The organism is Occultella gossypii (assembly GCF_019947135.1).
GTDB lineage: Bacteria > Actinomycetota > Actinomycetes > Actinomycetales > Beutenbergiaceae > Occultella > Occultella gossypii.
Genome location: NZ_JAGSHT010000012.1, coordinates 169,963 through 227,384 on the forward strand (window position 1 = coordinate 169,963; position 57,422 = coordinate 227,384).

50 protein-coding genes and 2 tRNA genes (2 of these 52 only partly in view) are annotated in these 57,422 nt (G+C 69.4%); 22 read left to right on the forward strand and 30 right to left on the reverse strand.

The window, feature by feature from the left end:
* Positions 1-589, reverse strand: partial view of an FUSC family protein gene (locus tag KCQ71_RS27640; protein WP_223406355.1) — the 5' end (the start) only. It extends 1,052 nt beyond the left edge of the window; the window shows 589 of its 1,641 coding nt (coding positions 1-589); its start codon is at positions 587-589; its stop codon lies beyond the left edge, outside the window.
* Positions 590-958: 369 nt separating this feature from the next.
* Here KCQ71_RS27640 and KCQ71_RS12580 point away from each other — a divergent pair, with 369 nt between their 5' ends.
* Positions 959-1,402 (forward strand): NUDIX hydrolase, encoded by a 444-nt coding sequence (locus KCQ71_RS12580; RefSeq protein WP_223406357.1) that lies wholly within the window; start codon positions 959-961, stop codon positions 1,400-1,402.
* A 50-nt stretch (positions 1,403-1,452) separates the two neighbouring features.
* On the opposite strand, the gene KCQ71_RS12585 is transcribed toward KCQ71_RS12580, so the two are convergent.
* The 12 genes from KCQ71_RS12585 to dnaA all read right to left on the reverse strand — a co-directional run bounded on the left by KCQ71_RS12585 (position 1,453) and on the right by dnaA (position 13,728).
* On the reverse strand, positions 1,453-1,746 hold the full coding sequence (locus KCQ71_RS12585; protein WP_223406359.1) for a DUF2277 domain-containing protein: 294 nt from the start codon (positions 1,744-1,746) through the stop codon (positions 1,453-1,455).
* A gap of 66 nt (positions 1,747-1,812) precedes the next feature.
* Positions 1,813-1,888: transfer RNA gene (locus tag KCQ71_RS12590), tRNA-Ala, on the reverse strand.
* 40 nt (positions 1,889-1,928) lie between these two features.
* The gene (locus tag KCQ71_RS12595) at positions 1,929-2,048 is read right to left on the reverse strand and encodes a DLW-39 family protein (RefSeq protein WP_210769272.1); all 120 of its coding nucleotides are present in this window, start codon (positions 2,046-2,048) and stop codon (positions 1,929-1,931) included.
* A 32-nt stretch (positions 2,049-2,080) separates the two neighbouring features.
* A tRNA-Ile gene (locus KCQ71_RS12600) sits at positions 2,081-2,154 on the reverse strand.
* 75 nt (positions 2,155-2,229) lie between these two features.
* Entirely contained in the window at positions 2,230-2,844 is a 615-nt protein-coding gene (locus KCQ71_RS12605; RefSeq protein ID WP_223406361.1) for a DUF3566 domain-containing protein, read from the reverse strand.
* Complete coding sequence (gene gyrA, locus KCQ71_RS12610; protein ID WP_223406636.1) at positions 2,844-5,480, reverse strand: DNA gyrase subunit A; 2,637 nt, start codon at positions 5,478-5,480, stop codon at positions 2,844-2,846. Before gyrA ends, KCQ71_RS12605 begins: the two co-directional genes overlap by 1 nt.
* Before the next feature lie 34 nt (positions 5,481-5,514).
* Positions 5,515-7,557: a DNA topoisomerase (ATP-hydrolyzing) subunit B gene (gene gyrB, locus KCQ71_RS12615; RefSeq protein WP_223406363.1), complete on the reverse strand. Its 2,043-nt coding sequence runs from the start codon at positions 7,555-7,557 to the stop codon at positions 5,515-5,517.
* A gap of 231 nt (positions 7,558-7,788) precedes the next feature.
* On the reverse strand, positions 7,789-8,319 hold the full coding sequence (locus KCQ71_RS12620) for a DciA family protein (RefSeq protein ID WP_223406365.1): 531 nt from the start codon (positions 8,317-8,319) through the stop codon (positions 7,789-7,791).
* 91 nt (positions 8,320-8,410) lie between these two features.
* Complete coding sequence (gene recF / locus KCQ71_RS12625) at positions 8,411-9,598, reverse strand: DNA replication/repair protein RecF (RefSeq protein ID WP_223406367.1); 1,188 nt, start codon at positions 9,596-9,598, stop codon at positions 8,411-8,413.
* Positions 9,599-9,611: 13 nt separating this feature from the next.
* Positions 9,612-10,508, reverse strand: a complete 897-nt coding sequence (gene gnd / locus KCQ71_RS12630; protein ID WP_223406369.1) for a phosphogluconate dehydrogenase (NAD(+)-dependent, decarboxylating) — start codon at positions 10,506-10,508, stop codon at positions 9,612-9,614.
* 51 nt (positions 10,509-10,559) lie between these two features.
* Positions 10,560-11,687 carry a DNA polymerase III subunit beta gene (gene dnaN / locus KCQ71_RS12635; protein WP_223406371.1) on the reverse strand — a complete coding sequence of 376 codons (1,128 nt, stop codon included), beginning with the start codon at positions 11,685-11,687 and terminating at the stop codon, positions 10,560-10,562.
* Between the two features lie 598 nt (positions 11,688-12,285).
* Positions 12,286-13,728, reverse strand: a complete 1,443-nt coding sequence (gene dnaA / locus KCQ71_RS12640; RefSeq protein WP_372454017.1) for a chromosomal replication initiator protein DnaA — start codon at positions 13,726-13,728, stop codon at positions 12,286-12,288.
* 448 nt (positions 13,729-14,176) lie between these two features.
* Here dnaA and rpmH point away from each other — a divergent pair, with 448 nt between their 5' ends.
* The 8 genes from rpmH (at position 14,177) to KCQ71_RS12680 (ending at position 22,520) form a co-directional block, all read left to right on the forward strand.
* The gene (rpmH, locus tag KCQ71_RS12645; RefSeq protein WP_133105649.1) at positions 14,177-14,314 is read left to right on the forward strand and encodes a 50S ribosomal protein L34; all 138 of its coding nucleotides are present in this window, start codon (positions 14,177-14,179) and stop codon (positions 14,312-14,314) included.
* A 5-nt stretch (positions 14,315-14,319) separates the two neighbouring features.
* Positions 14,320-14,670: a ribonuclease P protein component gene (gene rnpA / locus KCQ71_RS12650; protein WP_223406373.1), complete on the forward strand. Its 351-nt coding sequence runs from the start codon at positions 14,320-14,322 to the stop codon at positions 14,668-14,670.
* A gap of 83 nt (positions 14,671-14,753) precedes the next feature.
* Positions 14,754-15,047: a membrane protein insertion efficiency factor YidD gene (yidD, locus tag KCQ71_RS12655; RefSeq protein WP_223406639.1), complete on the forward strand. Its 294-nt coding sequence runs from the start codon at positions 14,754-14,756 to the stop codon at positions 15,045-15,047.
* Between the two features lie 20 nt (positions 15,048-15,067).
* The gene (gene yidC, locus KCQ71_RS12660; RefSeq protein WP_223406375.1) at positions 15,068-16,165 is read left to right on the forward strand and encodes a membrane protein insertase YidC; all 1,098 of its coding nucleotides are present in this window, start codon (positions 15,068-15,070) and stop codon (positions 16,163-16,165) included.
* Positions 16,166-16,200: 35 nt separating this feature from the next.
* Complete coding sequence (locus tag KCQ71_RS12665) at positions 16,201-16,770, forward strand: Jag family protein (protein ID WP_223406377.1); 570 nt, start codon at positions 16,201-16,203, stop codon at positions 16,768-16,770.
* Between the two features lie 8 nt (positions 16,771-16,778).
* Positions 16,779-17,444, forward strand: coding sequence for a 16S rRNA (guanine(527)-N(7))-methyltransferase RsmG (gene rsmG, locus KCQ71_RS12670; RefSeq protein WP_223406379.1), 666 nt, complete (start codon positions 16,779-16,781; stop codon positions 17,442-17,444).
* A 2,797-nt stretch (positions 17,445-20,241) separates the two neighbouring features.
* On the forward strand, positions 20,242-21,261 hold the full coding sequence (locus KCQ71_RS12675) for a ParA family protein (RefSeq protein ID WP_223406381.1): 1,020 nt from the start codon (positions 20,242-20,244) through the stop codon (positions 21,259-21,261).
* On the forward strand, positions 21,258-22,520 hold the full coding sequence (locus tag KCQ71_RS12680; protein ID WP_223406383.1) for a ParB/RepB/Spo0J family partition protein: 1,263 nt from the start codon (positions 21,258-21,260) through the stop codon (positions 22,518-22,520). The genes KCQ71_RS12675 and KCQ71_RS12680 overlap by 4 nt, the downstream gene beginning before the upstream one ends.
* A gap of 26 nt (positions 22,521-22,546) precedes the next feature.
* On the opposite strand, the gene KCQ71_RS12685 is transcribed toward KCQ71_RS12680, so the two are convergent.
* From KCQ71_RS12685 to KCQ71_RS12715, 7 genes are all read right to left on the reverse strand, one after another.
* On the reverse strand, positions 22,547-23,524 hold the full coding sequence (locus KCQ71_RS12685) for a D-alanine--D-alanine ligase family protein (RefSeq protein WP_223406386.1): 978 nt from the start codon (positions 23,522-23,524) through the stop codon (positions 22,547-22,549).
* A gap of 12 nt (positions 23,525-23,536) precedes the next feature.
* Positions 23,537-24,958 carry an aminotransferase-like domain-containing protein gene (locus KCQ71_RS12690; RefSeq protein WP_308116636.1) on the reverse strand — a complete coding sequence of 474 codons (1,422 nt, stop codon included), beginning with the start codon at positions 24,956-24,958 and terminating at the stop codon, positions 23,537-23,539.
* A 118-nt stretch (positions 24,959-25,076) separates the two neighbouring features.
* A complete protein-coding gene (trxA, locus tag KCQ71_RS12695; protein WP_223406388.1) occupies positions 25,077-25,406 on the reverse strand; it encodes a thioredoxin in 330 nt (109 codons plus the stop codon).
* Between the two features lie 37 nt (positions 25,407-25,443).
* Positions 25,444-26,439, reverse strand: coding sequence for a thioredoxin-disulfide reductase (gene trxB / locus KCQ71_RS12700; protein WP_223406390.1), 996 nt, complete (start codon positions 26,437-26,439; stop codon positions 25,444-25,446).
* A gap of 74 nt (positions 26,440-26,513) precedes the next feature.
* Positions 26,514-30,770: a murein biosynthesis integral membrane protein MurJ gene (murJ, locus tag KCQ71_RS12705; protein ID WP_223406392.1), complete on the reverse strand. Its 4,257-nt coding sequence runs from the start codon at positions 30,768-30,770 to the stop codon at positions 26,514-26,516.
* Positions 30,767-33,046 carry a DUF6049 family protein gene (locus KCQ71_RS12710; protein ID WP_223406394.1) on the reverse strand — a complete coding sequence of 760 codons (2,280 nt, stop codon included), beginning with the start codon at positions 33,044-33,046 and terminating at the stop codon, positions 30,767-30,769. Before KCQ71_RS12710 ends, murJ begins: the two co-directional genes overlap by 4 nt.
* 52 nt (positions 33,047-33,098) lie before the next feature.
* Positions 33,099-33,623: an NUDIX hydrolase gene (locus KCQ71_RS12715; protein ID WP_223406396.1), complete on the reverse strand. Its 525-nt coding sequence runs from the start codon at positions 33,621-33,623 to the stop codon at positions 33,099-33,101.
* A 127-nt stretch (positions 33,624-33,750) separates the two neighbouring features.
* Here KCQ71_RS12715 and KCQ71_RS12720 point away from each other — a divergent pair, with 127 nt between their 5' ends.
* Positions 33,751-35,229: a CCA tRNA nucleotidyltransferase gene (locus KCQ71_RS12720; RefSeq protein ID WP_372454019.1), complete on the forward strand. Its 1,479-nt coding sequence runs from the start codon at positions 33,751-33,753 to the stop codon at positions 35,227-35,229.
* A 79-nt stretch (positions 35,230-35,308) separates the two neighbouring features.
* Here KCQ71_RS12720 and KCQ71_RS12725 read toward each other — a convergent pair whose 3' ends face one another.
* Both KCQ71_RS12725 and KCQ71_RS12730 read right to left on the reverse strand, forming a co-directional pair.
* Positions 35,309-35,977: a dihydrofolate reductase family protein gene (locus KCQ71_RS12725; protein ID WP_223406399.1), complete on the reverse strand. Its 669-nt coding sequence runs from the start codon at positions 35,975-35,977 to the stop codon at positions 35,309-35,311.
* A gap of 103 nt (positions 35,978-36,080) precedes the next feature.
* The gene (locus tag KCQ71_RS12730) at positions 36,081-37,412 is read right to left on the reverse strand and encodes an MFS transporter (RefSeq protein WP_223406401.1); all 1,332 of its coding nucleotides are present in this window, start codon (positions 37,410-37,412) and stop codon (positions 36,081-36,083) included.
* A 270-nt stretch (positions 37,413-37,682) separates the two neighbouring features.
* Here KCQ71_RS12730 and KCQ71_RS12735 point away from each other — a divergent pair, with 270 nt between their 5' ends.
* The 4 genes from KCQ71_RS12735 to KCQ71_RS12750 all read left to right on the forward strand — a co-directional run bounded on the left by KCQ71_RS12735 (position 37,683) and on the right by KCQ71_RS12750 (position 41,742).
* Entirely contained in the window at positions 37,683-38,615 is a 933-nt protein-coding gene (locus KCQ71_RS12735; RefSeq protein WP_223406402.1) for a carbohydrate ABC transporter permease, read from the forward strand.
* A complete protein-coding gene (locus KCQ71_RS12740; RefSeq protein WP_223406404.1) occupies positions 38,612-39,553 on the forward strand; it encodes a carbohydrate ABC transporter permease in 942 nt (313 codons plus the stop codon). Before KCQ71_RS12735 ends, KCQ71_RS12740 begins: the two co-directional genes overlap by 4 nt.
* Positions 39,554-39,619: 66 nt before the next feature.
* Complete coding sequence (locus KCQ71_RS12745) at positions 39,620-41,005, forward strand: extracellular solute-binding protein (RefSeq protein ID WP_223406406.1); 1,386 nt, start codon at positions 39,620-39,622, stop codon at positions 41,003-41,005.
* Positions 41,002-41,742, forward strand: a complete 741-nt coding sequence (locus KCQ71_RS12750; RefSeq protein WP_223406408.1) for a glycerophosphodiester phosphodiesterase — start codon at positions 41,002-41,004, stop codon at positions 41,740-41,742. Before KCQ71_RS12745 ends, KCQ71_RS12750 begins: the two co-directional genes overlap by 4 nt.
* Positions 41,743-41,817: 75 nt before the next feature.
* Here KCQ71_RS12750 and KCQ71_RS12755 read toward each other — a convergent pair whose 3' ends face one another.
* The 4 genes from KCQ71_RS12755 to KCQ71_RS12770 all read right to left on the reverse strand — a co-directional run bounded on the left by KCQ71_RS12755 (position 41,818) and on the right by KCQ71_RS12770 (position 45,958).
* On the reverse strand, positions 41,818-42,609 hold the full coding sequence (locus KCQ71_RS12755; protein ID WP_223406410.1) for a glycerophosphodiester phosphodiesterase: 792 nt from the start codon (positions 42,607-42,609) through the stop codon (positions 41,818-41,820).
* Between the two features lie 72 nt (positions 42,610-42,681).
* Positions 42,682-43,923 carry a low temperature requirement protein A gene (locus KCQ71_RS12760; protein ID WP_223406412.1) on the reverse strand — a complete coding sequence of 414 codons (1,242 nt, stop codon included), beginning with the start codon at positions 43,921-43,923 and terminating at the stop codon, positions 42,682-42,684.
* Between the two features lie 119 nt (positions 43,924-44,042).
* Positions 44,043-44,627, reverse strand: a complete 585-nt coding sequence (locus KCQ71_RS12765; RefSeq protein WP_223406414.1) for a hypothetical protein — start codon at positions 44,625-44,627, stop codon at positions 44,043-44,045.
* Positions 44,624-45,958: an Imm52 family immunity protein gene (locus KCQ71_RS12770; RefSeq protein WP_223406416.1), complete on the reverse strand. Its 1,335-nt coding sequence runs from the start codon at positions 45,956-45,958 to the stop codon at positions 44,624-44,626. The genes KCQ71_RS12765 and KCQ71_RS12770 overlap by 4 nt, the downstream gene beginning before the upstream one ends.
* Before the next feature lie 413 nt (positions 45,959-46,371).
* Here KCQ71_RS12770 and KCQ71_RS12775 point away from each other — a divergent pair, with 413 nt between their 5' ends.
* Complete coding sequence (locus KCQ71_RS12775) at positions 46,372-46,701, forward strand: TFIIB-type zinc ribbon-containing protein (protein ID WP_223406418.1); 330 nt, start codon at positions 46,372-46,374, stop codon at positions 46,699-46,701.
* A gap of 116 nt (positions 46,702-46,817) precedes the next feature.
* On the opposite strand, the gene KCQ71_RS12780 is transcribed toward KCQ71_RS12775, so the two are convergent.
* Both KCQ71_RS12780 and KCQ71_RS12785 read right to left on the reverse strand, forming a co-directional pair.
* On the reverse strand, positions 46,818-47,897 hold the full coding sequence (locus KCQ71_RS12780) for an inositol-3-phosphate synthase (RefSeq protein WP_223406421.1): 1,080 nt from the start codon (positions 47,895-47,897) through the stop codon (positions 46,818-46,820).
* A complete protein-coding gene (locus KCQ71_RS12785; RefSeq protein WP_223406423.1) occupies positions 47,894-48,556 on the reverse strand; it encodes a PadR family transcriptional regulator in 663 nt (220 codons plus the stop codon). Before KCQ71_RS12785 ends, KCQ71_RS12780 begins: the two co-directional genes overlap by 4 nt.
* A 247-nt stretch (positions 48,557-48,803) precedes the next feature.
* Here KCQ71_RS12785 and KCQ71_RS12790 point away from each other — a divergent pair, with 247 nt between their 5' ends.
* From KCQ71_RS12790 to rplI, 5 genes are all read left to right on the forward strand, one after another.
* Positions 48,804-51,278: a transglycosylase domain-containing protein gene (locus KCQ71_RS12790; RefSeq protein WP_223406425.1), complete on the forward strand. Its 2,475-nt coding sequence runs from the start codon at positions 48,804-48,806 to the stop codon at positions 51,276-51,278.
* Between the two features lie 203 nt (positions 51,279-51,481).
* Positions 51,482-51,772: a 30S ribosomal protein S6 gene (gene rpsF, locus KCQ71_RS12795; RefSeq protein WP_223406427.1), complete on the forward strand. Its 291-nt coding sequence runs from the start codon at positions 51,482-51,484 to the stop codon at positions 51,770-51,772.
* A 34-nt stretch (positions 51,773-51,806) separates the two neighbouring features.
* Entirely contained in the window at positions 51,807-52,355 is a 549-nt protein-coding gene (locus KCQ71_RS12800; protein ID WP_223406429.1) for a single-stranded DNA-binding protein, read from the forward strand.
* Positions 52,356-52,416: 61 nt separating this feature from the next.
* Complete coding sequence (rpsR, locus tag KCQ71_RS12805) at positions 52,417-52,662, forward strand: 30S ribosomal protein S18 (protein WP_133105668.1); 246 nt, start codon at positions 52,417-52,419, stop codon at positions 52,660-52,662.
* Positions 52,663-52,679: 17 nt separating this feature from the next.
* On the forward strand, positions 52,680-53,129 hold the full coding sequence (gene rplI / locus KCQ71_RS12810) for a 50S ribosomal protein L9 (RefSeq protein WP_223406431.1): 450 nt from the start codon (positions 52,680-52,682) through the stop codon (positions 53,127-53,129).
* Between the two features lie 121 nt (positions 53,130-53,250).
* On the opposite strand, the gene KCQ71_RS12815 is transcribed toward rplI, so the two are convergent.
* Complete coding sequence (locus KCQ71_RS12815; RefSeq protein WP_223406643.1) at positions 53,251-53,562, reverse strand: PAAR domain-containing protein; 312 nt, start codon at positions 53,560-53,562, stop codon at positions 53,251-53,253.
* A gap of 17 nt (positions 53,563-53,579) precedes the next feature.
* Positions 53,580-54,905, reverse strand: coding sequence for a COG1470 family protein (locus tag KCQ71_RS12820; protein WP_223406433.1), 1,326 nt, complete (start codon positions 54,903-54,905; stop codon positions 53,580-53,582).
* A 190-nt stretch (positions 54,906-55,095) separates the two neighbouring features.
* On the opposite strand from KCQ71_RS12820, the gene KCQ71_RS12825 reads away from it, so the two are divergent.
* Together KCQ71_RS12825 and KCQ71_RS12830 are read left to right on the forward strand one after the other, a co-directional pair.
* Positions 55,096-55,698, forward strand: coding sequence for a response regulator transcription factor (locus tag KCQ71_RS12825; protein WP_223406434.1), 603 nt, complete (start codon positions 55,096-55,098; stop codon positions 55,696-55,698).
* Positions 55,699-55,861: 163 nt separating this feature from the next.
* On the forward strand, positions 55,862-57,422 hold the beginning of the coding sequence (locus KCQ71_RS12830) for a DUF11 domain-containing protein (RefSeq protein WP_223406436.1). The gene runs 1,715 nt beyond the window's last position; 1,561 of the gene's 3,276 nt are visible here — the first part of the coding sequence; its start codon is at positions 55,862-55,864; its stop codon lies off the right edge, out of view.

Consider the following 57,422-nt stretch of genomic DNA (forward strand, 5'->3'; position numbering starts at 1 on the left):
CGGCCAGCGTGGTCCAGGCGTCGTGCAGGGCGTTCGTGGCCGCGGCGCTGCGCTGTTCGGCATCGGACGCCGCCGAGCCGGCCGCCACGAAGGTGCCCACGGCCGTCCGGGCCGCATCCACGGCATCCTCCTGCGGTCCTCGGGGACGCACGACCAGGTCGGACATGGCGACCGCGACGGCGACCGCCGCACCGATCGCCGTGGCGGCCACCAGGGTGCCGGGGTGCACCCCGTGAGCCGGTAGGTAGCCACCGACGCCGGCCAGGAGCACGAAGAAGAACGCTCCGGGGGCACCGAGCCGGAGCGCGTGGCAGATCTGGGTCGCAACCATTCCCACGGCGACCACGACGCCGATGGACGCGAGGGTGTTGCCGGTGGTGAGCGTTCCCACGAACACGGACGCGACCATCGCGAGCCCTACGGTCAGCAGCAGAACCAGCCGGGTCCGCAGCGGCCGACCGGCGCCGTAGAGCACCGTGAACACTCCCGTCCCGATGAGCAGACCGAAGGTCTGCTGCCCAAGGAGCGTGCTCACGGTGAGCGGGATCCCGAGTGCCAGCGCCGCTCTGGCCGCGACGGGCCACCGCACGGGGGGCCGGATGGTCCAACCAAGGCCGCCCAGCGGACGTGGGCGGCGTTCTCGATCGGGTTCCGGCACGGCTCCCGATGCTACCCGGGCGCGGACGTCCGCTCCTGTTCGGAAGGCCTGGGCCCATGCCACGAGGGGATGAACGCTAGCGTGTAGCGCGGACCACGTCAGGAGTGGTCCGGCGCCGCTGAAACCGGCGCGCACCGACCGCGAGAGCACCGGGAGACTTCCCTGACCACGATTCCCGCCCCCTATGCCCGTCTGCACGACGACGCCACGACCCTCCTGGAGGGTTGGACCGCCCCGGGTGCGCGCCAGGAGGAACTCCGCCGCGAGTTCCTGGCACTCCTGAGCGCCGAGCCGCGCGCCATGTGGCGGCACGGCACCCCGGCCCACCTGACCGCGAGCTGCCTCGTCCTCGACGCGGACCGGACCCACGTCCTGCTGACGCTGCACGCGAAGATCGGCCTCTGGCTCCCGTTCGGCGGGCACCTCGAACCTGGGGACACCTCGATCCGTGATGCCGCGGAGCGGGAGACCCGGGAGGAGTCCGGCCTGGCCGGTGTGCTGCTCGGCGAGCTGGTGGACCTGGACCGCCATGCGTTGCCGGCGAGCGCCTACTCCGCCTGCACGGAGCACCTCGATCTGCGGTTCGTCGGAGTCGACCCGTCGGGGCGCACCGAGCCCGTGGTCAGCGACGAGTCCGACGACGTGCGCTGGTGGCCACTGGATGCACTGCCCACGCCGATCGGCGAGGACGTCGGCAGGCTCGTGCGCGCCGGCATCGCCGGCGTGATCGCGCCGCGCGCGTAACTCGGGGGCGGCGGGCCCGCACCGAACGGTGTGGCTCGGCGAACACGGGACTAGGAAGCGACGGCGGCCGGCTCGGTCCGAGGGAACCGCTTCTCCGAGCGGGCCTTGGCCTTGGCCGCCTCCTCCTCGCGATTCTTCGGCGGGGCCGTGGTGACCAGGTCGTCGAGCAGGTGCTCGGTGATGTGGGTGATCTCGGCGACGGCTCGCTCGAACGCCTCGGCGTTCGCCTGGGACGGCTTGTTCATCCCGCTGATCTTGCGGACGAACTGCAACGCCGCGTCGTGGACCTCGCCGGACGTGGCGTGCGGCTCGAAGTTGTGCAGCGGGCGGATGTTTCGGCACATCCTTCGATGGTGCCACGCGGCCCCGGCACCGGTCCAGGGATCACCGGCCCCGATGGGACACCGGGATGGTGGAGCCAGCGGGACTCGAACCCGCAACCCCCTGCTTGCAAAGCAGGTGCGCTACCAATTGCGCCATGGCCCCGTGTGTAGTTTGTGCGCTGCTCGCCCGGGACCGGACCGGTTCAGGGCAGTGGGTCGGTGACCTCTGCCCACAAATCCCGCTCGTCGCGGTCTGCGGCGAACTTCCGCCAGACGAAATACCCGGCGGCGGCAACCGCGAGGAGTGTGAGGAGCTTCTTCATCGCTACCCGCCACCTTCCTGATCTGCGAGACGTGGGCCTAGCTGGACTCGAACCAGCGACCTCTTCCTTATCAGGGAAGCGCTCTAACCGACTGAGCTATAGGCCCGGATCCCCGCGTAATCGCGCGGGGGCGCCGGAGTGAGACTACCTCAGGCGCACGGCTGCGCCAAAACCGATTCGCTCAGTCGTCGGTGAGGGTGAGGTGCAGTCCGCCCACCATTGCCGCGACAATGTTGTACACGAAGGCACCGAGGGTGCTCAGCGCTGTGAGCAGAACCACATCGACGATCGCGACCACGGTCGCCACCGAGATCACCCGGGAGAACTCGACGTACTGGAGCAGCGGGCCGAACTGAGCCATGGCCTCGGCGTCCGCAATGATGCCCTGGATGCTGGCGAAGACGCCCATCTCGTTCAGCACACCCCACACGACGGCCGTGGCGACCACGATCGCGATGCCGATCGCGATCGAGAGCAGGAACGAGATCTTCATCGCCGACCAGGGGTCGATCCGGGAGATCGCGAGCCTGACCCGGCGCGGCCCCGGAGTGGCCTTGCCGGAGGACTGGCTCGCGCCGGAGGCCTTCGCGCCCGGCCGGGCCTGGGTGGCCGATGGTCGCTTGGCACCGGCCTCGGTGCCCTCTGTGCCGACCTCGAGCCTGACCGCGCCGGTCCTCGCATCGCCCGCGGGCTTGATGCTCGGTGGCCGCTGCCCTGGGGCTTGGCCACCCAGGGTGGTCCGGGTCGAGGTGCGCACCGGCGCACCCGTGGAGTTCCCCTGGGTGTTCTCGGTCATCAGTTGCCTTCCTGCTCGGCGTCGGCGTCCGCGGTGTCCGCGCCGCCGTGCTCACCCGAAGACGGTACGCCATCGGAGGACTCCGGCGCTGCTGCAGCCCCCTCGACCGCACCGGATTCGGCTTCCACCTCTTCGACCACGGCCTCGACGTTCCGGGCGATCGCGATGATCCGGTCGCCGGCGTCGGGCTTGGCGAACGTCACACCCTGGGTGTTCCGGCCGGTGAGATTCACCTCCGAGACCGACACCCGCACGATCTTGCCGCGCTCCATGATGACCAGCACCTCGTCCTCGGGACCGGTGATCAGGGCGCCGACCAGGTCTCCGCGAGCCTCTACGAGGTTCGCGACCTTGATGCCCAGGCCACCACGGCCCTGCACCCGGTACTCGTCGACGCGGGTCCGCTTGCCGAAGCCACCCTCGGTGACCACGAACAGGTCGTTGCCGGGCTGGACCACGTCCAGCGACAGCAGCGAGTCACCGTCGCGGAATTTCATCCCGGTGACGCCCGACGTCGCCCGACCGAGCGGGCGGAGCGCCTCGTCGCTGGCGGTGAACCGGAGCGACTGACCCTTGCGGGAGACCAGCAGCAGGTCGTCGTCGGGGTTCACCAGCCGGGCGGACACCACCTCGTCCGGGTTGCCCTCGTCGTCGGTGCGCAGGTTGATCGCGATCACGCCGCCGGTGCGGGTGGAGTCGTACTCGCTGAGCCGGGTCTTCTTGACCAGACCGCTGCGCGTGGCCAGCACGAGGTACTCGGCCTGCTCGTAGTCGCGGATCGCCAGGACCTGGGCGATTCGCTCGTCGGGCTGGAACGCCAGCAGGTTCGCGACGTGCTGGCCCTTCGCGTCGCGGCCACCCTCGGGCAGCTCGTAGGCCTTCGCGCGGTAGACCCGCCCGAAGTTCGTGAAGAACAACAACCACTGGTGCGTCGTCGTGACACCGAAGTGGTCGACGATGTCGTCACCGCGTAGCTGCGCCCCGCGCACACCCTTGCCGCCCCGGTGCTGCTGGCGGTAGTTGTCGGTGCGGGTGCGCTTCGCGTAACCACCGCGGGTGATCGTGACGACGACGTCCTCCTCGGGGATCAGATCCTCCATGGACATCTCGCCGTTGAACGGCAGGATCGTCGTGCGTCGCTCGTCACCGTAGCGGTCGACGATCTCGTCGAGCTCGTTGCCGACGATCTCCCGCTGGCGTTCCTCGGAGCCGATGATGTCCTTGTAGTCGGCGATCTCCGCCTCGATGGCGGCGAACTCGTCGAGGATCTTCTGCCGCTCGAGGGCAGCGAGCCGGCGCAGCTGCATCTCCAGGATGGCGTTCGACTGGATCTCGTCGATCTCCAGCATCTCCATCAGCCCGGTGCGGGCGACCTCGACGGTGCGCGAGGCGCGGATCAGCGCGATGACCTCGTCGAGGGCATCCAGTGCCTTGATGAGGCCGCGCAGGATGTGGATGCGGTCCTCGGCTCGGCGCAGCAGCCACTCGGTCCGACGTACGATCACGTCGACCTGGTGGTGCACCCAGTGCCGGATGAACGCGTCGAGGCTGAGGGTACGCGGCACCGCGTCCACCAGCGCGAGCATATTGGCGCCGAAGGTGTCCTGCAGCTGCGTGTGCTTGTACAGGTTGTTCAGCACGACCTTCGCGATCGCGTCCCGCTTGAGGACGATCACGAGGCGCTGCCCGGCCCGCCCGGAGGTCTCGTCGCGGATGTCGGCGATGCCCTGGATCCGACCGTCGCGGACCAGATCGGCGATCTTCGCGGCGAGATTGTCCGGGTTCACCTGGTACGGCAGCTCGGAGACCACGAGGCAGGTGCGGCCCTGGAGTTCCTCGACCTCGACGACCGCGCGCATCGTGATGGAGCCGCGGCCGGTCCGATAGGCGTCCTCGATGCCACGGTGGCCCAGGATCTGGGCGCCGGTCGGGAAGTCGGGACCCTTGATCCGCAGCAGCAGGGCCTCGAGGAGCTCCTCGGCGCTCGCGTCCGGGTTCGCAAGGAGCCACCGCACGCCGTCGGCGACCTCGCGGAGGTTGTGCGAGGGGATGTTCGTCGCCATCCCGACGGCGATCCCGGACGAGCCGTTGACCAGCAGGTTCGGGAAGCGCGCCGGGAGGACGAGCGGCTCGCGGGTGCGGCCGTCGTAGTTGTCCCCGAAGTCGACCGTGTTCTTCTCGATGTCGCGGACCATCTCCATGGCCAGCGGTGCCATCTTGCACTCGGTGTACCGCGGCGCGGCCGCCGGGTCGTTACCCGGGGAGCCGAAGTTGCCCTGCCCGTTGATCAGCGGGTAGCGCAATGACCACGGCTGCACGAGACGGACCATCGCGTCGTAGATGGCGGTGTCACCGTGCGGGTGGAACTGGCCCATGACGTCGCCGACCACACGCGAGCACTTCGAGAACGCTGAGTCCGGGCGGTAGCCGCCGTCGAACATCGCGTAGATGATGCGGCGGTGCACCGGCTTGAGGCCGTCGCGCACCTCCGGCAGGGCACGCCCGACGATCACGCTCATGGCGTAGTCGAGGTAGGACCTCTGCATCTCGAGCTGGAGGTCGACCTGCTCGATGCGGTCGTGGGTGACGACGGCGTCGATGGGCTGGTCGTCGTCGTTCGGGCCGGTCGGGGGCATGGGTGGTTGTTCGCTCACGTGTTCGATTCCTTACTCAGACGTCCAGGAAGCGCACGTCGCGGGCGTTGCGCTGGATGAAGGACCGGCGTGACTCGACGTCCTCGCCCATCAGGATCGAGAAGATCTCGTCGGCTCCCGCCGCTTCACCGATGGTCACCTGACGCAGGGTGCGGGTGGCCGGGTCCATCGTGGTCTCCCACAGTTCCCGGTAGTCCATCTCGCCGAGACCCTTGTACCGCTGGATGCCGCCGTCCTTCGGCAGTCGGTGGTTCTTCGCCAGCCCTTCGGCCACGAACGCGTCGCGCTCCCGGTCCGAGTACACGTACTGGTGCGGCGCGTTCGTCCACTTCAGCCGGTACAGCGGCGGCATCGCCAGATACACATGGCCGCGCTCGATGAGCGGGCGCATGTACCGGAACAGCAGCGTCAGGAGCAGCGTGGCGATGTGCTGGCCGTCGACGTCGGCGTCGGCCATCAGCACGATCTTGTGATAGCGCAACTTCGTGATGTCGAAGTCCTCACCGAATCCGGTGCCGAACGCCGTGATCAGCGCCTGGACCTCCATGTTCGCGAGGGCCTTGTCGATCCGCGCCTTCTCGACGTTCAGAATCTTCCCGCGGATCGGCAGGATCGCCTGGGTCTCGGGGTTGCGTCCCTGCACTGCGGAGCCACCGGCCGAGTCGCCCTCGACGATGAAGACCTCGGAGATCGAGGCATCGCGGCTGGAGCAGTCGCGAAGCTTGCCGGGCATCCCGCCACCCTCGAGCAGGCCCTTGCGGCGGGTCGCCTCACGGGCCTTGCGGGCCGCCATCCGAGCCGCAGAGGCCTGGATCGACTTGCGGATCACGTCCCGGGCCTCGGCCGGGTGGGACTCGAGCCAGCCGCCGAGCTGGTCGAACACGACCTTCTGGGTGAACGTGCGGGCCTCGGTGTTGCCGAGCTTGGTCTTCGTCTGACCCTCGAACTGCGGCTCGCCGAGCTTGATCGAGATGACGGCGGTGAGGCCCTCGCGGATGTCCTCACCCGTGAGGTTCTCGTCCTTCTCCTTGAGCAGGTTCTTCTCGCGGGCGTACCGGTTGATCAGCGTGGTCAACGCGGATCGGAAGCCCTCCTCGTGCGTGCCACCCTCGGAGGTGTTGATCGTGTTCGCGTAGGTGTGCACGCTCTCGGAGTACGCGCCGGTCCACTGCATCGCGATCTCCAGCGAGATCTTGCGCTCGGTGTCCTCGGACTCGAAGTCGATGATCTCCGGGTGGACCATCTCGGTGCGCTTGGCGGCGTTGAGGTGCTTCACGTAGTCGACCAGGCCACCGTCGTAGCGATAGGCGACCGACCTCGAGTGTTCCCCGATCGGCTCCGCCCGCTCGCCCTCGGGGCCGGCGACCTCGTCGCCGGTGTCCTCGGCGATGACCCGCTCGTCGGTCAGCGCGATACCCAGACCCTTGTTCAGGAACGCGTACTGCTGGAACCGGGCCCGGAGCGTCTCGTAGTCGAAGGTGGTCGTCTCGAAGATGTCGGCGTTCGGCCAGAACGTCACCGTCGTGCCGGTCTCGTCCGTGTCCTCGTCCCGGGAGAGGGGGGCCATCGGGACACCGTCGGCGTAGCTCTGCCGCCACACGCTGCCCTGAAGTCGCACCTCCACCTCAAGGCGCCGGGACAGCGCGTTCACCACGGAGACGCCGACTCCGTGGAGGCCACCTGAGACGGCGTACCCGCCGCCGCCGAACTTCCCGCCGGCGTGCAGGACCGTGAGCACGACCTCGACGGCCGGCTTGCCCTCGGACGCGACCACGTCCACCGGGATGCCGCGGCCGTTGTCCCGGACCCGGAGGCCACCGTCGGCCAGCAGGGTCACGTCGATCTGGTCGCAGTATCCGGCCAGCGCCTCGTCGACGGAGTTGTCGACCACCTCATAGACGAGGTGGTGCAGGCCTCGTTCACCGGTCGAGCCGATGTACATGCCAGGACGCTTACGAACCGCCTCAAGTCCCTCGAGGACCGTGATGTTGCTGGCGTCGTAGCTTGTGGGGCCCGAGGTCTGTGCTTCGGTTGCCGGCTCAGTCTTGTCGTCAGCCACGTTCTTCTGGCTCTCCTCATCGTCATCGAGGCACGCGCGCGGCACCGCTCGGATGAGTGAGGTGCCTGCGTGCCGGCCCAGGACCACAGGCAGATGAACCACTTGCCCCCGGACGGTCGCTCAATTCTACTCCGAAACCGCGCAAACTCCGAATATCCACAGAAGTTATCCACAGCGTGTCGCAGGCTGTGGACGAAGGCGGTCGAGACCCAGCGAAGCGGGGGCCGGATGTCAGCCGTAGGTGTCGCGCGGACCCCGGCCGCGCACCGACCGTGGCCCCTTGCGCCACGACGGTCCGCCCGGTCCGAGGACCTGGATCGACGTGACCACACCCTCGCCGACCTCCTCCACGAGCCGGCGTTCCAGCTGAGGCAGGAGCAGCCGGATCTGCGTGGCCCACGCGGTGGAGTCCGCGCGTACCACCAGCGCCCCCTCGTCGAACGTCTCCGGCGCGCAATGGTCGGCGATCTGGTCTCCGACCACCTCCCGCCAGCGACCCACCACGCCGCCGATGGACAGGGGCTGGTTCCAGCCGAGCTGCCCGCGCAGGGAGTCCATGGCCGCACTGATCGAGCGCGGATCGCGGCCCGTCCCGTGACCCGGCGCGGGTGCCGCGGCCTCGGACCCCGGCCCGGCCTTACGGCGCCCTGCCCGGCCGAGCCCACCGGGCGCCAGGCCCTTCGACCGAGCCGCGTCCCGCGCCCGCGCGAGCGCGTGCCGCGCCGCTGCGTCCACGTCCGGTTCAGCTGGCGCCGTCGGCACAGCCCGTTCCGTCGGCGCAGCCGACCGCACCGCTTTGGCCCCGGCCTTGGGGGAGCCGCCCCTGGGAACTGGACCTCCGCCGTCGGGCCGGTCAGCGGACACGGGTGACCGCACCGTCCATGACGTCGTACCGCGCGCCGTCCAGGCCGTCCGGAACGTCCTCGGCGACGGCCGAGGTGATCAGCACCTGTTCCGCGCCGGCGACCAGTTCGGCCAGGCGTGCCCGACGGCGGTTGTCCAGTTCCGCGAACACGTCGTCCAGGATGAGCACGGGCTCGCCGTCGCTCTCGAAGTCTGTGTCGGCTCGGAGGAGCTCGTAGGAAGCCAGCCGCAGCGCCAACGCCAGCGACCAGGACTCGCCGTGGCTGGCGTAGCCGCGCGCCGGAAGTCCACCAAGCTGCAACTCCAGGTCGTCACGGTGGGGGCCGACCAGGGAGACACCGCGCTCGATCTCCCGGGACCGCAGCCGAGACATCGCGTCCAGCAGCCGAGCCTGGACCAGATCGGCATTGGTGAGTGACTCCTCGGCCGCCAGAGCCGTACCGGCCGGCCGCTCGCCGTCGGACATCGCCTGCTCGAGGCTCGACCGGTACCCGATCTCGGCGGCGCTCTGCGCGGAACTGACCCGTTCATAGGCGCTCTCGACGTGCGGGCGTAGGTTGCGAACAGCGGTCACGCGCGCGGCGATGAGCTGGGCGCCGGCGGTGGCGACCTTCTCGTCCCAGACGTCCAGGGTGCGCAGGTCCGGACCGGAACCCGATCGGCGGCTCATGCCGGCCGACTTCAGCAGGGCGTTCCGCTGCTTGATCACGCGTTCGTACTCCGAGCGCACGCCGGCGAGCTTCGGGCTGAGCAGCACCAGCAGCTCGTCGAGGAACCGGCGCCGTCCGTCCGGGTCACCCTTGATCAGGGCGAGGTCCTCGGGGGCGAACAACACGGTCCGGAGCCGGCCGAGCAGATCCCGCGTCCGGGGCAGCGGGGACCGGTTGATCCTGGCGCGATTCGCCTTGCCTGCGACGAGTTCGAGTTCGAGCGTCGCGGGGCGCCCGGAGCGGACCACCTTCGCCTGGATCACCGCTCGGGCAGCGCCACGACGCACCAGCGCGGCATCGGAAGCCACCCGGTGTGAGGAGAACGTGGCCAGATAGCCGAGCGACTCCACAAGATTGGTCTTTCCCTGACCGTTCGGCCCGACCAGGGCGCTGATCCCCGGTTCGAAGGCGACGACGACCTGGGTGTAGGACCGGAAGTCGGTCAGGGCAAGATCGGTGACATGCATCGAGTGGTCGTGCTCAGCCGTCCGCCGCGGCCTTGGTGGCATGCCCGCCGAACTGCTGGCGCAGTGCCGCGACGGCCTTCATGGCCGGCGAGTCCTCCTGACGGGAGTCGAAACGTGCGAACAGCGCGGCGCTGATCACGGGCGCCGGAACCGCGCGTTCCACGGCCTCCTGCACGGTCCAGCGACCCTCGCCGGAGTCCGCGACGAAACCTCGGATCTCGTCCAGGTCCGGATCCTCGTTGAGCGCCTTGACCAGCAGCTCCAGCAGCCAGGAGCGGACCACGGTGCCGCGCTGCCAGGCCGTGAAGATGGCACCGACGTCATCGATCAGGTCATCACGGGCGGCGAGGATCTCGTAGCCCTCGGCGTAGGCCTGCATGACGCCGTACTCGATGCCGTTGTGCACCATCTTCGCGTAGTGGCCGGCACCGACCGGGCCGGCGTGGACGAAGCCCTCCTCGGCCGGCCCTTCCGGCCGGAGTGCGTCGAAGATCGGCATCAGCGTCGCGATCGTGTCGTCCGGGCCTCCGACCATCAGGCCGTACCCGTTCTCGCGGCCCCAGACACCGCCGGAGACCCCGGCGTCGACGTAACCGATCCCACGCTCGGCGAGGTCCGCGGCGCGGCGGGTGTCATCACTGAACTTGGAGTTGCCGCCGTCGATGATGATGTCGCCGGAGTGCATCTGCGCCGCCACCTGCGTCACCACGGAATCCGTGATCTCGCCGGCCGGGACCATCACCCAGACGATGCGCTGGGCTTCCGGAAGCGCTGCGACCAGGTCCGCAACTCCTTCGACGTCGGAGATCTCCTGGTTCTGGTCGTACCCGGTCACCTCGTGACCCGCATTGCGGATGCGGTCGCGCATGTTGCCGCCCATGCGACCGAGCCCGATCAATCCGATGTGCATGAGCGATCTCCCTTGCCTGCGGTGATGGTGACCAGTGTGGAGTCGGGCCGGTCAGCTCGCGAATCGAATCGGCATCAGCAGATACCGGAACTCCTCCGCGTGGTCCGCACCGTCGATGCTGTCCTGGCCGGTCATGACGGCCGGCTTGGAGGAGTGCGTGAAGGACAGCCGTACGAACGGGGTGTCCAGGGCGCCGAGGCCGTCGAGCAGGTACTGGGGATTGAATGCCGTCGAGATGTCCTCGCCCACGAGCGTGGACTCGAGAACCTCGGATGCCTGCGCGTCGTCGCCCTGACCCGCCTCGAGGACGACCTGACCCTCGCTGAAGGACAGTCGGATCGGGGTGTTCCGTTCGGCCACGAGCGCGACACGTTTGGCGGCCTCGACGAGCTCGGCGGTGCTCGTGACGGTGTGCGTGGTGGTCTGCTCCGGGAACAGTCGGCGGACCGGCGGGTATTCACCGTCGACCAAGAGCGAGGTGGTTCGACGCCCGCCGGCCTCGAATCCCACGATGTCCCCGTTCTCGACCAGAGCGACGTCGATCGATCCGGCGTTGCTGAGGTTCTTCGCGACGTCGGACAGTGTCCGGGCCCGGACCAGGGCCACCCGGCTGACCGACGGCGATGCCGGCGTCCAGGAGACCTCGCGCATGGCGAGGCGGTAGCGGTCCGTGGCCAGGAGCGTGACCTTGTCGCCCTCGATCTCCACGCGTACCCCGGTGAGCAGCGGCAGCGTCTCGTCGCGGCCCGCCGCGATCGTGACCTGGGAGATGGCCTGGGCGAACGCGTCTCCGGAGATGGAGCCGGTGGTGTCCGGCAGATCGGGCAGCGCGGGGTAGTCCTCGACCGGCATCGTCAGCAGGGTGAACCGGGACGCGCCACAGACCACAACAACCTTCGAGCCGTCGACGCTGACCTCGACCGGCTTGTTCGGCAGGGCTCGGGAGATCTCGGCGAGCAGCCGTCCGGAGACCAGTGCCGAGCCCGGCTCGTCCACCTCGGCTACGACACTGGAACGGGCCGACACCTCGTAGTCGAAGGTCGAGAGCACGAGCGTGCCGTCGGAGTTGGCCTCGAGGAGGACACCCGCGAGCACCGGCACCGACGGGCGGCTGGGCAGCGTGCGTGCCGTCCAGGTCACGGCTTCCGCCAGCACATCTCGCTCAACCCTGAACTTCACGATGTCGGCCTCTCTCCTGATCTGGTGGTACTCGGCGGTGCTGCTCGGCTCTCGGCGCGGCCCGGCGTCGGAGTTCCCGTGGGTCCTCAGAGCATAGTGACAACGTTCGAGCGCTCGAACCACGATCGAGCCGGTGGCTGCCCCATCGGTCTGCTCGTGCGAGCCGCCCTGCCGAGACTAGTCGAGGGTGGACCTGCCGGGCAGGTCCAGTGGCCTCGATGGTCTGATCGGGAAGCAGAAGTTGTCGTTCGGGCAGATGTTGGTTGTTCACACCCGGATCCCATAGAGATAGGTAGTCATCGTCATAGGAGCTGTGGATGTTGTGGACAACCGACGTCCGTGCAGGTCAGCGCGGCGACGGCGATGTGGACCGGCAGTGCGACCGCCGTGCACAGGGCCCCATGGAAGCTGTGTAATCACAAAGTCCCCAGCAGGTCCGTCCACGGATCTCAGGGTCTGTGTCCACGGGAACGTGTCGTGTGTCCACGGGTGTCCACAGGTTCATCCACAACTGTGAATTGGTTGAAATGAGTGAACGTTTCGTGGCGAGGAGCTGCTGGTCCACGGTCCAGGTGCTGGACGCGGGCCGAGGCGGCGGTCAGCCGCGTTGCTGCTGCTTGATCCGGTTCGTCAACTCGGTGACCTGGTTGAACGTGGACCGACGTTCGGCCATCTGCTGACGGATCTTGCGGTTCGCGTGCATGACGGTGGTGTGGTCGCGGCCGCCGAACAGCTGCCCGATCTTCGGCAGCGACAGGTCGGTCAGTTCCCGGCACAGGTACATCGCGATCTGACGGGCGTTCACGAGCACCCGTGAGCGGTCGGCGCTGCAGAGCGCCTCGATCGTCACGCCGAAGTAGGTGGCGGTCTGCGCCATGATCGACGACGGCGTGATCTCGGCTCCGTCGTTGTCGGTGATCAGGTCCTTGAGCACCATTTCGGCGAGCGAGAGGTCCACGGACTGTCGGTTGAGGTTCGCGAATGCCGTGACCCGGATGAGCGCGCCCTCCAGCTCACGGATGTTGGAGGAGATCTTCGACGCGATGTACTCCAGCACGTCGTTCGGGGCCTGGAGGCTCTCGCTGCCGGCCTTCTTGCGGAGGATCGCGATGCGCGTCTCGAGGTCGGGCGGCTGGACGTCGGTGATCAGACCCCACTCGAACCGCGACCGCATCCGGTCCTCGAAGCCGTTGAGGAGCTTCGGGGGCAGGTCAGAGGTGATGACGACCTGCTTGTTGTCGTTGTGCAGGGTGTTGAACGTATGGAAGAACTCCTCCATCGTCTGTTCCTTGCCCTGCAGGAACTGGATGTCGTCGATGAGGAGGACCTCGACCTCGCGGTACCGACGTTGGAACGCCTCGGCCTTGTCGTCGCGGATCGAGTTGATGAAGTCGTTGGTGAACTCCTCGGAGTTCACGTACCGCACCCGGATCCCGGGGTAGAGACTCTTCGCGTAGTGCCCGATCGCGTGGAGCAGGTGGGTCTTGCCGAGCCCTGACTGTCCGTAGATGAAGAGCGGGTTGTACGCCTTGGCGGGTGCTTCGGCGACGGCGGTCGCCGCGGCATGCGCGAATCGGTTGCTGGATCCGATCACGAACGTGTCGAACGAATAGTTCGGGTTGAGGCGGGCATTCGGGTCGACGCCGGTCGCGTAGTGGTCCGGCTGTGGCGCGGACCGGGGCGCCGGTCGCGTCGCCGGCCGTTGCTCGCGGTCCGAAACCGGTTCGGCTCGGCGCGGAGGTTCGTCGATCGTCAGGGTCTCCTCAAGGGACGGGTCGACCGTGACCGCAACCTTGACGTTGTGCGTGAGGGCCGCCGACAGTGCGGCCGTGATCGACTCGCGGGCGCGGGTCTCGATGAACTCCTTGGCGAATTCGTTCGAGACCGCGAGCAGGATGGTGTCGTCGATGACGCCGAGTGGCTTGGTGAGCCGGATGAAACCCAGGTGCGGTCCGCTGAGCTCGCCGCGGTCGGTGAGGATCTCGATGGCCCGGGTCCATGCAGGACCGAGCGCTGCGGCATCGACTGGTGACTCGGACACATGACCCCCTGCAGCAAGATGGTGACAGCATCGACGGTGGTGTCGTCCACAACTCTATCCACAGTCTGTGTGCAACCGGTCTCGGTTCGAGAACGCGCGAGATCCTGCGGACAGTGAGGCGTGGATGTCACCGTCGGGAGGTGCGAGCGTAACCCCGCTGAGCGGCGGGTGCCACCGGTCGTCCACAGGATTGTGGATCGAGTTCGGTCCGGTTCCGGCGTGTGTGCGGCGGGACCGCGCGGATCGCGCCCGGTCGGCCGGCGAGGCAGAATGCGGGGAGTGTGGGGAAGGCCTCTACCGCGGGTTTGACCGGGTAACCCAGCCTCGCGTACCGTGGATCAGTCGTATGGACGCGCGTGTCCTCCTGCCCGGAGGCCCGCGTTCGGACGGTTCTGCGCCTTGCTTCCCCGGTGATGGCGCCCTTCCCAACATCTTTTGGAGCATTCCCGTGAGCAAGCGGACCTTCCAGCCGAACAACCGGCGCCGAGCCAAGGTGCACGGCTTCCGACTGCGCATGCGCACCCGCGCTGGTCGCTCGATCCTGGCGGCTCGTCGCCGCAAGGGCCGCAGCGCGCTGTCTGCCTGAGCACGGTGCTGCCGGCACAGCACCGGATGCGTCGTGGTGACGAGTTCGCCGACGCGATCCGGTTCGGTGCCCGCAGTGGCACGCCACGAGTCGTGGTGCACTACCGAGGATCCACCCGAGCCGATCCGGCTCGGGTGGGTTTTGTTGTGTCCAAGGCGGTCGGCGGCGCGGTTCAGCGGAACCTGGTGAAGCGTCGGCTGCGTGCGATCAGCGCGGCCCGGGTGCAGGCTCTTCCGGCCGGGAGTTCGGTCGTGGTGCGGGCGCTGGCGCCCGCTGCAGCCGCGACCTACCCGGAACTGGAACGCGACATGGTGCGTTGTCTGGACAGGAGCGCACGCGCGGAGGTGAAGCGATGACGCAGCCGATCGGTGAGTCCTCGGGGTCCTCCGGGGCCGAGAGCGCGCGTGGACGGGTCCGGAATCCGGTGACGTGGTTGTTGATGGGCCTCGTCCGCGGCTATCAGTTGATCGTCTCTCCGTGGTTCGCACCCACGTGCCGCTACTACCCGAGCTGCTCCGCCTACGCGATCGATGCGCTGAGGAAGCGTGGCCCGGTAGTGGGGATCGGGCTCGCGATCTGGCGAGTGCTCCGTTGCAATCCCTGGTCGGCCGGCGGTGTCGACCACGTACCAGCCCGGCGATCCCGGCATGATCGCATCCGCCGCAGCCCCCTCCGACGAACACGTACGCTCTTCGGTAGACCTGCCAGCCTGGGTCCGCAGCCGCGGTCCTGACATTGGAGAACTGCTAGTCCATGGATTTCTTCGACAGTTTGCTGTGGCCGATCAAGGTTGCGGTCGCGTGGATCATGGTGCGCGCGCACGACGTTCTGACCTGGCTCGGGATGGATCCAGCCGGGGGCTGGACCTGGTTGCTCTCGATCGTCGCGCTCGTCGTGGTGATTCGGATCCTGCTGATTCCGCTGTTCGTCCGCCAGATCAAGGCGTCCCGTGGGATGCAGTTGGTGCAGCCGGAGATCCAGAAGCTGCAGAAGAAGTACAAGGGCAAGACCGACCCGGCGTCTCGGCAGGCCATGCAGCAGGAGATGATGGCCATCTACAAGGAGGCCGGGACGTCGCCGTTCGCCTCCTGTCTGCCGATCCTGGCGCAGATGCCGATCTTCTTCGCGTTGTTCAGGGTGCTCTCGTCCCTTGAGGCCGTTGCTACGGGCACCTACGCGCGCGGCGACAGCATCGGACCCTTGACGCAGGAACTCGCGGCGCAGGCGGAGTCGTCGGAGATCTTCGGGGCCTCGTTGTCCTCCACGTTCCTTGGTTCTGATGACCTCGCAGTCAAGTTCGTGACCGCAGCGCTGATCATCATCATGTCGGCCACGACGCTGTTCACCCAGCGTCAGCTGACCATGAAGAACATGCCGCAGTCGGCACTCGACAACCCGATGGCGCGGCAGCAGCGGATGCTGATGTACATCCTTCCGTTGGTGTTCGCGTTCTCCGGCGTGAACTTCCCGATCGGTGTGCTGGTCTACTGGTCCACCTCGAACCTCTGGTCGATGGGCCAGCAGTGGTTCGTGATCCGGAATTCGCCGGCGCCCGGCTCTGAGGCCGAGGCGAAGTACAAGGAGCGTCAGGCTCGCAAGGCCAAGCGCCGCGGCAGGACGCTCGAGGACGATGGCGCCCACACCCCTGACACGACGGATACGGACACGCTGACGACCGGCGCAAGCGGCCAGCGGCAGCAGCCGAAGCGCAACAGTCCGAGGTCCAAGCGCGCTGGCGGCCGACCGGCCGCGGTGTCGGCGGGTGGGGCGGTTGAGCAGGAAAGCGAGCCGGAGGCCATCGCCGAGCCAGCTCCCGCGCCGTCGTCGAAGTCCACGAAGCCCAAGAAGTAGCGCTGAGAGCGCCCCACAGCCCGAGAGGTCCGATGATGACGAACGACACCAACCAGGTCGAGACAGCGGTCACTCCCGCTGACGCGGTCGCCGACGCCAAGCCCGCTACCGACGAGGTGGCCCCCAGCAACCGGCTCGAGGAGGAGGGTGAGATCGCGGCCGACTACCTCGAGGAACTGCTCGATATTGCGGATCTGGACGGCGACATCGACATTGACGTCGACCACGGTCGCGCGGCTGTCGAGATCGTGACCGATTCGGATGATGCGAATTCGCTCAAGCGGCTCATCGGCGACGAGGGTGAGGTCCTCGACGCACTGCAGGAGTTGACTCGGTTGGCGGTTCAGGCGAAGACGGGTGAGCGGAGCCGGCTGATGCTGGATGTCGCTGGTCACCGACAGGCACGCAAGGTTGAGCTCACGGCGATCGCCCAGGAGGCGATCGACCGTGCGCGAGCCGAAGGCGCCGACGTTTCGCTCCCCGCGATGAACCCGTTCGAGCGCAAGGTCATTCATGACGCGGTTGCGACGGCGTCCCTCATCAGTGATTCCGAGGGTGTGGAGCCGAAGCGTCACGTTGTGGTTCGCGCTCCCGCTGCGGATTGAGAGGGGACGTGTCCGGTCCGGCGGCGGACGGCGGGGAGTCGACCGAGGATGCGGATGTGGTCGTCGACGATGCCGCGAGTCGCGCCGTTCTCGGTCTTGCGTGGTCCGGAGCGGCACGGTTCGCAGAGATGCTTGCGGACGAGGGTGAGCTGCGAGGGCTGATCGGTCCGCGCGAGGTGCCGCGGCTCTGGACTCGCCACGTCGTCAACTCTGCGGCGGTGGCGCGATTCCTTCCGGCTTCCGGGTCGCTGGCCGACGTCGGATCTGGTGCCGGCCTGCCGGGTGTGGTGCTCGCGTTGATGCGACCCGACCTTGACGTGCACCTGATCGAGCCGATGGAGCGTCGGATCGCGTGGTTGGCGGAGGTCGTCGAAGAACTTGACCTGGACAACGTGACGCTCCACCAGGTTCGGGCCGAGGAGTTGCACGGTCGCCTGCGGGTCACTGCTGTGACAGCGCGCGCCGTTGCTGCGCTCGGAAAGCTTGCTCGGCTTACGTTGCCTCTGGTGGAACGTGGAGGTGTCCTGCTCGCTCAGAAGGGTCGCCGTGCGGAGGAGGAACTCGCTGAGGCGGCTCCCGTTCTACGGAAGCTGGGCGTGAAGTCCTTCTCGGTGCATGAGGTCGATCTCCTTGGAGACGGCGAGACGACCAAGGTGGTCGAGGTCCGCAAGTAGAACCTAGAACGTATGTTCTAGGTTCTTTGTGGCGTCTTGGAGTCCTGAGTTCACTTGCTTATCGGCGCAATGCGCGAGCGGTGTCCCGGTGTGGTCGCGGCCGGCCGGCCCGGCTCTGTGCGCATCGCAAGGGCCGGTCCCGTCGTCCCAGGTGCTCTCGGCCGGTGCAGTTTGGCGATGAGTGTTGTGGTTGCGAATGGGTGCCAGCGGCGTGCTCGTCGGGGTGATGGTTTCACGTGGAACGGCTCCGAGCGCAAGGCAGAGCCGGCGGAGTCCGGCCCTCAGCGCCAAGCCGGTGAGCCTGGGGCGACGCGGACCAGTCCGGCAGAGGCCTGCCCCGACGTCACCAGGTCGCTCCTGTCGGACCCGACTCGATGTGGTGCGGCGATCCGGGTCGTCCGGCCCTGCTGACTTGCGGGACTCTCGACTGCTATCTTGCGGTCGTTTCACGTGGAACTGAGTCGCCGTGCGATCGGCGTTCCGAGTAGGTTCCGGTCGAGTCCAGACCTCACCCGCGGTGAAGCGGTCCGCTGAGGGATCTGCGAGTTCGTCAGATGTGGCCGACGGCGTACTGTTGTGTCATTGAGGTGCGGGCGTCTGTCCTCCCGGAGGCGGTTGTCACGTTGACCCGCACATGGTTCGGGAACGTGTGGTGTGACCGTGTCGCATTCCGTTTGACGTGAATCGTCACTGGTCTGCACCGTGCGTAGCTCCACGGGAATCAGCACCCGTTTCACGTGAAACGTCGCGGGTGTGCGGTTGCGGTTCTCCAGAAGTCGGGCACCGCTTCGGGTGAGAGTTCCACGGTCTGTACTCGCGGTGCTCCGCTTGTCGGAACTGCCCCACGCGGCGTATCAGCCTGTTCTCCATCGTCAGTGCCGCCTGCGTTTGTCGGCTCTGTTTCACGTGGAACGTTGCCCGGCGATGGTGGGACGCCTGGCAAGTGTCCCTTTGGTGATGCGGTCCGACGTGGAGCGGTATCCGCCGTTGGTGGATTGACGGGTCTCATCTTGTAGCCGGCCCAGATCGACATGGAACATGACGAGAGGGTCGTTGGTGAACCCTCCTCGCTCCGGATCTGTTTCACGTGAATCCTCCCCGTTCCATCGCGCGCCGAGAGCGCGCGAAGGGTTCGATCTGGTCGACTTGCGGAGGGCCGGTCCAGCGGGCGCCTCAGCGACCTGCTCGAGGAGGCGGCGCCGCACCCGGGCCCGTGGGAGGGTCCGTCCGCTGGGACGAAATGTTCGAGAGGCTGTGGTGTGTTGTGGCGGCCGGTCCTACCTGCCTCCATGGGGTGGCACTGACGACCGCGGCGTATCGCGCAGGCTCTGGATGTCTGCGCCCGGTGCGGTTGCTGCCATACGCTTCTGGTAGTTGCGTCGCTCGCGTTGCTCCCGAGGTGCCACGGAGGCTATGAAGAGGGTGTTGATGGGGTCCGTGTTTCACGTGAAACGGGGCGACGGTTCATTGCCCGCCCTGTCCTGGATCTTCAACTGCGTTCCTCAGCGACCTAGGAATGAGCCGATCACGTCGGTGAATGGATACGCAGCATTGCCACGGGTGTGATCCGTGACAAGCAGCGGGTTCGGTTTCACGTGGAACTCCGGCACGTATGGTTCGCTCGGAACGGTGGTTGGCGTGCGAGCTGGCGCTCTAGTCGGAGCGTGCGCAGCGCCGATGGCCTGGCGCATGACTGCGACTGCGGCGCAGGCCGATGCGCGCATGCTGGTCGTGGCTGGGTCCAACGAGCACTGGTCGAGGTGGTTTCACGTGAAACCCCTCGCCGCGTCGGGAGAGGTCGGCAGACGTCCGCGAGACTCATCTACCTGGCCTGCATGGGTGTCCGCTTGACGGTGAACTCCTATCGCCAGCGCTGAGCGGTACTGGCTGCGGTGAACGCGGCGCGGCGGCATGGCGAGGTCGGAGGGCTCGGGCGCATTGCTGCCGGCTGCCGGCTACCTGCTGCTGACTCCCGGCTGCCGATCGCACGCTGGCGGCCGGTCGCGGGGCTTGGGGGTCCGGGGTGCCAAACGGCGGCCGCGTGCGTTAAGCCGAGGCAATGATCCTGTTCCACGTGAAACGGGGCTACCCCACGCACGTCTACCGGGCCGCACAGCTCCGCGCCACGTGGTCCAACTCGACTGGATGCACCTCGTGCTCGCTACGGCTTCATGTGCGTTCATGCACACGGCGACACGTCGCCGACGGCCTCGCCCGCGTCGTGCGGCGACCGTGCTGATCGTCTCTCGCATGGACCCGGGTGTGACCGGCTGGTCGTGTGGACGTAGCCGACGGCCGGGTTCGCGAGTTCAGTTTCCCTTGACGGCGTGCGGGTCCGCCACCTGGATCGGAGTGGCCAACGTTTCACGTGGAACACCATGGTTGCTCGATATTGCCAGAGCGGTTCGAGCCGGCGTGAAGGCGGGAGACGCCAGCGCGCTCCCCAGCGGTGCACCTGTCGACGTATCGCTATGTACCCGAGTCGCGGCGCTGTTCAAGGCGAACGCGGCACATCTCCCGGCTGCGCCGTCGTGCACATCGCGTTCGTTTGGTTCCTACGGCCGGTTCCACGTGAAACGAGGCGTCGTTCCACGTGAAACAACACATGACGACACGTACACGACGCGCGGGTGCGGATGGTCTGAGCGGCACCGGAACACGCTTAGGCTGTGGTGGTACGCCAATCCCCCTCGAATGGACGCTCCACGTGGATCAGGAAGACACCGGTGTCGTCGGTCAGACACCCACGGATGTCACATCACCGCTCTCATCCGAGGAGGAGCGCCGACTCGAGCTGATGTCGGCCATCCCGCTGATGGACGAGACGACGCCTCTCGCAGCCGAACTCGCCGTCGATGCCCGCCGCAGGATCGAGCTCGCGGGCCGGAGGTTCCCTCCGCCGTGGCAGACCCGGGTCTTCACCGTCGCGAACCAGAAGGGCGGTGTTGGCAAGACCACGACAACCGTGAACCTGGCTGCTGCGCTCGCGAAGGCCGGCCTGAAGGTCCTCGTTATTGATAATGATCCTCAAGGAAACGCCTCCACAGCGCTTGGGATCGAACACCATAGTGGCGTCCCGTCGACATACGACATCCTGATCAACGACGTTCCGATCTCCGAGGTGATCCAGGAGAGCGACGTGATCCCGGGCCTGTACTGCGTCCCGGCGACGATCGATCTCTCCGGCGCGGAGATCGAACTGGTGTCGGTCGTGGCAAGGGAGAACCGGCTGCGCAATGCACTGGCCGCCTATCTCAAGGAACGGTCACGAGATGGTCAACCGCGGATCGACTACGTCTTTGTGGATTGCCCGCCGAGTCTCGGACTGCTCACGGTGAACGCATTCGTCACCGCACGCGAGGTGCTGATCCCGATCCAGTGCGAGTACTACGCCCTTGAGGGCCTCAGCCAACTCCTGAACAACATCAACCTCATTCGGGCCCACCTGAATCCCGCGCTGCACGTATCCACGATCCTGCTGACGATGTTCGACGGTCGCACGAACCTTGCCCACCAGGTCGCCGAAGAGGTGCGCGAGCACTTCCCGGACCAGACCCTCCACACCTCCATCCCGCGGTCCGTCCGTATCTCGGAGGCGCCGAGCTACGGACAGACCGTCCTGACCTATGACGCAGGGTCCTCCGGGGCGCTCGCCTACCTCGAGGCAGCACGCGAGATCGCGAAGAGAGGGGCGCTGCCCCCCGAGACGTCGGTCGATCAGGCAGTCGATGAGTCGTCCACCCAGGAGCAGTCCGTAGACCAGGAACTCGGCGAAGCGTCCACCGAGGCGCCCGAGGTTGAGGGAGCGAACCGATGAGCGAGCGTCGACGAGGACTTGGCCGAGGGCTCGGCGCGCTGATTCCGACCACACCGCCGTCGGGCGGCGGCGGGGCAGGGCGGCCGGTCGACGTGTTCTTCCCGGACTCCCGTGGCGCGGCGACGGCAGTGGCGACACCACCGGACCCGGTTGCTGAGTCGGCGTCGCAGAGTCCGCAGTCCCCGACGGTCCCGAGCGCGAACGAGCCGGCGACGGCCTTGGTCGCAGGCGCGGTCGATTCCGAGACCGCGGTGAGCGAATCGAGCCTCGCGCCGTCCGACGACTCGACCGAGGGCCCCGAGGACTCCGTCGATGCGATCACCGGCCCGGCGGCTACGGTCTTCGAGGTCACGGACCGTGCGCCAGCGGCAGGCGAGCGACAGCCTGGATTCGATGACGGCGAGCTTCGGCCGGTGCCCGGGGCAAGGTTCGCCGAACTCCCACTGGATGCGATCCGCCCGAACGCGAGCCAGCCCCGTCAGGTGTTCGACGAGGACGACCTCGAGGAGCTCGCGGGCTCGATCCGTGAGGTCGGCGTCCTGCAGCCGGTCGTCGTGCGCCCCTCGGGCACCGACGTCGAGGGACGTCCCACCTACGAACTGATCATGGGTGAGCGCCGGTGGCGCGCATCCCGGCTCGCCGGGAATGACACGGTACCCGCGATCATCCGGGACACCGCCCAGGACGACATGCTCCGGGACGCGCTCCTGGAGAACCTGCACCGGGCGCAACTGAACCCGCTCGAGGAAGCGGCCGCATACCAGCAGCTACTGGACGACTTCGGGTGCACCCACGATCAGCTGGCAACCAAGATTGCCCGGTCCCGGCCACAGATCTCGAACACTCTCCGACTGCTCAAGCTGCCACCCCTGGTCCAGCGCCGGGTCGCGGCCGGAGTCCTGTCCGCGGGCCACGCCCGTGCGCTGCTCGGACTGCCCGACGGCGGCGCGATGGAGCGGCTCGCGCAACGGATCGTCGCCGAGGGGCTGAGCGTTCGCGCGACCGAGGAGATCGTCACCCTCGGTGACGACCCCACCCAACCTGAGATGCGGCGGCGCCCGCGAGCCGGCGAGCACAGCGAAGCACTCGACAACCTCGCCAGCCGGCTCTCGGACCGACTCGACACGAAGGTCAAGGTAAACCTAGGTCAGCGTAAAGGCCGCATCAATATTGAGTTTGCAAGCGTGCAAGACCTCAATCGCATCCTGAACGCCCTCACTCCCGACGATCCGGGCGTGCTCCAGCCGACCGCCGAGTGAGGCCGCGAGGCTGACCCGCCTCGCGCTCAGTCCCGCTGGGTGAGGCGGGCCGCGGCCACGATGCTCCGGTACAGGTCACCGAGCGGCTGTGCGCCGGCCTGGGCCGCTTGCGGGAGCAACGAGGTCTCGGTCATGCCCGGGGCGACGTTCACCTCGAGGAACCAGGGCACGTCGTCGGCGTCCACGATCATGTCCGTGCGGGAGAGATGGCTCAGACCCAACGTGCGATGGGCGAGGACCGCGAGGTCGGCCGCCGCGCGCTCGGCCTGCGGGGTCAGCCGAGCCGGCGCGAAGTACTCGGTGCGGCCCGGGTTGTAGCGGGCGTCATAGTCGTAGGCGCCGTCGGTGGAGATCTCCACGGCGGGCAACGCCACAGGACCCTCGCCCACGTCGACGACGGACACTGCCAGCTCGGTCCCGACGATCACTCGCTCGAGCAGGGCGTTCTCCCCGTAGGAGAAGCAGGTGACCATCGCCCGGGGCAGTTCCTTGGCGTCGGTCACCACGGACACTCCGAGCGCGGAGCCCCCCTTGGCCGGCTTGACCACCAGCGGCAGGGCGAGCCGCTCGAGCACGATGTCGAGGACCGCCTGTGCGCCGACCTCCCGGAACAGCGACTGGGGCAAACTCGCGAACTCCGGGGTGTACGCACCGGCCCGGGCCATCAGTGTCTTGGAGACCGGCTTGCTCCAGGCGATCCGGGAGCCGGCCGAGTCGGTGCCCACGTAGGGCACGCCGACGAGCTCGAGCAGGTCACGGATCGAGCCGTCCTCACCCGTGGCACCGTGCAGGATCGGCCACACGACGTCCGGGCGTGCCGACTCCAGGTAGCTCAGCAGGCCCGCGTCGACGTCGCGGACGCTGACGGACATCCCGAGCGCCCGGAGCGCCTCCGCGACCCGTCGCCCGGACCGGAGCGAGACGTCCCGTTCGTGCGACAGCCCTCCCGCGAGGATCAGCAGTTCGAGGGGTGCTCCGGCAGCGTCGGGTGCGGCGGCGTCCATGGTGTTGAGTCCTCAGGCCTGGTTCGGGGAGGGGGCTTGGGTCCCGCGGACCACCTGGGTGGCGGCACCGGTCCCGAACATGCGCACCAGCTCGTACTCGTCGTTGACGACGGTCGCAAGCCGGCGGACGCCCTCCTGGATTCGTTCGGGTGTGGGATAGCAGAACGAGAGCCGCATGTGGTCCTGACCCTGACCGTCGGCGTAGAAGGCCGTGCCCGGGACGTAGGCGACGAGGCCGGTGACCGCGCGCGGGAGCATCGCCTGCGCATCGAGGCCGGCGGGCAGCGTGACCCAGGTGTAGAACCCGCCGGCGGGCACCGTCCAGGTGGCGGCCGGCATGTGCTCGGCCAGGGCGGCGAGCATGGCGTCCCGACGCTCCCGGTAGACCTCCCGGAAGGATTTGACCTGGCCCCGCCAGTCGCAGGTGCTCAGGTAGGTGGAGACCGAGAGCTGGCTCATCATCGACGGGCACAGGATCGCCGACTCGCTGGCCAGGACGAGTCGCTCGCGGACGGCGTGTGGGGCAACGGCCCAGCCCACCCGGTACCCGGGCGCGAACGTCTTCGAGAACGAGCCCAGGTACACGACCGCTTCGGGGTCGTAGGAGTGCAGTGCGGGCAACGGGTCGCCGTCGAAGCCGAGGAGCCCGTACGGGTTGTCCTCTAGCACCAGGACGCCGTGGCGCTTGGCGATCTCGACGATCCGCGGGCGTCGCTCGAGGGAGAGCGTGACCCCGGCCGGATTGTGGAAGTTCGGGACCGTGTACAGCAGCTTGACCCGGCGCCCCTCCGCGCTGAGCCGGGTGAGGGTCTCCTCCAGGGCCTCGGGGATGAGCCCGGCGTCGTCCATGTCCACGTGCACGACATCCGCCTGGTACGCACGGAACACGCCGAGGGCGCCCACGTAGCTGGGGGCCTCCGCGACGACCACGTCGCCCGGGTCGATGAAGATCCGCGTGACCAGATCCAGCGCCTGCTGCGAGCCGGTGGTCACCACGACGTCGTCCGAGTGGGCCTGGATGCCCTCGAGGGACATCACCTCGAGAATCTGCTCGCGCAGCGCCTCCTCACCCTGACCGGAGCCGTACTGCAGCGCGACGGCGCCCCGTTCGGTGAGGAGCCGCTGGGTCAGGTCGGCGATGTTGTCCAGCGGGAGCCCGGCCAGGAACGGCATGCCGCCAGCCAGGGAGACGACCTCAGGACGGTTGGCGACAGCGAAGAGCGCTCGGATCTCGGAGGCCTTCATCCCGTGGGTCCGGTCGGCATAGTTCCCGAGCCACGGGTCCAGGCGAGTGCCGCGGGCGGGTGTGGTGCCGCCGGCGGTGGTCGGTGCCGCGGCTGCGGACGGGGCTGCAGGAGCGAAGGCAGCAGCAGCGGCGGCGGCGGCGACGGTGGGCGTCGGCTCGACGGGTGCCTGCTGGCTGCGTTCGTTCATTGCGATTGCCTTCCGGAAAATGGGTCGTCGACCTGGAAACGACCGACCCCCCGAGTGTTTCATGTCTCGGGGGGTCGGAGCGCTAACGGCTCGGCGGGCACTACCGCCCGTGGGCCGGTCAGGCGATGTACTCGGAGATCTCGTCGAGGAACTTCTTCTTCGGGCGCGAGCCCACCAGGGACTTGGACAGCTCGCCGCCGGTGTAGACGTTGATCGTGGGGATCGAGACCACGTTGTAGTCCCGGGCCACATCGGGGTTGGCGTCCACGTCCACCTTGACGACCTTGATCTTGCCGGCGTACTCGTCCGCGATCTCCTCGAGGATCGGGGCGAACTGGAGGCAGGGCTGGCACCAGCTGGCCCAGAAGTCGACGATGACCGGCTGATCGGCCTCCAGGACGTCCTGACCGAACGAGTCGTCGGTGGCGTGGGTGACGTTGTTGCTCATGCGTGTCCTCGGATCTCGAGTGCGGGAATGGGAGTGGTCATTCGGCGAGGGCCGCGGCTAACGCGCCGACGGGGTCCCCGGAGTTCGTCGCATCCAGCGCCGCCAGGTAGCGCTCGGCGTCCAGAGCGGCCGCGCAGCCGGTGCCGGCGGCCGTGATGGCCTGGCGGTAGTGGTGGTCGACGACGTCGCCCGCGGCGAACACGCCGGGCAGGTTCGTGCGGGTGCTCGGGTGCTCGACGTCGACGTAGCCCTCGCTGTTGAGGTCGATCTGCCCGGCGAGCAGCTCCGTGCGGGGCAGGTGCCCGATCGCCACGAAGATGCCGCTGGCACCCACCTCACGCGTCTGCCCGGTCACCGTGTCGCGAAGGGTGGCGCCACTGACCTTGGCATCGCCGTGGATGGCCACGATCTCGCTGTTCCACGCGAAGCTGATCTTCGGGTCGTTCAGAGCACGCTCCGCCATGATCTTCGAGGCGCGGAGCTCGTCACGGCGGTGGACCACCGTGACCGTCTTTCCGAACCGGGTCAGGAACAGGGCCTCCTCCATCGCGGAGTCGCCGCCGCCGACCACCAGGATGTCCTGGTCCTTGAAGAAGAAGCCGTCGCAGGTGGCACACCAGGAGACGCCGCGACCGGAGAACTGCTTCTCCTCGGGCAGGCCCATCTCCTTGTACGCCGAGCCGGTGGCCAGGATGACCGCGCGGGCCGAGATCTCCTCGCCGTCCTCGGTGGTGACGGTCTTGATGTCGCCGGCGAGCCGGACCGAGGTCACGTCCTCGTACCGGACGTCGGCGCCGAACCGCTCCGCCTGCTCCTGCATCTTCTCCATGAGCTCGGGGCCGAGCACACCGGAGGGGAATCCGGGGAAGTTCTCGACGTCCGTGGTGTTCATCAGGGCACCGCCCGCCGTCACCGACCCGGCGAACACGATCGGGGCCAGGCCGGCACGGGCTGCGTAGACGGCGGCCGTGTAGCCGGACGGCCCCGAGCCGATGATGACGACGTCGTGGACTGTGGGGGTGGCTTCGGTCATGCTCGGTCCTTCGCTGGATGGTGGGTGCTGTTCAGGTGAACCATGGCCGACCCGGCATTGTTCCTGGGAGCGGCTCAGCCGACCGTGATCTCCGCGAGCTCGATCCGGTTCCGGCCGTCGGATTCCGCGACCGGGAGTTCAGGGAACCACAGGACGATCGAGCTGAGCTCGGTGGGTGTGGACAGGGTGTAGGTCGTGCTCGGTCCCATCGGACCCTCGGCGAGGACCTCGCCGCCGTCGGGTGCGGTGGGGTCGGTGTTGCGGATCTGCACGATGCCGCCGCTGCCATGCACGTCGAGGGTGACCGTCGTGATCAGCGTGGGCTCTTCGAGCCCGACGGCGAACCCCAGGCCGTCCTTGATCCCGTAGTTCGGGTTGTTGTACCGGAGCGAGTTCCAGGTGGTCTCCGGGTTGCCGTCGATCGCCCGGCCGGCCGTGTCCTCGTTGTCGCCGACGCCGGAGGCCGGGTCGAGCGACTGCGCCGAGACGAACGTGGCCACGACGGGCGGCGGTGGTGTGGTCGGCTCCTGGGTCGGCTCGGTCGTCGTCGCGGGCTCCGTGCCGTCCGTCGGCACCGTCGCCGTCGGGTCGGTCGTGGGTGCGTAGGACGTGCGTGCGTCGTTGAGGGACTTGAAGGCCAGGAAGCCCGCGAGCAGGACGAGGGCGATCATCAGCAGGATGACGATCGGCGTCGGGTTGAACCGCGGACGGGGCTCGCTCTGCTCGGCGTCGGTGGCCTCGTCGGTCTCGGGGCGTCGGAACCGGTCCCCAACGGCTCGGGCGTTCTCCTTCAGGGCACCGAAGGCGCGCTGTGAACCGGCGACGGCGGCCGCGGCCCCCGCGCCGACCGCGGAGCGGGACCGGTCCGTGTCCGAGAACCCGTCGAGGCCCTCGTCGGCACCCTCGTGCGGCAGGTCCCAGCCTGCCAATGGCGCTCCGGGCGTCGGGAGTGGACCGGCGCCGATCGCGGGGGCGGGTGGTGCGCCGTCGATCTCGGCCGCTGCCGCATCGGCACCGACGCTGCCGTCCGGACCGCTCCCGGGTTCGGCGGGCAGGTCCCAGCCCGCCTGCGCGGGGGCTGGTGCGGGACGCGGTCCGGCCCCGATGGCCGGTGCGCCGTCGATGGCGGCCGGCCCTCCGTCGAACGACGTCGTGGCGCCCGCGATCCCGGACGATCCGGCCGCGGTGGCGCCGGTCTCGGCCGCGCGGGTGCCAGCTCCGGCGCCGGCTCCGGCGAGCGCGCCTGTGACCGCTCCGACGAGGGCCCGGCCCTTGGCGCCGAGGCGCTGCCACAGCGATTCCTGCGACTCCGGAGCCGTCGAGGCGGCTCCCGCATGCTCGTGACGGGCGTGATAGCTGTCGATGATCTGGATGCGGTCGGGAGCCTGCTCGTCCATGCGCACCAGATCGTCGAAGGGTCGCTGTTGGCCCGGGTCCGGCGGGGGCTTCAGGGTCCAGTTGCTCGGGTCCACGGGTCCGCGCACCGGGGAGAGCTGGGTGGTCGCGTCCGGAGCGCCGAGGGCTGCCGGGTCCGCGTCCGGCCCCGGGAGGTCGGCCTCGGTCGACCCGACATCGGCCCCGGTGGTTGCGTAGCGTGCGGCGGTCCCGGATTCGACCGTTGCCTCCGCGCCGGCCGCGCCAGTTGCAGCGGCGCCGGCAGCAGCCGCGCCCCCGGCACCGGCCTCTGCGGCGGCGCCGGCCCCGGAAGACGAAGGCCGATCCGGTCCGGCGCCCTGCGGCGCGGCACCCAGACCGGCAGCCGACGGCGGGACGGAAGTTCCGCCGTCGTCCGCGGTTCGTGCCGACGCGAGCACGCTCGGGTCGAGGTCGTCCCACGGTGCGAGGTCACGGACCAGCTCGCCCGGGGTGTACGGACCGTCCTCGTGCGGACCGAACGTCACGGAGCAGAGCGTGTCGAGGTCGTGGGGGATGCCCTCGACCACGTCGCCGGGCGGCACCGGTGCGCCGCTGTGGCGCGCAGCGACGGGCAGCCCGCCGGCGCGTGCGGGTTCGCCGGGCCAGGTGCCGGTCAGTGCCGTGTACAGCAGGGCGACGAGGTCGACGCTGTCCGTACGTGCCGCGGACCGTGCATCACCGCCGTCGATACCGAGCTGGGCAGCGTCCACGGCGAGGCCGGTGAGCACCACGCCGCGCTCGCTGACCAGCAGCGAGGCCGGTCGCAGGTACAGGTGGTGGACGCCGCGCTTACGGGCGGCTTCCACGGCACCGGCAGCCTCCCCGACGATGGCGCGCGCCGCGGCCGCGGGCAGCGGACCGGACCGCACGAGATCGGCGAGGGAGGGGGTGTCTGCGGTCTCGATGACGAGGTAGCCCAAGCCGTCGGAGGTCCCCACGCGCAGAATCCGGGCCAGGCGTTCGTCCCCGACCAGGGCGGCGCGGCGGGCGGCGTCGAGCGCCTCCTCGCGGTGCGACCCGTCCAGGGTGACGATCCGGACGTCGCGCTGCAGGATCTCGTCCCTGGCGGTCCAGTGGGTGGTCTGCGCCAAGGGGGCCGCAAGCCGCGCGAGCAGGACGTACCGGTCCGCGATGGTTGATCCGACCACCAGGTCCGTGGCGGTGCCTCGATTCACGGGGGCGCCTCCGATACGCTGTGGAACTCCGCTGATCTTTCCCCACATGGTACGCAACGGCGCGGGCATCGGGACGCGCGCGGCCAGAGCGGCGAGTGGCCGGGTCGCGGGGGCCGCCATCGTGGAGACCCGGCGCATGAGTGCGTCGAGTTCTCCCACCCGCAACCGGCGCAGCAGGATCAGGTAGATCGCCAGCATCAGCGCACCGAGGACGAGCACCCGCAGCAGCGCCCCGGCGAACCCCGTCTCGACGCCCCACAGGTGCAGCAGGCCCCACCCGATCAGGGCGGCGGGCACGGCCGCCATGAACACCCGCAGGTGGGTCAGGAAGACTCGGCTGCCGTCAAGGCTCGGCAGCCTGCGGCGCAGCGCCAGGTACGCGACGAGCGCGCCGACCGTATTCGCGACCGTGGTGGCCACCCCGGCGCCGGCAACCCACCACTGCACGTCCAGCAGGAAGTAGCTGAGCACGCTGCCGACGATGAGGATGACCGCCATCGGCACCTGGATCAGGAACAGGGACTTCGTGTCCTCGAAGGCGAAGTAGACCCGCTGGGCCATCGTCCAGATCGCGATCGCAGGCAGGCCGGCGAGCATCGCGACGAGCACGCCGCCGACGGCTCGGTAGGCCGGGAACGAGGCGGCGTCGAACTGGATCACCTGCGTGACCGGGATGGCCAGCACCATGAGCGCCGCCGCCGCGAAGACCGTGAACACGGCCAGGGTCCGCAGCCCGAAGGACAGGCTGTCCCGGACCGCGCGGGTGTCGGCGGAGGCGGCCTGCTCCGACAGCCGGGTGAACATCGCCGTCACCAGGGACACGGTGATCAGCGACTGCGGCAGCATGAAGATGAGGAACGCGTTGTCGTAGGCGGCGTTGCCGGCGACACCGAAGTCGCCGTCGGCGGTCGAACTTGCCGCGGCCGCGACATTCGAGACCGCCAGATATCCGACCTGACCCGCGGCGAGCGCGGCGAACGCCCAGGTGGCCACCCGCCCCGCGCTGGCCAGGCCGGTGTTGCGCAGGCCCCAGATGGGTCGGAACCGGAAGCCGCTGCGGACCAGCGGGATGATCAGGACCAGGGCCTGCACCGCAACGCCGAGGGTGGCGGTCCCGGCCAGGAGCGCGATCCGGCCGGCGTCCCATGCCTCGACGGTCGGTGGGCTCGTCTCGTCGAAGCCCCCGAAGATGACCAGGTAGACGATCAGCCCGGTGATCGCGATGACATTGTTCGCGGCCGGGGCCCACATGTACGGGCCGAAGATGGACCGCGCGTTGAGGACCTGCCCGAGCAGCGCGTAGATCCCGTAGAAGAACAGTTGCGGGATGCACCAGAACGCGAACGAGACCGCCAGTGCTCCCCAGGGGCCGTCCTGGAACCGGGCGGCGTAGAGCGTGACCAGCAGGCTCGACGCGAGCGTGAGCACCACGGTCACGAGCAGCAGGAACGCCCCGGCCAGGGTGAGCAGCCGGTTCACGTACTCCTGGCCACCGTCCTTGCGGCGCATCGCCCGCACGATCTGCGGGACCAGGACGGCGTTCAGGATCCCGCCGGCGAGGAGCATGTAGATGATGTTCGGGAGCTTGTTCGCCACCGAGAACGCGTCCGCGGCACCACCGATGGAGAAGATGGCGGCCACCAGCAGGGCGTTGCGGACCAGGCCGAGCACCCGGGACACGAGGGTCCCGGAGAACATCAGCGCCGCCGAACCGGCCAGGCCTCCGCGCGGTTCACTCATCGGGAGTCCTTGGTGTCGGCGGGAGGTGGTGGGGTGTCGGCCTCGGCGGGCGTCGCAGCGGCCTCCGGTGGATACCGGCGCCCACCCCGGCGAATGGTGCGGAACAGGCCGAACACGAACGCCACCCCAAGCACCACGACGGCCGCCGTCAGCCCCGTGCTCTCCCAGTCCGCGCGGACCCGGACGTCGAACGACGACGGCTCGGCCACGGGCGTGCCACCCGCCTCGGGCAGCACCAGGACCACCACGGTGACGTCGCCGTTCGCGACCGCGGTCACCGGGATCCGCACCGTGGTGGTGCCGTTCGCCGGGATGGTCGCGGGCACCACCTCGTCGGCCTGCAGGCGCGGGTCGTTCGGGTCGAGCTGGATCACGACCTCGGCGTCCGCGTCGAGTGCGTTGTCGATCGTGATCGGCACTTCGCTCGCGTCCGAGATGAGCAGCACGCTGCTCCCGGCCTGCACGGTGATCATCGAGCGCAGCTCGGCGACGGCATCCGTGGCACCGTCGGTGAGCGTGCCGCGGGCCCGCGGGACCTCGAGCAGGGCCGCCGAGGGTGCGCTCAGCAGCGCGACGGCCGGCGCGTTCGTGAGGGTGCCCGGCTCGGCGAGCACGTGGTTGAAGGCGTCGAGTTCCGTCCAGGTCTCGCCGAGCCTGGCGAGCTCCGCAGTGGTCAGGCGATCACCAGCGGGGGTGGCCAGCTCGAGCGACCGGCCCTCCGTACCCACGGAGCGACCGAGCAGGCTGCGCAGGCTGGTGACCTCGAGCCAGGGTGCCTCCGCGAGCGAGTCGAGGATGGTGCGCAGTCGCTCGATCTCGGACGGGTCGGTGCCGAGATCCCGCGGGAGCGCGGCCATGAGCCCTCGCGGGTCGTTCGGACGTTCCCGGGTGATCACGGCGGTCTGCGCAAGGAACGACTGCTGTGCCTCCGCCGTGGTCAGGTCCGGGGCGGTGAGGGTGTCGGAGAGCGATCCGTCCCAGAGCACCGCCTCGACGTTCCCGCCCGCGGTGGTGATCTCGGTCCGGCCGGACGGCGTGTAGGTCAGGTCCCCGGTGGTGGGTACCTGGTCGGCGGGGAGCACGACCGTCTCCGGCCCGGACCGCGCGATCGCGGCGAGCGTCGGCGCATCCGTGGCGGCCGGCCAGATCACGTCGTCGAGGACGGCCACCTCCCGCTCGGCCAGCAGGCCGGCGGTCCGGTCCGCGGCCGCATCGATGAGCGTGCGCTCGTCCGCTCGGGCCATGGTGATGGCGTCCGCGTCCGCGTAGGCGAGGGCGACGACGTCCCGCCGGGCGCTGGCCTCCACGAGCATCTCCACGAACGTGGGCAGTTCGGCGGCGATCAGGATCGGGTCGTCGTCGTCACCTTCCGCGGCGTCGTCGTCGGGCGCGGTGCCCGACGGCGGGGGGTCGGTCGTGGGATCCGTGGCACCTGGGGCGTCGGTCGTCTGAGCGTCGGCCGTCGGAGCGTCGGTCGCCGCACCGTCGTCCGGGGTGCCGGTCGGCGCGTCGCTTACCTCGTCCGTCGGGGTGGGGTCCTGGGTCGGATCCTGCCCGTCGGGACCCTCGTCGGTCGGTGCCGCACCCGTCGGCAACTCGAGGAGGACCGGGTCGAGGCCCCACGCCACCGGCAGGTTCCGGGTCGCCTCGATCAGGGCGGTGATCCGCGTCGCGGCCACCTGCCCGACGAGGACCCCCTCCTCGATGGCCGTGCTCCACTCCTGCGCCGTGGGGGTCAGCGGGAGCAGCACGGTCAGCTCGGTGGGTCCGGAGGACTCGATCGCCTCCGGGTACCAGAGCAGGACGGATCTGGCCCGGCCGGTGACGCCGCCGTCGGACACCACGATCTCGTAGCCGCGGGGACCCCAGGCCGGGGTGCCCCCGAAGGGTGAGGACTCGGCCGGGATCGAGACCGTGAACGGTGCGGTGGCGCCGGGCGCCACGTCCTGGCCGAGGTTCGCCAGGGTCAGCGTCTCCACCCGGCCGGAGGTGGTTTCACCGCTCAGCCACCGGGCCAGGCCGTTCCGGGAGTCCGGGACCCGGGTCTGCATCCGCAGGCGCACGTACGGATCCGCGAGGACCTCATCCGTCTCGTTCGTGATCGTGCCGGTGACGACGAGATCCAGGCCGGGTCGGAGCACGGCCGGGGTCGTGCCGGTGATCTCGACGGTGACGTCCCCGGGCGCGGCATGGGCAGCAGGCACGGTCTCGGCGGGGGCGAGCGGGCCGATCGCGGCGAGGATCCCGAGCAGGCACGCCACGAGCGCAGCCCGCACGCGGAATGTGCGGGGTCCTCGGCGCGTCATCCCAGGCTCACGCGGCGGGTCGTCATGAGCGCCCGGTGAGCATGTCCCGGGCGGTTGCCACGACCCGGCGCTCGTTCGGGTAGGCCAGCCGGGCCGCGACATCCGTCAGCGCCACCCAGGCCACGGCCTCGGCCTCGTGGTCGGGGTCGTTCTCGGTGGTGAGGTCACCGCCGAGCGCCTCGAGCAGGTAGTGGTGGACAACCTTGTGCACGCGCCGGTCCGAGCCGGCGAACCAGTAGTCGATGGTGGCGAGGTGACGGAGCACCTGTCCCTCGATCCCGGTCTCCTCCGCGATCTCCCGGACAGCGGCCTCCTCGGCGGTCTCGGTGCCCTCCAGGTGACCCTTCGGCAGGCACCATTCCAGCCGGCCCGCGCGGTTGCGCCGCGCGATCACCGCGGTGTACGCCTCACCGCCCACGACCCGCACCACCAGGCCACCGGCGGAGGTCTCATCGACCACCGGTAGCGAGTGCGCGTGGGTGCGCCGCAGGCGCGTGACCGGGGGCCGTGGCGCCCGCGGTCGAGGGGTCGGAGCTGCGGCGGACATAACGACACTGTAATCAAGGCCACGCGCAGGTGGGGCACCCGGCACGCGTCTTCAGGGCCCTCGGGCACCGATCGGCAGGCGGATCGGTCGACGCCGGCTGGCAGCGCCCCGCCCGCACGTGGCACGCTTGACGGTTGTGCCCCCCACGTCACCCACACCGCCCCGAGAGTCTCCCGCGGAACTGCTGCGCGTCGCCCTCGGCGTGCTCGCCGAGTACGCACCCGACGCGATCGAACTCGGGAAGGCGTTCGCGGACGCCGGGCACGAGCTGGCGTTGGTCGGCGGACCGGTGCGCGACGCCTTCCTGGGCCGGGCCGGCGTGGACCTGGACTTCGCGACCTCCGCGCGCCCGGACGACACGGAGCGGATCCTGGCCACGTGGGGTGACGCCCATTGGGACATGGGCCGGGAGTTCGGCACCATCGGAGCCCGGCGCGGGGACGTGATCGTCGAGGTCACCACGTACCGCACCGAGGCCTACGACCCGACGTCCCGCAAGCCGCAGGTGGCGTACGGCGACTCGCTCGACGGCGACCTGTCCCGTCGGGACTTCACCGTCAACTCGATGGCGGTCCGGCTGCCCGACCTGACGTTCGTGGACCCCTTCGACGGGCTCACCGACCTCGCGAACGGGCTGCTGCGCACCCCGGTCACGGCGGAGCAGTCGTTCGACGACGACCCGCTGCGGATGATGCGCGCCGCCCGGTTCAGCGCCCAGCTCGGGTTCGACGTCGATGAGTCCGTGCTGAAGGCGATGACGGCGATGGCGGAGCGGATCACGATCGTCTCGGCCGAGCGGGTCCAGTCGGAGCTCGTCCGGCTGCTCATGTCGACCGCCCCTCGGCGCGGCCTGGAGCTGATGGTCTACACCGGCCTCGCCGAGTACGTTCTGCCCGAACTGCCCGGTATGCAACTGACCATCGACGAGCATCACCGGCACAAGGACGTCTACGAGCACTCGCTGACCGTGCTCGACCAGGCCATCGACCTGGAGTCCGGTCCCGACGGCCCCGTGCCGGGGCCGGACCTGGTGCTCCGCCTCGCGGCGCTGCTCCATGATGTCGGCAAGCCCGCGACCCGGCGGCTCGAGCCGGGCGGCGGCGTGAGCTTCCACCACCATGAGATCGTCGGCGCGAAGATGGCCACGAAGCGGCTCCGGGAGCTGCGCTTCGACAAGGCCACCATCAAGGCCGTCTCCCATCTGGTGGCGCTACACCTGCGCTTCCACGGATACGGGGAAGCCGCGTGGACGGACTCCGCGGTGCGCCGCTACGTCACCGACGCCGGTGACCAGCTCGAGCGGTTGCACCGACTGACCCGCGCCGACTGCACCACCCGGAACCAGCGCAAGGCGGCCCGGCTCTCACACGCCTACGACGACCTCGAGCGCCGGATCACGGCGCTCTCCGCCGAGGAGGAGCTCAAGGCCATCCGCCCGGACCTGGACGGCACTCAGATCATGGAGATCCTCCAGATCCCGGCCGGCCGGGACGTCGGCGCCGCGTACAAGCACCTGCTCGCACTCCGGATGGAGCACGGCCCGCTCGGCCCCGAGCGCGCCGAGGCCGAGCTGCGCTCCTGGTGGGCGGCCCGCCGGGCCGGCTGACCGTGTCGCCGCGCGCTCGACCGCGAGGTTGTTGTGCTGCCCACGTTCGTAGGCGCCAACAACCTCGCGGTGGGCCGCCTCACTCCCAGCGGACGGACTCCTTGCCGTCCTCGCCGACGACGTACTCCGCACGCGCCGGCGCGGCCGTGCTGCGCTCGAGCACCTGGTAGACCCCACCGGTGGAGGTGATCCGGGTCTCGAGCACGGTGAATGCCGCCGGGTCGTCGCCCGGCTCGAACAGGCGCTTGCCAGCGCCGACCAGGACCGGGAAACTAATCAGCCGGTAGGTGTCGACGAGCCCGGCGACGTGCAGGGTTCGAGCGAGCCGGTGACTGCCGTGCACCTGGAGCTCGCCCCTACCCGGTCCGGCCTTGAGCGCGCGGACGGCCTCGACGACGGCGGCGTCGCTGCCGGCCGGGATCACGTCGGTGTTCGCCCACCGGGCCGTGGTGCCGGCCGAGGTGACCACGTGCTTGCGCAGCGTGTTCAGGGCGACGGCGACGGCGTTGCCCGGGTCGGTGATCCTCGACCAGTACTCCTGCATCATGTCGTAGGTGGTCCGGCCGAGCAGGAAGGCGCCGGTCGCGGCGAACCACGTGTCCACGATCGAGCCGAAGTCCTCGTCACCGAACGGCACCATCCAGCCGCCCTGGGCGAACCCGCCCGAGGTGTCCTCGTCGGGGCCGCCCGGTCCCTGCATCACGCCATCCATGGTCACGAACTCGTGCACGGTCAGCCTCATGGTCATCCCACGTCCTCCCTCTCGGAACTCCTGTTGCTGGGAACAGACCGTCCGGACGGCCCGAACTCATCGCGAGCGATGCTCGAAGCAGCCCCGCCAGGGTGCCGCGTCAGACCGGGGTGCGCTCGCCGTCGAGCACCGGCACCGGACGGTCGTGCACCCGGCGTACCCCACGCCGGTAGGCCACGGCGATCACCACGTAGGCCACCGCGAGGGCCGCGAACACCGGCCTCGACCAGCCGGTGTCCGGCAGCGCCGCCGCCGCCAGCGCCGCGGCTCCGGCGAACGCGGCGTTGTAGAGCATGTCGTAGAGGGAGAACGCGCGGCCGCGGAACGAGTCGTGGGTGTCCCGCTGCACGATCGTGTCGACGGCGATCTTCGCGCCCTGAACGGCCAGGCCCATCAGCACGGCCGCCGCCGCGATGACGGCGAACTCCGGTGCCGCCGCCATGAGGATCTGGCTGACGGCGCCCAGGCCCAGGCACACGACGATCCACGTCGAGGGTGACATCCGCTCGTGCGCGATCGGGGTGGCCACGATCGCGAGGCCGTTCCCGGCGAACGAGATCGAGGTGAGCACCGCGAACATCGCCAGGCCGGCGCCGGCGTCCGTCGGCTCGGAGAGCAGGTTCCGGGAGATCAGGATCAGCGCGATGAAGTTCAGCCCGTACAGGAATCGGTGCAGCGCCATCACCGCCAGCGCCATGCCCGGGGTGCGCCGCCGGATCAGGTAGCCGGCGCCGTCGACCAGGTCTCGGAGGGTGGCGCGCACATCCGCCGAGAACGCCTCGAACCCGCCGCGGGTGCGTGCCGCGCGCGTGGGGCCGAGCAGATCCGGGCCCATCCGCAGCGCGAGCAGTGCCGCACAGCCGAACAACACCGCCGCGGTGGCGAGCACCAGGCCGTCCTTGCCCGGGCCGGCCGGGACGAGCCAGCCGATCCCGAAGCCGAGCCCGGCTCCCGCCACAGCCGAGACCGCCCCGAGGGTCGGCGTGAGGGTGTTCGCCATCAGCAGTTGTTCGCGTGGCACCACCCGCGGCAGCCCGGCCGAGAGCGCCGCGAGCAGGAACCGGTTCACGCCGAGCGTGAGCAGCGCGAGGACGTACACCGCCGGGCCGACGCCCTGGGTGGCCATCAGGACCGCGAGGGTGAGGCCGAGCACCACCCGGATCGCGTTCCCGACAGCGAGCACCTGACGCCGACGCCAACGGTCGAGCAACGGACCGGCGAACGGACCGACGATCGTGAACGGGAGCAGCAGCACCGCGAAGGCAGCGGCGACCGCCCCCGCCGTCGCCAGGTTCTGCGGCGAGAAGAAGAACAGCGTGGCCAGGCCGGCCTGGAACATGCCGTCCCCGCATTGCGAGACAAGTCGGACCGAGAACAGCTTGCGGAAGTCCCGGTGGACGAGGACGGTGCGGAGGTCCGCGATCACACTCACCAACGCAGGCTATCGCGGTCGAGGGCGCGCGCCCCGGACAGCACAACAGCGCGCCGACCCACCGGGCCGGTCCGGATCGTGGGACGACCTCAACGGCACGGTGTCCGATGCGTGACGGCAGGTGAACGTTAACGGAACAAGCCGTCGTGAGGGCCGCGGATGGTCGACCACGCCTGAGCGCCGGGGGTAGCGTCCTCACTGGAATTGCAGCGCGCCTTCTGATTGCCGCGCCATCAAGAAACATCACCGTCACGATCGGAATGCATCTCCATGAGTTCGCATGCCCTCTCCAGTGCTGCCCCGCCGGGGCGGCGGACGGCCCGAAGAAAGAAACTGTGGCGCAATATCGGCGTCTTCGCGCTGCTCGCGGGACCGAACCTGGCGCTGCTCCTGATATTCACTTATCGCCCGATGTTCCTGAGCTTCTACTATTCGATGCTCAATTGGAACATCGGCTCCGACTTCGCGCAATTCATCGGGTTCGGGAACTACGTCGAATGGTTCAACGACCCCGAGTCCGCCCGGATCGTCGCCACGACCCTGCTCTACACGGTCGCCACCGTCGCCGGCGGGATGGCGATCGGTCTGGCCCTGGCGCTCGCGCTGAACCGCAAGCTGTTCGGGCGCGGCATCGTCCGCACGGTCACCTTCGCGCCGTACGTCCTGTCCGGGATCGCGGTCGGGTTCCTGTGGATGTACATCTTCAACCCGAACATCGGACTGCTCCGCACGGTGCTCGGCTGGCTCGGGCTCTCCTCGCCGCCGTGGTTCACCCAGCAGCCGTGGCCGCTGATCATGATCATCATCGTCACGCTGTGGAAGCACATCGGGTACGTCGCGCTGATCTACCTGGCGGGCCTGCAGGCGGTGCCACAGGACCTGCGTGACGCCGCCGCACTCGACGGTGCCGGCACCTGGCGGGTGTTCCGGGCGATCGTGCTCCCGCTGCTCGGGCCGATCACGTTCTTCCTGCTGATCACCCTCACGCTGAGCGCGCTGCAGTCCTTCGACCTGATCCGCTCGATGACGAACGGTGGCCCGCTCGGCTCCACCAAGACCCTCATGTACCAGGTCTACGTCGAGGGCTTCCAGATCGGCCGCGGCGGGTACGGGTCCGCGGTCGCCACGATCCTCTTCGTGATCCTGCTCGTGGTCACGGCCATCCAGATGAAGTTCGTCGAGAGGCGGGTGCACTACCAGTGAGCACCATCACCACGGACAGCCCGGCCACTCCGGCCACCGGCCGCGACCAGCGCAGCACCGCGGGGGCGCCGGAAGCGCCCAAGCCGCCCGAGCGCCGTCGACGTCGGCGCAGCGCCGGTGCGGTCGTCTTGGACGGCGGCCTCTACGTGACGCTCGTGCTGGCCGCGCTCGTCATGGCGTTCCCGCTGATCTGGATGCTGCTGGCCAGCTTCAAGTCGAACCCGGAGATCTCCACCTGGCCGATCCAGTGGCTGCCCCAGGAGTGGAACTTCGACAACTTCATCGCGGTCGCGAACTCGATCCCGATCGGCCGGATGATCTTCAACAGCGTGTTCATCACGGTGGTGAGCACGTTCCTCAAGGTGGTCCTCGGCCTGGCCTGCGCCTACGCCCTCGTCTTCGTGGACGTCCCCTTCAAGAAGCTCGCGTTCATGCTCGTGCTGTTCACGCTGCTGATCCCGGGCCAGATCACGATCATCCCGAACTACGTGCTGGTGGCCGGCCTGGACTGGACGAACACCTACCTGGGCATCATCCTGCCCGGCCTGGCCAGCGCGTTCGGGACGTTCCTGTTCCGGCAGCAGTTCATGCAGCTGCCCAGGTCGCTGCTCGAGGCCGCGGAGCTGGACGGCGCCGGGCACCTGCGCCGGCTGTTCCGGGTGGTCGTCCCGATCTCGGTCCCCACCATCGCAGCGGTCACCCTCGTGACCCTGGTCGGCGAGTGGAACGAGTACCTCTGGCCCTCCCTGGTGGCCAAGAGCCCGGACCTGATGACCCTGCCGGTGGGCCTGACCCACCTGCAGGACCTCGAGGGCATCCAGAACTGGGGCGTGCTGCTGGCCGCCACCACGCTGCTGACGCTCCCGATGCTGGCCGTGTTCCTGGTCCTGCAGCGCCGGCTGGTGGCCGGCCTCACCGCCGGGGCGGTCACCGGCTGAGCCGGCCCGAACCCCCGCAAGCCCCTCCCAACCCCAAGCAGAAACCCCCACAAGGAGTACTCCCCCATGCGTTCTCGTAGCGGCCTCATCCTGCCCGAGTCCCTCCGCCAGCCGTCCCGCCGAAGCCTCCTGCAGCTGGGTGGGCTCGGCCTCGGGGCCGGGTTCCTCGCAGCCTGCTCCGGCCCGTCCGTCGGCTCCAGCGACGGTGGCGGCAACGCCGAGACAGCTGCCGGGACCGACTGGTCCACCATCGAGCCGGCCGAGCAGATCACGTTCATGTCCCTGCAGCAGGGCACCGAGCTCGAGCAGGAACTGGTCGCGGAGTTCACCGCCGAGACCGGCATCGCCATCAACCACGTCTCGGGCGGCGGCTCGTACGAGGAGCTGGCGCAGAACTTCCGCGCCTCGGCCGGGACGTCCGAGCAGCCGGACGTCGCACAGGCCTCGGACGTGTTCTGGTTCCAGTACCTGACCTCCGGCAACACGATTCCGGTCGACGGGCTGCTGGAGCACCTCGAGGTCGAGGTGGACGACTTCCAGGAGGCGCTCTACGGCGACTACGAGTTCGACGGCCAGCACTGGGCTGTGCCGTACGGTCGCTCGACGCCGATGTTCTACTACAACAAGACCGTGTGGGAGTCCGCGGGCCTGCCGGACCGGGGTCCCGACACCTGGACCGAGTTCCAGGAGTGGTCGCCGCAGATCCAGTCCGTGCTGCCGGCCGACGGGGCCGCGATGGGCTGGAGTGCGCCCGGGCCCTCGAACACCGCCTGGTTCGGCCAGAGCATCCTGTGGGCCCACGACGCCGCGTTCTCCCACGAGTGGGAGTGGTCCCTGGACACCGAGGAAGCGCTCTGGGTCGGCAACTTCTACCGCGACGCGTTCAACGGCCCGGATGCCTGGTCCAAGGTGGCCGTGGACCAGGCCGCCGAGTTCGCCGCCGGCCTGTACGGGGCGATCATGGGCTCGACCGGCGGCATCGTCTCCTACCGCGAGATGCTCCCGACGCTTGGCGTCGCCTTCATGCCCGGCGGCACCATCCCGGCTGACGCCCCCCGGGTCCCGACCGGTGGGAACGGGCTCACGATCTCCGGGCCGACCCCGGAGAAGCAGCTCGCCGGCGGCATGCTCCTGCGCCACCTCACCACGCCCGAGAACTCGGCCCGGTGGGCCGTGTCCACCGGCTACATGCCGACCCGCAAGGCCGCGATCGAGACCGAGACCATGCAGGCCGCCATCGCCGAGGTCCCGGACCGCCAGATCCCGATCGACCAGCTCGAGATCACGAAGGTCCAGGACTACGCCCGCGCCCTCCTGCCCGGCGGCGACCTGCTGATCTCCGAGCACTTCGAGCGGATCATCCTCAGCGGCGAGGACGCCGAGCCCGTCTTCGCCGACCTCACGAACGAGCTCCAGCGCGCCTTCGAGCAGAACGTCGAACCGCACCTGTGACACCGCTCGTCGTCGCCCACCGCGGGAACTCGTCGGTGGCGCCGGAGAACACCGTGGCGGCGCTGGTCAGCGCCGCCCGGGCCGGCGCCCACCTGGTCGAGATCGACCTGCAGATGACGGTCGACGGCGTCGGGGTGGTCTTCCATGACCATCCACTGGGGCGGACCGCAGCCGGGTCCGGGCTGCTCCGGGACCTCGACCTCGACGGCGTCGCTCGCCTCGAGGTCGGGTCCTGGTTCGACCCGGTCCACTCGGGCACGCGGGTCCCGCTGCTCGCGGACGTGCTGGGCGTGCTCGCCCGGTACGACGACCTCGGCCTGCTGCTCGAGGTGAGCGGGCCGTGGACGGCGCACGCGTTGGGGCACGAGCTGGCGTCGATCGCCGACGCGGGCCTGGCCGGCCGGGTGATCGTGCAGAGCTTCAGCGCCGAGTCGTTGAGCCTTGCGCGCGACCTCGCACCGGAGCTGCCGCGCGGGTACCTGACCGCGACCTGGTCCGACGACGTCCTCGAGACGTGCACGGACACCGGCTCCCGCTGGTGCAACCCGCGGGCGGACCTGCTCGAGGGCGGGTTCGGCGTGGTCGATGCCATCCACGACCTGGGCCTGCGCACGATGGTCTGGACGCCGAACGAGCCCGATGGCTGGGCCGCAGCGCTCGAGGCGGGTGCGGACGCCATCATCACCGACCGGCCGGACCGGCTGCTCGGCTGGCTCGCCGGGACCCGTCAGGCCTGACCTCCGCGTCGCCCGGCAGGAATCCGCCGGGCCGGGCGACGTCGATCTCAGCGAGCCAACCGGCGTCGAGCCGGGTCAGGCGGTCGCCGGTGCGGCGTCCCGTGCGGCCAGCACCTCGCGTGGGGCGTCGGTGCAGATGGCGTCGGCACCCATCGCCGCCAACTCCATGGCGCGCGCCGGGTCGTTGACGGTCCAGACCCACGCCTCCATCCCGGCCGCGTGGATGCCGTCGATGATCTCCGAGGTGATGTTCTGCTCGTAGATCGAGAGGCCGGGAGCGTTCAGGCGCTTACCGAACTCGACGGCGTCGGTCCAGTCCCGTGCCATCCGCTCCAGCCCGGCGGCCTGCTCGGGGGTGACCTGGTCGCGGTATCGCTCCAGCAGCGCCTCGGCGTTCTCCCTCGTCCCGATCGTGAGCGGGTACACCTGGGCGCCGGACCGCTCGTGGATCTCCGTGAGGGCGTCCCAGTGCCCGGACGACGCGAACCAGTCGAGGTCGTCGAACGCCGCGACGGCCGCGATCACGCCGTCCACCGCCTCGGGGTCCTTGATCTCGATGTTGACGCGCATCTTCCCGGTGACCAGAGCAAGGACCTCGTCGAGGGTCGGCACGTATTCACCGTGACCGGCATTCACCTGGCGCAATTCCTCCGACGTCCGCTCCTTCACCGGGCCGGTGGCATCGGTGGTGCGGTCGAGGGTGTCGTCATGAATGACGACTACGCGTCCATCCTTCGCCTTGTAGCAGTCGAGCTCGATGCCCTCGGCACCGTATTCGAGCGCCTTCGCGAACGCTGCCAGAGTATTCTCCGGCAGATCGATGGACGCGCCGCGGTGTGCATAGACGTGCATGATGCTCCTGACCATGGGGAATGGATAACGCGAGCACCTTATTTGACGCTGCTGAACCGCCGGTGGCAGGCAGGTGAACGCCGTTCCTCACTGATCCGATTCTGATTCCGGGGCCGCCCCGGCCGGCTCGTCCGTACCGGCCAGGTCCCAACAGATCACGCCGAGGAGGACCGCGTTGGAGATCCAGTTGAGGGCGAGCGGCGCGAGCACCGCGTGCGCTGCGAACAGCAGGGCGAGCGCGGCCACGCCGGCGAGGTGCGGGCGCGACCACGCCCGGCCGGTGGCGCGGCGGAACAACACGTTGCCGATCAGGAAGACCCCGGCGGAACCACAGATCAGGCCGGCCGTCCACGGGTCGGCGTGGCCGACGCCGTCGTGCCCCATCGGGTGCAGCAGCACCAGCTCATCGGCGACGGCGGTGCCCACGATGCCGAGGACCATCAGCAGTGGCACGTAGGTGTAGCCGGTCTGCGCGATCATCCCGGTCCGGTCGGAGCCGGCGAAGAAAGCCGTGGCGCGCCCCTCCGCGCGGTCGAAGTAGAGCAGCCACATGAGCACCGTGCTCGCGAAGGCGGCCAGGAACGCGGCGACGGTGACCGGGGTGAGGTCCAGTTCCGCGAAGGCCGAGCCGGTGATGATGATCGACTCGCCGAGCGTGATGATCATGAACAGCCCGACCCGCTCGGCCATGTGCTCCCCACGGACGGTCCAGGTGGCCGGGTCCGTCGCGCCGAGCACCGGCACCCGGAACATCGCCCGCGGTCCGCAGTAGTCGATCACCACCGCGAGCACCCACAGGGCCAGCTGCAGCCGGTCGTCGCCGACCAGGGCCCCGGCGATCCAGAAGACCCCGGACACGGCCAGCCAGATCGTGATCCGCGCGAAGTTGACCGCGTTCACGGGCCAGTGCCGGGCCAGCGCGTAGACCGTGAACAGTGAGCGCCCCACCTGGATCGTCACGAACGTGACCGCGAACAGCAGCGCCTTGGGCCCGAACGCCTCGGGGATCGCGCCGGACATCACCAGCCCGAACAGCATCATCGTGATCAGCAGCGCCCGCACCGGCAGTCGCTCGGGGTCGAGCCAGTTGGTCACCCAGGTGGTGTCGATCCACATGTACCAGACGGCGGCCGCGAGGATCAGGGTGTGCCCGAGCGTGGTCAGGTCGGGGTGCGCGATGAGCGAGTGCGAGAGCTGGGTCACCGCGAAGACGAACACCAGGTCGAAGAACAGTTCGATGTATCCGACCCGGTTCGAGTCGTGCCCCTGGCCGCGCCGCAGCACGCTCGTGCGCATGCCCCACGTGCTCCGGGTGAAGGGTCCGTCCATGGCGTGCATCCTGCCACCAGGGCCAATGCCCGACGGCGAAGGCTCAGTCGGTCAGACCGGCGCGCCGCGCGCGCAGGTACCCGGCCACGGCGTTGCCGAGCCGGCTCAGGTACTCGCCATCAACCGGGCGATCCGCGCTGTTCGCCGGTGGTCCCGGGAACCGAGATCAGGTAGCCGACGTCCATGGCGAGCAGCCCGGAGACCCGCTCGGCGACGGCGGCCCAGCCGTCCGGACCGGACGCCAATTTCAGCGTCTCGGCGGCCGCACCGACGGTCGGGGTGAACGGGAGCCACTGCCAGGCGTCGTAGGCGTCCCGGTCGAGGTGGACGAGGGGTGTCTCGCCGAGGAGCCCGAGCCCGTATTCGGTACCGTCGGCGTCCAGTTTGCCGAGTCCGTTGAGCAGGGGGTGGAAGCGGACCGTGCGCGCCCACGTCCCGGCCGGGTCGGTCTCGACCAGCAGCCGGCGTGCCAGCAGGTCCTCGTAGGCGGCGTCGAAGCCTGCCACCCCGTGCGCCGCTGCCTCCCGGGCCAGGTCGGCGCGGCTCCAGCTCCGGTCCTGCGGCCGAGGTCCCCCAGCGAGGACCCAGACCTGCCACTGCGGTTCGCCGAGGAGGTGGATGTCGGTGTCGGCGACGCTGTACGGGGACTTCGGCTGCGCGCCGGTGTGTCCGATTGCCAGCCCCACGGCGAGCACCGTGCTCATGACGCCCTCCCCAGGTCGAGGGCCACGACGCCGTTCTCGAGCAGCCGGGCCCGGGCGAGATACCGAAGGACGTCGGCGGCAAGGTCGTCCAGGCGCAGTCCTGCGGTCACCGCACCCGGAGCCTCCACCGCGCCCACCAGGGCGGCGAGCAGGGTCGGGGCGGCCGCGGATCGGCGGTAGACCTCGAGGAACTGCTCGTCCACGAGGTGCTCGGCGTATCCGGGGACTCCGAGGGTGTACGCGCCCCGGCCGTCGGTGCCGAATCCCTTCATCAGCGGGACGAGCCGGTGCTCGGCTGCGAGGAGCAGAGCGCCCTCGGCGCTGATCCGGACATTCCTGAGCAGGTCACCGGCGAGGAGCGAGGCGATGGCACTGCGCGGATCTGCGACACCGTCACGACGCATGCTCGAGGTGAGCGACGACTCGTCGTGACCCATCGTGTGGGCGAGGAACCAGGCGCCGAGCAGGTCGTCGTGGAGGACGTGGACCTGGCGGCCGCGCCGGACCCGGAACGCCGTGGCGGCATGCGAGGGCGGGTCGGCCAGGCCGAGCGGCATACCGATCGGTACGAGCACCGTCCCGTCCTCCGGCAGATCGTCGGGCCACCCACTCGTGAAGACGCTCGGGACGGGTGCGGGGGCGGCGGGTGCGGGGGCGGCGGGTGCGGGGGCGGCCGGTCGCAGGTGGCGCAGCACCGGGCTCGCATCCCGGATCTCCGGGTCGTCGCCGATCCGGGCTATCGAGCCGCGGGCGTACGTCCGGGCGTCTGGGTCGAGGCGACGCATCGCGTCCGGGTCCCCATAGTTCAGGTAGCCGAGCGACCGGCCGTCCACGGTGAGGTTGTCATCCTCCCCGAACGGTGGTGTGGTCCAGGTGGCCCACTCGGGATCGAACGCCACGACCATGGCGCGCAGCAGTCGCAGCGCGGCCTCGGCCGTCCGCAGTGCGGGCAGGCGGTCCTCGATCTGCACCAGGCAGGTGCTTGTCGCCCGGTTCGAGAGTTGGCCCGACGAGACCACCACTGTCACGCCCGGCACACCCACGGGCCAGAACCAGACCAGGTAACCCATCTCCCTGATGTGTTTCGGCGGGTGTGAGGAGTCCTTCACGGCGCCACGCTCGACGAGGTCCGTGAGGCCGGCGATGTCGTCAGGGCTGACGACCTTCTTGGCCCGGCTCCGCTTCCAGCCGGTGATGCGTGGCTCCAGTGAGCACACGGCCTGCAGGACCAGCGACGCCTGCTGCGCGATCTCCCCCGCTGGTTCTCGGCGCGCCGGCCAAGCGCCCACGAGCGCGAGGTCCCTCGGGCGCATCGGGAGCAGCATCGACATGGTTCCCCTTCGTGGTCGTCGCTCCAATCAGCCTAGCGATGGGGCCGGCCGTTCAGGGGGTCGGGTGATGGTTAGGACTGCCCGCCGGATCAGGACGCGGGAACAGTTCGGACGGCCGAGGATGTGCTAACGCTCACCGCCGGCAGGCCGCGACGGTGGCCGCTCGGGCCGTGAGGGCCCACCGGGTCAGCGCTCGATCTCGCCGCGGATGAAGGCCTCGACGTTCGTCCGGGCGGTTCTCGTCGTCGTACTGCTCGGGCGAGGACTTCACGAAGTAGTTCGCCGCGGAAGGGTCGGGCCGCCGCCGAGCTATCCAGCGGGCGACGCGCGGTTCGTCGATCTGCGCGCCACCATCAGGGAACCTCAGGGCCGCGGCGCTCGTTGGACCACGGAGTCGAAATGAGGAGACCGAGATGAAGTGCCCGAACGACGACGCGACGCTCGTGATGAGCGAGCGTGCCGGTGTCGAGATCGACTACTGCCCCGTGTGCCGCGGGATCTGGCTGGACCGGGGTGAGCTCGACAAGATCCTCGACCGGGCGACGGCGGAGCTCGCGGCGGGACCGTCGACCCCTGCGGCTCCATGGGAGCAGCAGCCCAGGCCCGAGGCGTTCCCGCCTCCGCGGCGCGACCCGATGCCGCCGCAGCCCGGGTACGGGGGCTATCAGGAGCCGTACCGCGAGGACCGCCGGCGGCCGCGCAAGCGCCGGGAGCACTGGCTGTCGGAGCTGTTCGACGACTGACCCGATGTCGTGGGTCCCTCCTTCGGGCCCGCGAGCCAGAACGGCAGGCACACGTGCGAACGCCCACCGCTCGAGGGATGCAGCGGTGGGCGTTCGGGTGTGCGTGGGGCGCCGGGTCAGCGCTCGATCTCGCCGCGGATGAAGGCCTCGACCTTCGACCGGGCGGTCTCGTCGTCGTACTGCTCCGGCGGGGACTTCATGAAGTAGCTGGCCGCGGACAGGATCGGGCCGCCGATGCCGCGGTCCTTGGCGATCTTCGCGGCGCGCAGTGCGTCGATGATGATGCCGGCCGAGTTGGGCGAGTCCCAGACCTCCAGCTTGTACTCGAGGTTCAGCGGCACCTCGCCGAACGCACGGCCCTCGAGGCGCACGTACGCCCACTTGCGGTCGTCCAGCCACTGGATGTAGTCCGAGGGACCGATGTGTACGTTCCGGGCACCGAGGTCGTGGTCCACGTTGGACGTGACCGCCTGGGTCTTGGAGATCTTCTTCGACTCCAGCCGGTCCCGCTCGAGCATGTTCTTGAAGTCCATGTTGCCGCCGACGTTCAGCTGGTACGTGCGGTCCAGGACCACGCCGCGGTCCTGGAACAGCTTCGCCATCACGCGGTGGGTGATCGTCGCGCCGACCTGGGACTTGATGTCGTCTCCCACGATCGGCACCCCGGCGGCCGTGAACTTGTCAGCCCATTCCTTGGTGCCCGCGATGAAGACCGGCAGCGCGTTCACGAACGCGACGCCGGCGTCGATCGCAGCCTGCGCGTAGAACTTGGCGGCGTCCTCGGACCCGACCGGCAGGTAGCAGATCAGCACGTCCGCACCCGACTCGCGAAGCGCCGCGACCACGTCGACCGGTTGCGCGCCGGACTCCTCGATGGTTTCGCGGTAGTACTTGCCGAGGCCGTCGAGGGTGTGCCCGCGCTGGACCGGGACATCCAGCGGCGGCACGTCGCAGATCTTGATGGTGTTGTTCTCGCTCGCCAGGATGGCCTCGGAGAGGTCGAACCCGACCTTCTTCGCGTCGACGTCGAACGCGGCGACGAACTCGATGTCACGGACGTGGTACGGCCCGAACTCGACGTGCATGAGGCCCGGCACGCTGACGGACGGGTCCGCACCGGCGTAGAAGTGCACGCCCTGGACGAGGGAGGCGGCGCAGTTCCCGACGCCGGCGATGGCCACGCGAATGGTGCTCATCCTTGCTCCTTGCTGTGTGTGGTTGAAGTCGTGGTGGGTGGTTCGGCGCCGGTCTGTCCGGGCCGGGTGGGTGGGTCGGTGGGGCCCGACGGCGTGGGCGCACTCGGTGCGTTCGGGTGCCGTTCTGCGTGGATGAGGTCCTCGAGCCAGCGAACCTCACGTTCGATCTGGTCGAGGCCGTGCTGCTGCAGGGCGAGGGTGTAGCGATCGCGGCGCTCGCGGCTGCGCTGGGTGTGCTGACGCATCACCTCGTGCCGCTCCACCATGCGCATTCGGCGCCCCTCGAGGATGCGCAGCCGGGTCTCGGCGTCGGTGTCGGAGAACAGGGTGAACCGCACATCGAAGGTCTCGTCCTCCCAGGCGGCGGGTTCGGCCCGGGCGAGGGAGTCGCCCAGCCGCTCCCGACCGACGTCGGTCAGCTCATAGACGATCCGGGTCCGCTTGCCGGCCAGCGCGTGCGGGAGTGCGGCCGTGTCGACGGGCTGGATCCACCCGCCCACCTGCAGCGCGCGCAGGCACGGGTACAGCGACCCGTAGGACAACGCCCGGAACATCCCGAGCGTGGCGTTGAGCCGCTTGCGCAACTCGTATCCGTGCAGGGGTGAGCCGCGCAGCTGGCCGAGGATGGCCAGCTCCAGCACCTCACCACGTGACGCCACTTGTACCTCCGATGTATCGAATTGATACATCGGAACCAAGCCCGGCGTCAAGGACGCGACCGCTGCCGGCCGACATCGCGTGGGCCCACGTCTCGGCTGTGGTGGCGGTCACCGGCGAGGGGCGGATCCTGTGTGGGGCCGGTGAAACCGGCCTGGATCCGGTGTTCTCCCAGACTTCGGACGCATACTGGGAGGCGCTTGTGCCCGCCGGATGGGTACCGGCGTGACCCATCAGAGAGGTTCGAACGTGGCAGAAGGACGACGTCCCGGCGCTCCAGACCCCGGTGACCCGGCGACGCCGCCGACCCGTCGGAGCGTGCGTGGCCGCCAGGAGTCCAGCCCCGCCGAGCCCGCCGCGACCGGCTCTGGACCGAAGCGGCCGCCGGTGATCCCGCCGGCCGCCGGCGGCGGACCCTCGCAGTGGAAGAAGACGTCGACGGCACGCCCGACGAAGAGCACCACCACCACGACGACCAGCGCCGCCGCGCCGTCGGGCCGGTCCGCCAACGGCGGCAAGAAGGCCAAGGCGAAGAAGGGCTACAAGGGCCGCCCGTACCAGCAGCCCCGTCGGTTCTGGAACTACCCGCGCCCGAACAAGGGCCCCATCCACCGCTGGTTGCCGAGCTGGCGGTTCGTGCTCGGCACGTTCGTGACGTTCCTCCTCCTCGGCGTCGGCCTGTTCGTGTATGCCTACCAGATGACCGATGTGCCCGAACCGGAGGACGTCGCGCTCGCCGAGGGCAGCACCGTCTACTACGCGGACGGGACCACCCCGATGGGCACGTTCGCGGAGGTGAACCGCGAGATCGTCGACGCGGGGACCCTGCCCGAGCACGTCGGCCAGGCCATCGTCGCGTCCGAGGACCGGCGCTTCTACTCCAACGCGGGGGTGGACCCGATCGGGATCCTCCGTGCTCTCTGGAACAACCTCCGCGGCAACCCGACCCAGGGCGGCTCGACCCTCACCCAGCAGTACGTCGAGCGGTACTACACCGGGCAGACCTCAAGCTACGCGGACAAGTTCCGAGAGGCGATCCTCGCGATCAAGATCGATCGTGAGCAGAGCAAGGACGAGATCCTCGGCAACTACATGAACACGATCTACTTCGGCCGTGGTGCCTACGGGATCGAGCGGGCCGCGCAGGAGTACTTCGGTCACTCCGCCGCGGAACTGACCCTGTCCGAGTCCGCGCTGATCGCCGGGATCATCCCGTCGCCGTCCAACTGGGACCCGGCCGTGAGCCCGGAGCAGGCGGAGGCGCGCTGGAACCGGACGCTCGACTACATGGTCGATGGTGGCTTCATCACCCAGACCGAGCGCAATGCCCAGGAGTTCCCGGCCACGATCGAGCCGACCCGTACCGACACCTACGCCGGACCCACCGGGTACCTGCTGGAGATGATCCGGGCCGAACTGCTTGGGGCCGGCCTCACCGCGGACCAGATCGACGGCGGTGGCCTGGACATCGTGTCCACGATCGACCCCGAACTGCAGCAGGCGGCGATCACGGCCTCGCAGAACGTGCCCGAGGACACCCCGGAGGGGGTCCGGGTGGCGCTGACCTCGATCGACAACGAGACGGGTGCGATCGTCGCGCTTTACGGCGGCGCGGACTATCTGACCATTCAACGCAACGCCGCCACCCAGGACGTGGCGCAGGGTGGCTCGACCTTCAAGGTGTTCGGGCTGATCGCTGCCCTCGAGAGCGGCGTCTCGCTGGAGGAGCGGTACGCGAGCTACTCGCCGATGGACGTCGACGGGTACGAGGTGCGCAACTTCGACAGGGTCAATCGCGGCAACATCGATCTGGTCGAGGCAACCGAGAACTCGGTCAACACCGTGTACGTGCAGCTGAACTCGGACGTCGGCCCCGAACGCCTGGTCGATGTCGCGCACCGGCTGGGGATCCCGGAGGAGACCGTGATCGACCCGGTGCCCTCCAACGTGCTCGGCCCGGCGGCCCCGCACCCGGCGGACATGGCCGAGGCCTACTCCACGATCGCCTCCGGTGGCGTGCACCGGGACCGTTTCATCGTCGCCTCCGCAGCGACCGGTGACGGTCAGGTCCTCTACACCGGGGGGTCGGAGGGCGAGCAGGAGTTCGAAGCGGACGTGATCGCGGATGCGACCTACGCCATGCAGCAGGTCGTCGAGAGCGGCACCGGCGAGACCGCCAGCGAGATCGACCGCCCCGCGGCCGGCAAGACCGGCAGCTCGAACGACTACAGGTCGGCCTGGTTCGTCGGCTTCGTCCCCCAGATCACCACGTCCGTGGCCATGTATCAGGTCGGCGAGAACGGTGAGGAGGTCTCGATGGTGGACGGGTTCGGTGGCGTCAGTCCGATCTCCGGCGGGTCGTTCCCCACCGACATCTGGACCGAGTACATGACCACGGCCGTCGCGGACCTGCCGGTCGAGGAGTTCCCGGATCGGACCGAGCCGGAGCGGCCGACGTGGCAGCCGACCCAGGAGCCGACCACGCAGGAGCCGACCGAGGAGCCGACGACCGAGGAGCCCACGGAGGAGCCGACGACCGAGGAGCCCACGGAGGAGCCGACCACCGAGGAGCCGACCGAGGAGCCGACCACCGAGGAGCCGACCGAGGAGCCGACCGAGGAGCCCACGGGCGAACCGACCGATCCGACCGACCCCCCGGCGGACGGCACCGGTCTGCCGGGCTGGGGTGACCTGTTCACCCCGCCGGGCCGCACCGATCCCTGATCCCGCCAGGCCGGCACCGTGACGTTGTCCACACCCGCGACCGCGCGTCGGTCGAGGCCGTGACGGTCCGGTAGGCTGGTCGGGTATTCCCCCTCGTCCGGAACCGTGGTCATCCATGTGTCCGGACGGACCCGGGGAGCACGCAGCACCCTCCTGTCACGGAGAGACCGTGACCGTAAAGTCCGAAGGAGGTGGGTTTAAGCATGCGTCAATACGAACTGATGGTGATTCTCGACCCCGAGATCGACGAGCGCACCGTTGCTCCGTCCCTGGACAAGCTCCTGGGCGTCATCACCACTGGTGGTGGAAGTGTCGACAAGGTCGACATCTGGGGCAAGCGCCGCCTGGCTTTCGAGATCGCGAAGCGGTCCGAGGGGATCTACGCCGTGGTGAATCTGACCGCGACCTCCGAGCTCGCTCAGGAGCTCGATCGTCAGCTCGGGCTCAACGAGTCCGTGCTCCGCACCAAGCTCATCCGTCCCGACGCGCACTGAGCGCGACTGACCGCGAACCGAAGAAGGAGCGTTCATGGCAGGCGACACCGTCATCACAGTGATCGGAAACCTCACGGCCGACCCCGAGTTGCGGTTCACGCCGTCGGGTGCGGCCGTCGCGAACTTCACGATCGCCTCGACCCCCCGCCAGTTCGACCGCCAGTCGAACGAGTGGAAGGACGGCGACACCCTGTTCATGCGCTGTTCCATCTGGCGTGAGGCCGCGGAGAACGTCGCGGAGTCCCTCACCAAGGGGATGCGCGTGGTGGCTCAGGGCCGTCTCGTCCAGCGCTCCTACGAGACCCGCGAGGGCGAGAAGCGCACGGTCGTCGAGCTTCAGGTCGACGAGGTCGGTCCGTCGCTGCGGTACGCCAGTGCCAAGGTCACCCGCACCCAGCGTGGTGGCGGCGGTGGCGGCGGCAACTTCGGTGGCGGTGGCGGTGGCGGCTACCAGGGCGGCGGCGGCAACAGCGGCGGCGGCACCGGTGGCGGTGGCGGCAACAGCGGCGGCGGCAGCAACGCTCCGGCGGACGACCCGTGGGCAACGGGCGGCTCGAGCTTCGGCGACGAGCCCCCTTTCTAGATCATCATCTGATCGCGCGCGGCCCGCGGGCCTGACGCGCGAGTAGCGAAGGAGTACCACCATGGCGAAGCGTGAGTCGCGCAAGCCCATCATCAAGAAGAAGGCCAACCCCCTCAAGGCCGTCAAGCTCGAGGGGCCGATCGACTACAAGGACACCGTCCTGCTGCGGAAGTTCATCTCGGACCGCGGCAAGATCCGTGCGCGCCGCGTGACCGGTGTCAACGTCCAGCAGCAGCGTGAGATCGCCCGGGCCGTCAAGAACGCCCGTGAGATGGCTCTGCTGCCCTACTCGAGCTCTGCTCGCTGAGGCTGGAGGAGCACACCATGACGAAGCTCATTCTCACCCACGAGGTCACCGGCCTCGGCGCTCCCGGCGACGTGATCGAGGTCAAGGACGGGTACGCCCGCAACTACCTCCTCCCGCGCGGTCTGGCCACCGGCTGGACCAAGGGTGCGCAGAAGCAGATCGACCAGATCCAGGCGGCTCGTCGCAAGCGCGAGATCTCGACCATCGAGGACGCCCGCGCGGTTCGTGACTCGCTGCAGTCGAAGCCGGTCGTCGTGAAGGTCCGTGCCGGCAAGGGCGACCGGCTCTTCGGTGCGGTCACCACCACGGACATCGCTGCGGCCATCGCAGCCGTCGGTGGCCCGGCCGTGGACCGCCGCAAGGTCGAGATCGGTAACCCGATCAAGTCCCTCGGTACCCACTCCGTCAAGGTCCGTCTGCACACGGACGTCTCCGCGACGGTGGACATCCAGGTCGTCCCGGCCTGACGTAGTCCCCCCAGTAGTACCCGCGAGGGCCCGGCGTTGCGACGCCGGGCCCTCGCGTGCATCTCCGGGCCCGACGGCGGAGGGTCCCGTTGGGTGGGTCGGGTCGAGTAGGCGCAGGTGCTCAGCCGCCGATGATGACCGTTGGGCAGCCGGGCCCGGGGGCGATGGGTTGCCCGTGCATGGTCAGGTCGCCCAGGCGGGCGGCGGGGAAGTTGCCGATCATCACGGTCGCCGAGCCCATGGCGATCCCGTTCGGCGCGGGGGAGACGCAGGCGACCCCGCCGGGAAGGTTGTTCGCGACGGCCGCGGGCAGGCCGCCGATGAGCACCGTCGGCACCGTGGCGGCCGGCGTGATCGGGCCGCCCACGTGCGGCTTCGGGCCGTCAAAGAGGGAGCAGAGGGCCATGTCACCGGCCCGTAGCGCGGGTCCCATGGGCACGGCGCCGCCGCCTAGGGTGCGGCCGGCGGGGCGGGCGTGGCGTTCGTGCCGCCGATCAGGACGGCAGTGTCGCAGGTGGTCGGCGGGTCGACGGCGGGCGGCGCCCCCACCTGACTGCACGTGACCGTCACGACCAGAGTTTCGCCGTCGGCCACCACGAGCGGAGACTGGAAGTGGAAGTCGACCGTGCGGAAGTTCTCCAGGGCGAGGTCGAAGACGATCGTCTCCCCGTGCCGCACGACCACCCGGCCGAAGTCGCCCTGCGGGTTCGAGAAGACCCAGTCGGTGACCCGGAGCGTGGTGTCCTCCGGCACGGTGTGCGAGGTCGTGGCCGTGGCGCCCTGCCCGGTGTCGACCTGGAGCCGGAGGCTCGTCGGGACCACGATCTCGGAACCGCCGAGGATGTTCGTGACCGCGTCCTCGACCTCGACGACGCGCTCCTCGGCCGCGGCGGCGGAGTTCCCGGCCGTCTCCGCGGCGGTCTGCGCACCGGCGGCGGCCTCCTGGGCCTGTACCGCTGCCTGCTGGGCCTGTTCGGCGGCCTCGACCGCCTCCTGGCGTTCCTCGGCGACGGCGGCCTGCGCGGCGGACTCGATGGTCGGGCGCAGCACGGTGAACCAGAGCAGCGCCAGCAGGGCGAGCAGCGCCAGCAGGGCGAGCAGCGCCTTGAAGAACCACTTCGGCAGCATCGCCGTCTGTACGTGTGAGCCGTCCAGGGCCACCGGGGTGGTGGCATCCGCGGCGGCGGACACGACGAACGGGTGGGTCACGTCCGGCCCGCGCCAGAACGACTTGACCGGCCTGACGTGTACCTTCGCGAAGGCTGCCTGACCCGGCTCGACCACCAGTTGCGGCGGCTGGATCTTGAACGTCAGCTGGGACTTGTCGTCGGCGCCGGCGAGATTCACCGTGACCGGCACGTTGCCCCGGTTGTCGACGGCGACCTGATGCGTCGCGCCGCGGCGCCCGTGTGAGGAGCGGGGCACCAGCTCGGCGGTCGTGTCCAGGTACGGCAGCACCTCGACGACGCCCTCGGGGATCACCGCCTCCTCGGGGTGCTCCATCGGCACCACGCGCACGCCGAAGTCGAACGAGCCGGCCGGGACCGTTCCGTCCTTCGGTGGGCGGAACGTGATGGAGGCCGTGGTGGAGGTGTCCGGGTAGAGCCCGTCGATCTGGGCGGGCTCCACGGTCGCCCAGGCGCCGGGGGTGCCGAGCACCTCGATCCGGTAGCCCTCCACGATCGTGCCGGTGTTGCGGATGCTCAGCGGCACCACGGCCTCCGAGCCGGCGGCCAGCCGCAGGCTCGTGGAGTCGAGTTTCGCCAAGGTCGTCATGTCGTCGACGGTATTCCCGCAGGGGCTTCGCGGGACCGCCCGGGAGGCGGGCCATGCGGGCAACGCTGCTGCCCGGTGAGTCAGCGTTGATTGCACGATCAGTGCGCTGAGCACACTGGTGCCCGAGCACCCGGGATCAGAGATCGGGTGGGGGATGGGACAACTGGACATGGAACGCGTAGAAGTGTGGGTGAGTGCCCGCGATCCGATCTCGGAGGCGGGCGTGGTCAGTGCGCTCCGGCCTCGACCCGAGGTTCGGGTCCTGCGGTCGGATGAGGCGGATGACGCGCGGGTGGTCGTGGTCGTCACGGACGCCGTCGACGAGGAGGCGCTCCGGACGATCCGGGTGGTGCACCGTCGTGGACTGAGCAGGCCGGTCCTGGTGGCCGGCACCCTGGACGGCTCGGACGTGGTCACGTCGGTGGAGGCCGGAGCAGTGGGTCTGGTGCGTCGCAGCGAGGCGACGCCGGACCGGCTGATCCAGGTGATCACCGGCGCCGCTGTCGGGGAGGGCAGCGTGCCGCCGGATCTGCTCGGGCGGCTGCTCGATCAGGTGGGGACGCTGCAACGGCAGGTGCTGCGTCCCCGGGGGCTGACCTTCACCGGTCTGGCGACCCGGGAGATCGAGGTGCTGCGGTTGATCGCGGACGGGTTGGACACGGCGGAGATCGCTCAGCACCTGGCCTACTCCGAGCGCACCGTGAAGAACGTGCTGCACGACGTCACGACCCGGCTCCAGCTACGGAACCGGTCGCACGCCGTCGCCTATGCGCTGCGCGAAGGCCTGATCTAGGCGGACTCGGCGGGCGCGGGTGCCTGCCCGATCGGGCAGGCGCCGCTGCCTGCGGGGCGGGCCCGGTGCCGCTGACGTGGGCGGGCCGATCGGGCACCGTGGGGTTCGATGCGGCGATCGGCCTGTCCCCGAGTAGGACGAGCCGGATTCAGGGAAGAGGGACATGGCACGCACGTTGGCGGTGACCGCGGCGCTGGGGCTGCTCGCCCCGGCCGCCGTCGCGGCCGTGCCGATGCCCCCGATCACCGCGGACCTGCCGGCGCCGGACGCGGCGTCCACGCGGGTCGCCTTCACCGAGCGTGGTGGTGGGCTCGGCCAGGCGGCGTGGAGCGTCGGCACGGCCGGGAGCCTGCCCGACTCGGACGTGGAGCGCCTGTCCGGGCGCGAGGGCGACAGCGAGTATTCGGTGGTCTACGTACCGTCGGCCGAGCAGGCCGTCTCGTCCTTCGTGCGCACCGACGAGTCCGGCGTCGGTGACGTGTACGTCCAGGTGGTGGGCACCGACGCACCCGTGCGAATCACCTGTGACGACGCGCGCGTCTCGCATCCGGTGGTCTCCCCGAACGGTCAACTGGTCGCGTACGCGACCAGCGTGGACGACGGGCCGTGGCGGATTGCGGTGGCGTCCATCGGGGATCCACCGTGCGAGGGCGGCATGGTCGAGGAGGTCCCGGGCGGTGACGGGGACGATCTATGGCCATCGTGGTTGCCCAGCCTCGAGTCCAACGACCTCGTGTTCTCCTCCACCCGGGACGACCCGCTCGGCGACATCTACCTGGCCAACCTCGGCTCGAAGCCTGCGTTGTGGCGGATCACGTCCGATCCGGCCGCGGACACCCAGCCATCGGTCGGGGCTGTCGGGAACGGCGTCGCACTTGCATTTGCCACCACCCGGTACCGAGCCGATGGCTCAGTCGCCCTGGTGGATCTCTTCGCCGCCTCACCGGAGGAACTCGAGGACCAGGGGGAGATCTTCGACCCCTGGTCGCCATTCTCCTTCGCTGGCGTCCAGGGCAGCGAACCCGCTTGGGGCCTGACACAAGGGGAATGGCCATCGGACGCGGTGCTCCTGATCACCAGCACCAGCCTCGGACCGTACGGGGACATCATCGACGCCTCGGTCAGTTACGGCGGCGAGGGGGTCGGCGCCCAGCGGTTCGACTTCGAGTACCAGGGGTGGACGTTCGGCGATCCCCTTGTGCCCAACGCGGAGTCGCATGCAGCCTGGACGGATCCACCGGCGGGTGGCTCGGGGCCGCCGGAGATCGATACCGTCGTGACAGCGTCGATGGGCTCAGCCGACTCGAACCTCGGCGACGTGGACGCGCGCACAGGGAGCGGTCGACGGGTGTCGACGGCGTCGATCCCGGACGCGGACGATGCCGACCCGGCGTACTCGCCGGACGGCTCCTGGCTCGTGTTCAGTTCGGAGGCGGTCACCGAGGACGGCCGCACCGGGAGCCGTCTCATGCTCGCAGCGGCGGACGGCAGCGTGACGTACCCGCTCAACTACGCCTGGGATCCCGGCGAGCCCGTACCGCCAGGGACGGAGTTCCCAGGAGACCTTCGGGTTGCCCAGGACATCAACCCGACGTGGTCACCCGACGGCACCCGGATCGCATTCGAACGCCTGCGCCATCTCGGGGAGGAGTACGACCGGCAGGTCCTCGTGGCCGACTTCGTCCCCGGCGCGGGTGGTCCGGGGATCCCCGTGGCGACGACCA

Excerpts from the sequence above, each read along its gene's own strand:
- KCQ71_RS12580 (WP_223406357.1), top strand. The coding sequence starts at position 959 with ATGTGGCGGCACGGCACCCCGGCCCACCTGACCGCGAGCTGCCTCGTC.
- KCQ71_RS12585 (WP_223406359.1), bottom strand. The coding sequence starts at position 1,746 with ATGTGCCGAAACATCCGCCCGCTGCACAACTTCGAGCCGCACGCCACG.
- KCQ71_RS12595 (WP_210769272.1), bottom strand. The coding sequence starts at position 2,048 with ATGAAGAAGCTCCTCACACTCCTCGCGGTTGCCGCCGCCGGGTATTTC.
- KCQ71_RS12605 (WP_223406361.1), bottom strand. The coding sequence starts at position 2,844 with ATGACCGAGAACACCCAGGGGAACTCCACGGGTGCGCCGGTGCGCACC.
- gyrA (WP_223406636.1), bottom strand. The coding sequence starts at position 5,480 with ATGCCCCCGACCGGCCCGAACGACGACGACCAGCCCATCGACGCCGTC.
- recF (WP_223406367.1), bottom strand. The coding sequence starts at position 9,598 with ATGCATGTCACCGATCTTGCCCTGACCGACTTCCGGTCCTACACCCAG.
- gnd (WP_223406369.1), bottom strand. The coding sequence starts at position 10,508 with ATGCACATCGGATTGATCGGGCTCGGTCGCATGGGCGGCAACATGCGC.
- yidD (WP_223406639.1), top strand. The coding sequence starts at position 14,754 with ATGGGCCTCGTCCGCGGCTATCAGTTGATCGTCTCTCCGTGGTTCGCA.
- yidC (WP_223406375.1), top strand. The coding sequence starts at position 15,068 with ATGGATTTCTTCGACAGTTTGCTGTGGCCGATCAAGGTTGCGGTCGCG.
- KCQ71_RS12665 (WP_223406377.1), top strand. The coding sequence starts at position 16,201 with ATGACGAACGACACCAACCAGGTCGAGACAGCGGTCACTCCCGCTGAC.
- KCQ71_RS12675 (WP_223406381.1), top strand. The coding sequence starts at position 20,242 with ATGTCGGCCATCCCGCTGATGGACGAGACGACGCCTCTCGCAGCCGAA.
- KCQ71_RS12680 (WP_223406383.1), top strand. The coding sequence starts at position 21,258 with ATGAGCGAGCGTCGACGAGGACTTGGCCGAGGGCTCGGCGCGCTGATT.
- KCQ71_RS12685 (WP_223406386.1), bottom strand. The coding sequence starts at position 23,524 with ATGGACGCCGCCGCACCCGACGCTGCCGGAGCACCCCTCGAACTGCTG.
- KCQ71_RS12690 (WP_308116636.1), bottom strand. The coding sequence starts at position 24,958 with ATGAACGAACGCAGCCAGCAGGCACCCGTCGAGCCGACGCCCACCGTC.
- trxA (WP_223406388.1), bottom strand. The coding sequence starts at position 25,406 with ATGAGCAACAACGTCACCCACGCCACCGACGACTCGTTCGGTCAGGAC.
- trxB (WP_223406390.1), bottom strand. The coding sequence starts at position 26,439 with ATGACCGAAGCCACCCCCACAGTCCACGACGTCGTCATCATCGGCTCG.
- murJ (WP_223406392.1), bottom strand. The coding sequence starts at position 30,770 with ATGAGTGAACCGCGCGGAGGCCTGGCCGGTTCGGCGGCGCTGATGTTC.
- KCQ71_RS12715 (WP_223406396.1), bottom strand. The coding sequence starts at position 33,623 with ATGTCCGCCGCAGCTCCGACCCCTCGACCGCGGGCGCCACGGCCCCCG.
- KCQ71_RS12725 (WP_223406399.1), bottom strand. The coding sequence starts at position 35,977 with ATGACCATGAGGCTGACCGTGCACGAGTTCGTGACCATGGATGGCGTG.
- KCQ71_RS12735 (WP_223406402.1), top strand. The coding sequence starts at position 37,683 with ATGAGTTCGCATGCCCTCTCCAGTGCTGCCCCGCCGGGGCGGCGGACG.
- KCQ71_RS12745 (WP_223406406.1), top strand. The coding sequence starts at position 39,620 with ATGCGTTCTCGTAGCGGCCTCATCCTGCCCGAGTCCCTCCGCCAGCCG.
- KCQ71_RS12755 (WP_223406410.1), bottom strand. The coding sequence starts at position 42,609 with ATGGTCAGGAGCATCATGCACGTCTATGCACACCGCGGCGCGTCCATC.
- KCQ71_RS12760 (WP_223406412.1), bottom strand. The coding sequence starts at position 43,923 with ATGGACGGACCCTTCACCCGGAGCACGTGGGGCATGCGCACGAGCGTG.
- KCQ71_RS12765 (WP_223406414.1), bottom strand. The coding sequence starts at position 44,627 with ATGAGCACGGTGCTCGCCGTGGGGCTGGCAATCGGACACACCGGCGCG.
- KCQ71_RS12770 (WP_223406416.1), bottom strand. The coding sequence starts at position 45,958 with ATGTCGATGCTGCTCCCGATGCGCCCGAGGGACCTCGCGCTCGTGGGC.
- KCQ71_RS12775 (WP_223406418.1), top strand. The coding sequence starts at position 46,372 with ATGAAGTGCCCGAACGACGACGCGACGCTCGTGATGAGCGAGCGTGCC.
- KCQ71_RS12780 (WP_223406421.1), bottom strand. The coding sequence starts at position 47,897 with ATGAGCACCATTCGCGTGGCCATCGCCGGCGTCGGGAACTGCGCCGCC.
- rpsF (WP_223406427.1), top strand. The coding sequence starts at position 51,482 with ATGCGTCAATACGAACTGATGGTGATTCTCGACCCCGAGATCGACGAG.
- KCQ71_RS12800 (WP_223406429.1), top strand. The coding sequence starts at position 51,807 with ATGGCAGGCGACACCGTCATCACAGTGATCGGAAACCTCACGGCCGAC.
- rpsR (WP_133105668.1), top strand. The coding sequence starts at position 52,417 with ATGGCGAAGCGTGAGTCGCGCAAGCCCATCATCAAGAAGAAGGCCAAC.
- rplI (WP_223406431.1), top strand. The coding sequence starts at position 52,680 with ATGACGAAGCTCATTCTCACCCACGAGGTCACCGGCCTCGGCGCTCCC.
- KCQ71_RS12815 (WP_223406643.1), bottom strand. The coding sequence starts at position 53,562 with ATGGGACCCGCGCTACGGGCCGGTGACATGGCCCTCTGCTCCCTCTTT.
- KCQ71_RS12820 (WP_223406433.1), bottom strand. The coding sequence starts at position 54,905 with ATGACGACCTTGGCGAAACTCGACTCCACGAGCCTGCGGCTGGCCGCC.